Raw genomic sequence first — 57671 nt, 5'->3', positions numbered from 1 at the left:
AGCGGAAATTCCAATACATTCATGTCGATGAGTATCAGGATACGAACAGAGCGCAGTACATGCTTGTGAAACTGCTCGCTCAGCGTTTTCAAAATATATGTGTTGTCGGTGACTCGGATCAGTCCATTTACCGCTGGCGCGGAGCGGATATTACAAACATTCTCTCCTTTGAAAAAGATTATCCGTCCAGTGAAGTGATTCTGCTTGAGCAAAATTACAGATCGACTAAACGTATTCTAAATGCCGCAAACACGGTGATCCAAAACAATTCAAACCGTAAGCCGAAAAATCTTTGGACAGAAAATGATGAAGGAGCGAAGATTGCCTATTACCGTGCAGATAATGAATTCGGTGAAGGTCAATTTGTTGCTGGAAAGATTCATCAGCTTCATCAGAGCGGTAAGCGTAAATTATCCGATTTTGCGATTCTTTATCGAACCAATGCCCAGTCTCGTGTCATAGAGGAAACATTATTGAAGTCAAACATTCAATACAACATTGTCGGCGGCACGAAGTTCTATGACAGGAAAGAGATCAAGGACATTTTGGCATACTTACGCCTAGTAGCTAACCCAGATGACGACATTAGCTTTGCACGTATTGTCAACGTACCAAAGCGTGGAATCGGTGCAACATCTGTTGATAAAATCGCAGCATATGCGGAGATGAATGACCTGTCTATGTTTGAAGCGCTTGGTCAGGTAGATTTCATTGGACTCAGTGCAAGGGCAGCCAATGCGCTTGATGAGTTCAAACAGCTCATTGATCAAATGACGAACATGCAGGATTATTTATCTGTCACAGAATTAACAGAAGAAATCCTAGAGAAAACAGGCTATCGTGAAGCACTGAAGGTTGAAAAAACGATTGAAGCACAAAGCCGTCTAGAAAATATTGACGAGTTTCTCTCCGTCACTAAGAACTTTGAAGAACAAAATGAAGACAAGTCTCTCGTGACTTTCCTGACAGATCTCGCCCTCGTCGCAGACATTGATAAGCTGGATGAGAATGAGGAAGAAGATCAGGATGCCGTCATCTTAATGACTCTTCATGCTGCAAAAGGTCTAGAATTCCCTGTTGTTTTCTTAATGGGCATGGAGGAAGGTGTTTTCCCGCACAGCCGTTCATTAATGGAAGATGCAGAGATGGAAGAAGAGCGCCGCCTTGCCTATGTAGGCATCACACGGGCGGAAGAAGAGCTTTATTTATCAAGTGCCAAGATGAGAACACTCTTCGGCCGGACAAACATGAACCTTGAATCAAGATTCATTCGAGAAATACCAGCCGATTTATTGGACAACCTAAATGAGAAGAAAGAAACGAAAACACCGTTTGGCCAAACAAGAGAAAGACCGCAAAGACGGGGACCTGTCTCACGTCCGCAAACTCAAACCATTCAAAACACAGGCGGCGGAAGTATTGGCTGGGCTGTGGGTGATAAAGCGGCTCATAAAAAATGGGGCGTTGGAACGGTTGTGAGTGTAAAAGGCAGTGGAGACAGCACAGAGCTTGATATTGCCTTCCCAAGCCCTACAGGCATTAAGCGTCTTCTCGCAGCATTTGCGCCAATTGAGAAGCAATAAACCGATAGCACTTATAAAACGGATGAATTGAAAGGAAGAAGCAGATGGATAAAGAAGCAGCGAAACGCCGGATCGAGGAACTGCACCAGATTTTGAACCAATACAACTACGAATATCATACACTTGATCGTCCAAGTGTTCCTGACGCTGAATATGATGCGCGGATGCGTGAGCTGATCTCTTTAGAGGAAGAGCACCCTGATTTAAAAGCAGCGGACTCCCCTTCACAAAGAGTAGGAGGCGCTGTGTTAGACGCCTTCCAAAAAGTGCGTCACGGCACACCGATGCTCAGCCTCGGGAATGCGTTTAATGAACAGGACCTTCTTGATTTTGACCGACGGGTTCGTCAAGCAGTTGGTGACGATGTCGCATACAATGTCGAGCTGAAAATTGACGGACTCGCTGTTTCTCTCCGTTATGAAAACGGTGTGTTTGTCCGAGGTGCCACGCGTGGAGATGGGACAACGGGTGAGGATATTACTGAAAACCTCAAAACCATTCGTTCCATCCCGCTCAAAATCAAACGTCCTCTGTCGATTGAAGTGAGAGGCGAGGCATTTATGCCAAAACCTTCTTTTGAAGCATTAAATGAAAAAAGATTACAAAACGAAGAAGAGCCGTTTGCGAACCCGCGTAATGCGGCTGCAGGCTCGCTTCGTCAGCTTGATACGAAAATTGCGGCGAAACGAAACCTTGATATCTTCGTCTACAGTATAGCGGAGCTTGATGAAATCGGTGTTGAATCGCAAAGCGAGGGACTTGATCTTCTCGACGAACTTGGCTTTAAAACGAACAAAGAAAGACGGATGTGCCACACGATTGAAGAAGTGATCGACCTCATTGAAACATTGAAAACGAAGCGTGCCGATTTTTCATATGAAATCGATGGAATTGTGATCAAAGTCGATTCGTTAGCTCAGCAGGAAGAGCTCGGCTTTACAGCAAAAAGTCCACGCTGGGCTGTTGCGTACAAATTTCCGGCCGAAGAAGTCGTGACGAAGCTGATTGATATTGAACTAAGTGTTGGGCGTACTGGCGTCATCACACCAACAGCGATTCTTGAGCCTGTAAAAGTGGCAGGAACGACAGTGCAGCGTGCTTCTCTTCATAATGAAGATTTGATCAAAGAGAAGGATATCCGCCTTTTTGATCAAGTGATTGTCAAAAAAGCGGGCGATATTATCCCAGAGGTTGCAGGGGTCCTTGTTGATCAGCGAACAGGAGAAGAAAAGCCGTTTCACATGCCGACTGAATGTCCAGAGTGTCAAAGTGAGCTGGTCAGAATTGAAGGAGAAGTTGCGCTTCGGTGCATCAATCCACAATGCCCCGCTCAAATACGTGAAGGACTCATTCACTTTGTGTCTCGTAATGCGATGAATATTGATGGGCTAGGCGAGCGAGTCATTACACAACTTTTCAAAGAACAGCTTGTCTCTCGTGTATCAGACCTTTACCGTTTAACAAAAGAAGAGTTGATTCAGCTAGAACGAATGGGCGAGAAATCAGTCGATAACTTACTGCGTTCGATCGAGCAATCGAAAGAAAACTCTCTTGAACGGTTATTATTTGGACTCGGTATTCGATTTATTGGTTCTAAAGCAGCGAAGACGTTGGCCATGCACTTTGAGGATATCGATCAGTTAAAACAAGCAACGAAAGAACAATTACTTGAAGTAGATGAAATTGGTGAAAAAATGGCCGATGCAGTCGTCACGTACTTTGAGAAAGAAGAAATTCTCAACCTGCTAAATGAACTAAAAGAGCTTGGGGTCAATATGACCTATACAGGACCAAAGCCGGTGAAGGTTGAAGAAAGTGATTCCTATTTTGCAGGCAAAACCATTGTACTGACAGGGAAATTAGAAGAAATGGCCCGAAACGATGCAAAAGCAGCGATCGAAGCATTAGGCGGCAAACTGGCAGGTAGTGTGAGTAAAAAAACAGATTTAGTCATTGCCGGAGAAGCAGCGGGAAGTAAGCTGACAAAGGCAGAAGAACTCAATATTGAAATTTGGGACGAAGCTAAAATGCTCGAGGAGCTAAAGAAATAAGAGGAGTGTTTTCTATTGAAAAAGTTGTTATTGCTGCTGACAATGCTCACACTGGTATTGTCAGCGTGTGCACCTTTTGGGGGAAAGGAAGAGGAAGAGGTCACACAAAAAACGGATGAAACGAAGGAAACAGCCATCATCCCGATGTACAATATCTCTGACTCCTATTACAAAATGGTGCTGCCGTTTAAACAAGGGGCTGCGCGAGGGTTAACAGCAGAGCGTCTCAACACACGCCTGGACATCGATGAATTTGAAACAGGACTTATGCGCCTTGCAACAGAGTCATTTAATACAAACGACTATCTTTTCCAAGAAGGACAGCATTTAGATGAGGACACCGTTCTCAGCTGGCTGTCGCGCAAAAAAACAGGCAGTGATCTGAAAAAGGCAGAAAAAGAAGATAAAGACTTTAAGAATCTCGGCTTAAACCCAGCTCTTCCAAACTCAGGTTCAACAAAGTCTAAAAATGAAAATAGTCCAATTTACTTAGCTTCGATGCTAGAACATAATTACTTAATTCGAAAAGATAAAAACAGCTTACAGCTTGGCGGAGTTGTCATTGGTCTTGCACTGAACTCTGTTTATTATTACCGTGAAAATATCGGTGACCCGCAGCAAGAGGTGACGATCGATTCATCGAAAAGTTCAAAGAAACTTTTGGCAGAAGGTGAAAAAATCGCTGAACAAGTGATCAAACGAATTCGTCAAATGGATGGACTGCAAAAAGTGCCTGTCATGATTGCACTTTATAAGCAAGCACCAAAATCATCTATCGTTCCAGGAAACTTTATCGCCAAAACGGATGTGAAAGCAGGCTCAGCTGATATCGGCAATTGGGATACGATCAAAGAGGAGAATGTCTTCTTCCCTTCAGATAATGCGAAAGGCAACTACAAAGATGATTCCGAGCGATTTGACCGCTTCAAAACAAAAGTCGAAGACTACTTCCCGAATTACACTGGTGTCGTAGGAAAAGGCTTTTACAAAAACGGCAACCTGCAAAAAATGAAAGTCGAAATTCCAATGCAGTTCTATGGAAAAACGGAAGTTGTAGCCTTCACGCAATATTTAACAGGTGAAGTCATGGATTACTATAAGAGTACCAATATCGAAATTAACATCACATCTTCTGATCAACAAGAAGCCCTGATCACGAAAAATGCTGAAGACAAAGAACCAACTGTTCATATATATGACTAAATAAAAACCGCCTATTGGCGGTTTTTTAAATTAGGTAAAATGTATCAAGTTATGAAAATATTGTTATAAAAAGTAGAAGTGTAGAAAAAAATGTATTATTATGGGTGATAATGAAGAGAAAATGGAGATCAATATGAAAAACAAATCATTTTACTTTTTATTAGGGGGACAATCCCTAGCTAATTTTGGGGATTCGCTATATGTCCTCGTTCTGACCATCCTGACATATCAATTAACAAATTCTACACTGATTGCTTCAATGGTGGCTGTTTCGCAGTTTGTTGGACAAGCCCTTGGAGCGGTACTCATTCCTTTCTTTATGTATCAATTTAAGCTGAAAAGACTCATTATCTATTTGCAAATGTGTCAAATTGCTTTCTTCGGTTGCTTGATTTTCATTTATATTCTACAACTATCAACTTTTACTATTCCTTTCTTTTTTATCATTGTATTTTTCCTGTCTTTGATAGATGGAGGAACCATTCCTGTTCGAAATTCGATGATCCCGCGTTTAGTAGAAAAGAACTTTTTACTAAAAGCCAATAGTTATATCTTAACTTCTGATCAAATTGTTCTTTTACTAGGCTGGCTTTTAGGAGGGCTGTTTATTGGTATTCTTGGACCGCAGTTTCTCCTATTGACGACACTTGTTTTATACAGTTTGTCGCTCATATCTATGCTCTTTATGATTGATACTGGGGCTGCAGCTAAACAAGAGCAACAGTCTGAATCATTTGCTACAAGGGTCTTTTCAGGGTGGAAGCTCATGTATGAAAAGCCAACTATTCGAACATTAACGGTTTTAGAAATGCTATCCATGAGCGGTAGAAGTATCTGGACTGGAGCCATTATCCTTGTGTATGTCACAGAAGTCTTACACCAGCCTGAAACATGGTGGGGATTTATTAACGCAAGCTATTTTGGCGGAACCATTCTAGGCGGCCTGCTCGTGCTGCGGTTCGCAAAGCATGTGGAACAGCGTTTGTTTGATCACATTTTTTACAGTTCGGTGATCGTAGCTGTGCTAACCCTTTGCTTAGGATTGAATCATTCAGCATGGATGAGTTTGTTGTTTGTCTTTTTATTAGGGCCAGCTTTTCAGCTTCGCAGCATTTCTATTCGTACCTATGTACAAGATACACTGAGTGAAATTGAATTGCCCAAAATACTGTCAGCTCAACATACACTATCAACTTTTATATACGGAATGTCCATCCTTGTTATGAGCACCATGACCGATCTCTTTGGGGCAAGAGTCGTCTTTTTTATAAACGTTGCTCTGTTTACTGTGTCGGCTTTCCTAGCGTCTAGATTAAAAAATGAACAAATTTAGACATTTTATCTCAATTATTTACAAAAATACCGTTATATGATTTAATATGTTCGTAGAAATGTTAACTATATGAAAAGTAGAGGTGGCGTAATTGACTAGTAGTTTAGTATATTGGCCATTAACACATCCGCAGCGGCGCGTGATGAACATGGAAACATTTTATCCAGAAACACCGATCAATCATATTGGCGGTATCATTTTCGTCAATGGGCCGTTGCAGCTTGATAAACTGAAGCAGGCCATTGCATCTTGTATCATGATGACAGAATCTCTTCGTCTCAAGCTAGTAGAGAAAGATGGTGAGACGCTTCAATACGTTGATCCAAACGCCGATAATCCAATTCCTGCCTATGAGTTTTCCACACATGAAGACATGCTAGAATGGGCCGAAAAAGCCTTCAAAACACCATTTCAATTAACAGAAACCCCTCTCGCCGAATTTGCTGTATTAAAAGTCGGTGAACAACAATCCGGTTATTTCATCAAATGCCATCATACAGTAGCAGATGGATGGTCGATGAAAGTAATCATCGATAAAATTAGCCAGCTTTACACTGCTCTTACCCAAAGCTCCTCTATCGAACAAGAAGCAGACAATCATTCTGTATTTATTGATAAAGAATCAAAATATATGAACTCCCCAAGATTTAAAAAAGATCAGCAATTTTGGAAAGAAACATTATCTGATGTGTCTGATAGTTATTTGGTACAGGGAACTGACCAAATCAAAGGCCATCGGCACAGCCATTACCTTGATCGACAACTCTCAGAACGAATCTATGAATTTATAGATACCCATCATTGTTCAATCAACTCTTTATTTACTTTAGGACTCTTCGTTTACTTGCATAAAAGATACCAGCAAAAAGATTTTATTATTGGGACGCCAGTTCTCAATCGTTCCGGACAAAAGGAAAAAGCCACGTCCGGTATGACCGTCAGTACAATGCCATATCGAATGAAGATCGATCCTCATCTATCTTTGTTAGAAAGTCTGACAGACGTTCAAAAAAGCTATAAGGCTTACTTTCTGCATCAGCGTTATCCTTATGATGCACTTGTCAAAGATTTAGAGCTTGCCAAAGCAGGATATGATCAGCTTTTTCAAATCTATATCAACTCCTACAGCACAAATATGGTGCAGGAGATGGAAGGATACAAAGTTGAATACATAGAGCTTTACAATGGCTTCCAGCCATATGGCTTACAAGTTGCTGTGAAAGAATGGGATGAAAAAGGGCAAATCGAACTTCAATATGACTACAAGATCTCAGATTACAGCAATGAAGACATCGACTTTCTACACGAAAGAATGCTTCTCTTTGTCGAAACCATACTCGCTCAGCCAAAGCAGCTGTTAAAAGACGTACTTCTCATGACAGAAGACGAGGAACATCGAGAGCTATATCAATGGAACGACACGGGCGTACTATTTCCACAGAAACAAAAAATCCATGAATTGATCACAGACATGTCAAAGTCTTCTCCTGATCGAATCGCGCTTCAGGACGGATCTCATATCATGACATACGGTGAACTTGAGAGAAAAACCAATCAAATGGCGCGTTTTCTACAAACACATGGCTTACAGAGACATGACTTTGTTGCAGTATGTATGAATCATTCACCAGAACTTATTGTGCTGCTGCTGGGGATTTTAAAGGCTGGAGGTGCATATGTTCCGATTGATCCTGAGTATCCGCAGGAACGCATTCAGTTTATTTTGGATGACAGCCAGGCAAAACTGTTTTTCACAGATCACGCATCTGCATACCATTTTAATGGCGGTACGTACAATATCTACAACGTGTGGGATCAGTTGGCTCAGTATGATGCGGAACATCCATTCATTGGGGATGCTGAAGACGTCGCATATATGATTTATACGTCTGGCTCTACAGGACAGCCAAAGGGAGTCATGATTGAGCACAGAAGCTTAGTAAACTATATTATGTCTGCCAAAACACATTATACTGATTCACCAGATGATCATTTTGCCTTGTATTCATCCATTGCATTTGATTTAACTGTGACATCCATTTATACGCCATTGGTCATTGGCAGTACAGTGGTGATCTATCGTCAAGAGGATCAGCCAGGCTTTTTATTAGAACATATTTTGTTTGATCAAAAAGCAAAAGTCATCAAGCTGACACCAGCTCATATGGCACTGTTAACAGATGCTGCACTTTCTCAATCAGTTGTGAAACGGATGATTGTGGGCGGGGAACAATTATCGACCGCTTTGGCCAAAAGAATCACAGAGGCAAGTGATGGAAGGATATCCATCTTTAATGAATATGGACCAACTGAAGCAACCGTCGGCTGTATGATTCATCAATTCCATCAAGATGATGGGGGGACATCGGTGTCAATTGGTGTGCCAATGCCAAATACAGAGATTTACCTTTTAGATGAGAATCAGCAAGCCGTGCTTCCTGGGACAGTAGGAGAAATCTATATTTCAGGTGCGGGTGTTGGCAGAGGGTATTGGCAAAGACCTGATTTGCAAGAATCGCGCTTTCTGCCCAATCCATTTGTAAACGATCGCCGCATGTATCGAACAGGTGATATAGCCAAACGAGCAAATGATGGAAAGATTGATTACATTGGCAGGATTGATCATCAAATCAAGCTGCGAGGCTACCGGATTGAGCTGGGAGAAATTGAACTTGCACTTATGGCACTTGAAGAAGTTGATAAAGCAGCTGTCATTGATCTAACCGATGAATCTGGAGAAAAACAGCTGGCTGCTTATATTGAATTGAAAGAAAAAGAGCTGACGTCCTTTTTACTTAGAAAGAAATTATCAGATCAGCTTCCAGCTTATATGGTACCTGCCTATTTTGTTTTACTAGATGAGCTTCCGCTTACTCAAAATGGGAAAATCAATCGGACAGCACTGCCTGATCCATTGTTGTCTCAAGTGGAAACAGCCGTTGAATGGTCCAAGGAAACAGCGGACATTGAAGAGATCATAGTAGATACAGCAAAAGACATCTTAGGGCATGAAACGATCGAACCGGCTGATCATTTTTATCAGCTTGGCGGTGACTCCATTAAGGCGATTCAATTTATTGCGAAGTTAAAAGACAAAGGACTCTATTTAAAAACCAAAGATCTTTTTACGTATCCCATTTTTAGAGAAATGGCACAAGTCGTTCAGCAGGAACCTGTCTTACATATTTCACAAGAGCAGGCTGCGGGCGATGTGAAATCGATCCCAATCATCGAATGGTTCTGGTCCCAGCGGTTAAAAGATGAACATTTTTGGCATCAATCCATCATTGTTCATTCAAATAAAAAGATGGATGAAAGAATCGTGCAGGATGCTTTAAAAGAGCTCGTCATTCATCACGACGGACTAAGGTTAAAAGTACATGAGGCAACAAACACGCTTCATTATGATGAAGACATTCAGGGTATTCCGCTGATGATCCACGATTTTACGGCATTGTCAGAAGAGAATGTGGAAGAAGCGCTACAAGAAGTAGGGTGTCAGGTCAAGCAAAGAACTCATCTTTATCAAGGACCATTGATTCAGGCAGCGCTTTGTCAAACTGCTTTTCAATCACATCTCATTTTTGCCGCCCATCATCTTTTAGCTGATGGTATGTCATGGCAAATTCTTGTGGAGGACTTGATTCAATTATTGCATGCAGAGAAGGTCACAGCTGAAGTGCTTCCGCCTAAAACCCATTCCTATCAAACATTTACAGAGCGGGTGAACGAGTATGCAGTATCAGAGGAGGTAAAAGAGTCGCTCAGCTATTGGCAAAAAGCGGTGCAGGATATTCAGCCTCTGTATCCAGTTTCTTCAAATGAGGGATATGTCAGAGACGAAGTCAAATTAACCAAGGCATTATCAGTGGAGCTCACGGATCAATTGATCAATCAAGCGAATAAAGCGTATCAAACGCAGCCTCACGAACTGTTAATTTCAGCCTTAACGCAAGCCTGTTATCAGCAAACGAATCAAAAGAGGATTTCTTTGGAATTAGAAGGTCATGGCAGGGATGCTGTAGAGGACGATATCGATGTATCTAGAACGTTCGGCTGGTTCACCACCATGTATCCTGTGAATGTTCATGTGTCTGAATCTCTCTCAGATCACATACGAGCTGTCAAAGAAACGATACGCGAAGTGCCAAATAAAGGTGCAGACTATGGGCTGCTCTCACTCATCAATAGGCAGCTTCCTAATCATTCAGCGCCGCAATTACGCTTTAACTATCTAGGTGAAATTGATCAAGTGCTGAAACAATCATCTGATTATGAGATGACTTACTTTACATCGGGGATTGATTCGTCATTGGATAATCCATTAACAACCGTCATCGATATGGTCGCTACCATCAAGGGTGGTCAGCTGATATTCCATCTTTCTTTTAGCGAAAAACAGCTGCGTGAAACAGACATGACGCAGCTATTGCAAGCGGTAGAGCAGCAAATTGAGCGTTTGGTACAGCATTGCTTAGAGAAAGAAGGAATCGAATTTACACCGTCTGATTTTGAAACAGTGGATATGTCTCTTGAAGAAATGGATTCATTATTTACATGAGGAAAAATCAGTATGTTATCTACATGTCATGTTTATTAGCTGTCTTATGGATAAGCAGCTTTGCCGGGGGGACACATGCAAAAGCAGTGATTACACCTAAAGCCATTGATCAAGTGATAGAGGAACAGATGAAGCTTGGGCGCATTCCAGGCATGTCCGTTGTGATTGTGAAAAAGGACGAAGTGGTGTACCAAAAAGGCTTTGGTTATGCGGATCGAAAGAAAAAGGAGCAAGTGACAGCCAGTACTTTCTTTGAAATTGGTTCTACATCAAAGGCGTTTACCGCCCTTGCTATTGTGGAGTTAGAGAAGCAAGGAAAACTTCATATAAAAGATCCAGTGAGCAGCTATATTCCAGGTTTTTTTCCAACATACCATGGAAAGCCTCAGCGTTTGACGGTGGAGCAATTAATGCATCACACAAGCGGCATTCCCTTTCAATCCATTGCGCTTATCCAGCCTGATCATGCAAAGGATGCGCTGAAAAAAACAGTCCATCAGCTGAAATCAATTGAGCTTAATCGCAAGCCAGGCAGCTCCTTTGAATATGCCACCATCAACTATGATGTCCTTGGTCTCATCATTGAAAATGTAACAGGAACGTCGTATGAGGCTTATATGAAAGAACTGTTTAAAAGGCATCACCTTGACCAAACGGAGGCTGGGCTAAAACGCATGAAGTCTGGTGTTGTCTCAGAAGGATTTAAACTGCAATTCCTTGCTCCGCATGCTTATGAAGCACCAGAATATCGAGGCAACACCCCTGCAGGCTATATTGTGATGAATAGTCAGGATGTGGGGACTTGGCTGCAATATCAATTGACCGATTCAACTTGGTCTCGTTTTGTCATAAATCCTGATCATTTAACTGTGAATGTCCCAGATGAAGGGAAGCATGTCTATTACAATGCCGGCTGGTATATAGAAAAAGCGCATGAGCAGGTGTCATCACTTTTTCATGCAGGCTCTAACCCAAACTATTCATCATTTTTTCTGATCCAGCCAAAAGAAGATATTGCTATCGGAGTGTTAGCAAATATGAATAGCAGCTACACCGAGCAAACGGCACGTCTTATTGCCAATACGATCGCGGGTACAAATGAAGAAGCAGAGTCATCAATAGATCCATTTCAGCTCATTGATCAATTGAGTTTAGCAGGGACATGTCTTTTTATTTTGCTGCAAATGGTGTCTATCGTTCGTTTTATCAAGTGGAGGAAGCGTGTAAGAAACGGCGCTTTAGTTCGCAGGGACATGTCACTTCGCGTCTGGCTGAAAAGTATCGGCTGGGTGCTGCTGCTAATTGGGATATTGCTCCTGCCAATGATTCTTTCGCAACTAGCCTTTAATGGGCTGCCTTGGAAAATGACTTTTGTATGGGGACCTTCCTCTCTCATTGAATTAGCGATTTCTTATTATTTGTTTTTCATTTGGTTTTGTACGATTGGTTTCATCAAAGGATTTATGGTGACATCTCCTGCTGGAAAGAGAGGAAAAAAAGATGACCGTCAAACAGATTTCGGGCATTCATCCTTATAATGATTTGTTTTATCGCAGCTGTTTTTTCAATTGCTTTTTTCCAATTGTGAAGCTGCATGATCAAGAAGTCGCTCCATACTTATTAAATGATCAATTTGCCTATGGGCTTACAGATGACGGCTTGCTGCAGATTGACTGGATGTCGGCACACGATCCAGAAAAGATTATGAATTTACAAGGCATTCAAGTCGAAAAAATGACGTATTGTGTCAATCTCATTGAAAAGGTCAAACAAGATGTGATGCGGGACCGCCCTGTGATTGTTTGGGTAGACCCTTACGTTCAGAGAGGCAGGAAAGAGTATTTGACAAACCATAGCCGTCATTCAATTTTAATTACGGGTTTCGATGAAAATCAGCAAACCTTTCAAGTGTTAGAGAATCGGCATTTAGATAATTTATCTTATGAGCATCAAGTGCTGTCATTTAAAGATGTACAGAAAGGGTATGACACCTTTCATGATCATTTTCAGCCGAATGATCAATTTCATTCTTATGCGTCCTTCTACTTTGAACCGGACAAGCTCTCGACTGAATTATTTGATCAAAAAACGACTTATTTCCTGAGAAATATGCATGGTCAGATAGACGTAATCGAAAAAGGAATCACAGCTCTTGAAACATTTTATGAGCAGTATCCGCAATTGGATGATATCGAGAAGCTCGTGGCGTCTTTCAATCAGATCATCAATACGAAGAAAGTGGAGCTGTATCGGCTGAATCTCATCAAAGGCGATCTACCTGAGCTGGTGGAATGGATGGAACGTATTGTATCAGAATGGGAGAAAGCGAGGCATCAGGCAGCAAAACTCCTTTTTTCAGGTGAGATGTCTAGTAGGTACCAAGCCAATATCAAAGCTTCTTTAGAACAAATCATCGTTGATGAAAAACACTGGCTGGAAGCGTTGGCAATCAAATGCAAAAGGGAGTGTGGCGTGTCGTGAAGTTATTTTGCTTACCGTACGCAGGTGGGGCAAGTACCGTATTCAGTACGTGGAAATCTTATATAGACCAGTCGATAGAAATTCATGCCCTTGAACTCCCTGGGCACGGGACAAGAATGACAGAGCCTGTTCTAACCGATTTACAGCAGGTCGCAGATGATCTTTATGTACAGGCGTCCTCCTCTTTAAAAGAAGGAGAGCCCTATGCCATTTTCGGTCATAGCATGGGAGCCGTCCTTGCGTATGAATTACAAAAAAGAATGAAAACAAGGTTAAACAAAGAGCCTGTCCATGTCTTTTATTCTGGGCGCTTTCCACCACATATTCCAGAAAAGAAAGTCTATCATCAACTGTCAGATTCCAAACTAAAAGAGGCGATCATTGCGATGGGAGGCGTTCCTGAGGAACTTGCCGATAACCATGCAGTGCTTGATTTCTTTCTGCCGATTTTAAGAGCAGACTTTCAGCTTTTGGAGACCTATCTGTGTGATGAAGTCGTTCCAGCTGCTTGTCCAATTTCTATTTTTTATGGTACACGTGATTTGCCTTCTGTGCTGTTCGATTTAGACGATTGGGATCAATATACAAGCGAAGATTGTGCGTTTTTTGAATTCGATGGAGATCACTTTTTTATTCATTCATTCACAAATGAAGTTGTAGAAAAAATCAATGTCATTTTAAAGCGAATTGGAGTGTTGGAGAAATGAACACAAAGCACGTAGGAGTGATTGGGGCAGGTGTCATGGGGGCTGATATGGCATTAGACCTTTCAGCAAATGGCTATCAAGTCACATTAGTTGATGTCACAGAAGAAAAGTTAAACGAAGCGCTGGAAAAAATTAAGAAGACCTATCAATTGGTTCAATTTGTGAGAAAGAAGAAAATCTCATTGTCTTTAGAAGATGTATTGTCTCAAATCCAACTGTCAACTTCACTTGAAGGATTACATGACGCGCATATCGTCATTGAAAATGTGACGGAAGATTGGGAGATTAAAAAACCCATTTATGAAGAGCTGCGAGATATTTGTGCGAAAGAAACCATCTATTTTGTAAACACGAGCTGTATTTCGATTACAAAGGTAGGGTCCCTTATGCATCACCCTGAGAAGGTCATTGGGGCGCACTTTATGAACCCTGTTCCTCTTAAAGCGTTGGTTGAAGTGATTAGAGGAAAAGCAACTTCTGATGACACAGTTGAAACCGCAAAAGGTTTCTTGAAATCGTTTGATAAAACACCTGTTGTGGTGCATGATTTTCCGGGATTTGTTTCCAACCGTGTGCTTATGCTGACAATCAACGAAGCGATTTGGGCGGTGCAAGATCAAGTCGCCACACCAGCGGATGTCGATAAAATTTTCCGCGGAGGTTTCGGCCATAAAATGGGACCACTTGCGACAGGGGACTTAATTGGACTTGATACGATTTTGAATTCATTGCTTGTTTTATACGAGAGCTACAAAGATCCGAAGTTCCGTCCATGTCCTCTACTTGTCAAAATGGTCGACGCAGGCGAGTACGGCAAAAAATCAGGTAAAGGCTTTTTCCAATATGACATGTGAGAGGAGAAAAACAAATGGCTAAGCAAATCAAGTGTGTTGTCTGGGATTTAGATCATACATTATGGGATGGAATTTTACTTGAATCAGATGAAGTGATGTTAAAGCCTTCGATGAAGGAAGTGCTAACAGAATTAGATGAGCGCGGTATCCTTCTTTCTATTGCAAGCCGGAATGATGAAGCAGCCGTGAGGGAAAAGCTCTCCGCCTTTGGGATCGAGCATTTCTTTCTCTATCCAGAGATTCATTGGAATGCCAAATCTAGTTCTTTAGAGAGAATCAGCGAGCGCCTAAATATTCATAAAGATACCATTCTCTTTATTGATGATCAGCCATTTGAACGAGAGGAAGTGAAGGCTGTTCATCCAGAGATTACGTGCTGGGATGCAGTGGATTATATGTCATTACTCACTGATGATCGGCTGCGTCCAGTCTTTATCACAGAAGATGCCAGACGACGCAGAAGAATGTATTTAGAAGCGGACCAAAGGCAGCAGGAAGAAGAGAAATATGAAGGGCCGCCTGAGAAATTCTTGGCGTCTTTACATATGAAATTCGTGATTTCAGAAGCAGGAGAACAAGACCTCCAGCGAGCTGAAGAACTGACCGTCCGTACCAATCAATTAAATGCGAGCGGGAAAACCTATGATTATGAAGAACTTGATTTCTTCCGTCAATCAGATTCTCACTTGCTGCTTGTCTGTGAACTTGAAGATAAATTCGGTTCCTATGGAAAAATTGGACTCTCATTAATAGAAGAAACAGGCGACACATGGCATGTCAAACTGCTGCTTATGTCTTGCCGCGTCATGTCTCGTGGTGTCGGGACCATTTTACTCACAACGATTTTGCAAGAAGCGAAAAAGCGAGGAAAGCGGCTTGTGGCTGACTTTAAACAAACCGACCGAAACCGCATGATGTATATCACATACAAGTTTGCGAATTTCAAAGAAATCGAGAAGGGGGAGGATGGCTATATCTTGTTTGAAAATGATTTAAGCATGATTCAGCCTTTCCCAGAATACGTAGATGTCAATATTGAATTAAATCAGAAAGATCCAGCCAAACAATAAAAAAGCGAAAAGCGAGGAGATTAAATCATGAACCTACACGAACAAGTAAGAGCCTATATCGAGCAAAACCTAGTGGTATTTGATGAGGAAATTGAGCTTGGAAATGATGATCATATTTTTGAACAAGGCTTTGTCAATTCTCTATTTGCGATGAAACTAGTGAACTATATCGAACATGATTTTCACTTCCAATTAGATAACGAAGACCTCGACATTGCTCATTTTAGTACGGTCAATCGCATTGTCGCCTTAATTGAGAGAAAACAACAGGGGGCCGCTCTTCATGAAAACAGCTGAACAAACGATCGATGCCATTGAAGAAATACGACAGTATTGCGATGAACATATCCGTCCGTTTGCCAATGAATTCGACGAGACGGAACATTTACCAGAGTCGCTCATTCGAGATATGGCGAAAAGAGGCTACTTGGCAGCAGGTATCCCGTCTTCCTATCAAGGGCTGGGGCTTGATCCAATAGCATATGGACAGTTCACGGAACAAGTGGGAAAAGCTTGCTGTAATGTACGGACATTATTGACAGTGAATTCACTTGTAGGAGAAGCCATTCTTCGTTATGGAACAGAAGACCAAAAACAAGGCTGGCTTGTTGAATTAGCTAAAGGAGAAAAAATCGGTGCCTTTGCTTTGTCAGAGCCGAATATTGGTTCAGATGCCAATCATGTTGAAACAAGCTATCAAAAAGAAGGACAATCCTATGTATTAAATGGGAAGAAAAAGTGGATTTCCTTTGGAGCGATTGCAGATTTCTTTATTGTGATTGCAAGAGACGGTGAACAAGTCACGGCATTCCTTGTCGATCGAGATCAGCCGGGTGTAGAGATTGAGAGAATTACAGGAATGATGGCCAATCGAGCATCATATTTAGCGGAAATCACTCTAGATCATGTCCAGGTGCATGAAGACTGTGTCTTAGGACCTGTTGGGGGTGGATTTAACCACGTGGTGTCACTCGCATTAGACCATGGAAGATACAGTGTCGCTTGGGCAGGGCTTGCCATCGCACAAGAAGCCGTTGATTCTCTTGTCACGTATTCACGTAAAAGAACACAGTTTAATGAAAAATTGTACAAGCATCAAATGATCAAAGGCATGATCGGAGATGCGGTTACCCAGCTCCATGCAGCGAGAGCCTTATGCCTAAAGGCTGGAGAAATGAGAGAAGCGAATCACCCTGATGCGATCACAGAAACATCCATTGCAAAATATTTCACCTCTAAAATCGCCGTTGACATTACAAATACAAATGTCCAAATCCATGGCGGAAGTGGATTTAGCCGGGAAAACTCAGCTTCAAGACTATATCGTGAAGCGAAGGTACTTGAAATTATTGAAGGAACTTCACAAATTCAGCAGCAGGTTATTGCTAACTATGGTTTACGCCATTATTTCGTGAAACATTCTTAGAGAGAAAGGAGATGATCCCATGGCTTTACAGCCGCAGAAGCTGGATAAACAGAACATTGAAAATATGTTAGGTATCACTACGATCCAAGAGGGACTGCTGTTTCATCATTTAATGGAACCGAACGGAACAGCTTATTTTGAACAACTGCTGATCGAAATAGACGGACCGATAGATCGAGACATTTTTGAACAATCATGGACGAATGTCACCAAACAGCATGAAATGCTTAGAACATTGTTCAGATGGCAGGAACTCGCAAGACCAGTACAAATTGTGCTGAAGCAGCACCAGCCAGACATTCGATATCGTGATTTGACACAAGCGAAGGAGCCTCTTCATGTGCTGAAAGAGGAGGTGACGGCACAGAACCGAGAAGAACGCTTTGATCTGCAGGAAGTCCCATTTCGCCTGACGTTATGTGAAGTGAATGATGAAGTCAGCTGGGTTCTCATTAGCTTCCATCACATTTTATTGGACGGATGGAGCCTTGGGATTGTATTAAGCGATTGGATGAGTGCATATGAGCGCTTATCGAATGGGGACAAACCTCTTCTTGAACAAAGACCGTCCTACCAATCATTTGTCAAATGGCAGCAGAAAAACCTTCAACAGACAGAAGCACAAGCCGCCTATTGGAAAAATGTTTTCAATGGCTGGAGTTATGCAGAACTGCTTCCGAAGTCAAGCGGCGCATATGAAAATTCAGAAGTTTTTCATCAATATGAACATCAAGTGGATACTTCCATTGCGGAGAGCCTGAGCAAATTCACGAATCAATATGACGTGACGCTCGCATCTGTGATGTATACGCTGTGGGGAGTTTTGCTATCTAAGTATGCCAACCAAGATGATATTGTCTTTGGGACAACAGTATCAGGGAGAAATGCGGATGTCCCTCATATTGAAAAGATGACAGGGCTGTTCATTAACACATTGCCGCTGCGGGTCTCATTCGAACAAGAGCTGCCGATTCTTGAACAGATGCAGGAAGTGAGTCGTGAGATAGCTATAAGAAATGAATATGAACATACACCGCTATCTGATTTAAAGAAATATGCAGGAATGACGGCAGAGCAATCGTTATTTGATTCAATCGTCGTCATTGAAAACTATCCACTAGATCAAATGCTCACGAAAAACGATCAGCCTATTCGTATTCGTGGATTTGAGATGACTGAGCAGACAGAATTCGATCTCACGCTTAGTGTCCAGGCGTTTGATGATCAGCTGCACTTTTCATTGGTGTATAACCCCGTCAGCTTTTCAGCTGAACAAATCGAAAAGTGGTGTCAGCATTTTCTTCATCTCCTGTCTGATGCCTGTGTTCATCCGCACAAATCTGCTGCTCAGCTACAGCTGCTATCAGAAGAAGAGAAAGAAAAGCAATTAGCGGTCTTCCGGCAGTATGGCGGGGCAACATCTAGCAATGAACCAACGGTGATTGACCTTTTTGAAGCACAAGTGGAACGAACGCCAGCGGCAGCCGCAGTTGAGTTTGGCGATACGACGGTTACATATGAACAACTCAATAAGAGAGTGAACCAGCTCGCACATTATTTACAAAACAAAGGAGTCAAACAGGAGCAGCGTGTCGGCATTTTAGCAGAGCATTCCATTGAAATGGTGATAGCATGCTTAGCGATCTTAAAAGCTGGCGGTGCATACGTGCCGATTGATCCTGAATACCCGCAGGAACGAATAGAATATCTATTAGAAGACAGCGGAGTAGAATGGCTCTTAACTCATCCAATGAAAGGGCTCACCTATGCCTATCATGGAGAAAAAATTGATATCACACAGCCGGATCTATACACCGGACCATCAGACAACTTGGCAGAAGCCATCACCTCAGACCAAACAGCCTACTGCATTTATACATCAGGTACGACCGGAAGACCTAAAGGTGTACTCATTCATCATCTTGGCTTAGCCAACTATATTGATTGGGCGAAGCAAGTATATGTTCGAGGAGAAACAAGGCATTTTGCTTTGTATACTTCACTGTCCTTTGACCTGACGGTTACTTCTATTTTCACGCCGCTCATTTCAGGAAATACCATCATGATTTACCACCATGAAAACCGGCAGCTGCTTGTCGAAGACATCATAAAAGATAATCGCGTACATGTGATGAAACTGACACCATCTCATTTACAGTTTATTAAGCATTTGTCTTTCCCAGACAGCCAAATGAAATGTTTCATTTTAGGCGGAGAACAGCTGGAAACATCTTTAGCGAAATCCATTCAGCAGTCCTTCCCGCAGCCAATTGAAATTGTGAATGAATATGGACCAACTGAAACGGTCGTTGGCTGCATGATTCATCGATATGACCAGGACCTTGATCAGGACGTGTATGTACCGATTGGAAAGCCTGCACAGCATACAGATATTCTTCTTTTTGACAGACATATGAATCTCATGCCGGAAGGAGCCGTCGGTGAATTATATATTGGCGGGAAAGGTGTCGCAAAAGGGTATTTGAATCGACCGGAACTCACCGAAGAAAGGTTTGTCGATCACCCTTTCCAGCCAGGTGAAAAAATTTATAAAACAGGTGATGCAGCCCGCATTCTCCCTAATGGGCTCATTCAATTTTTAGGTCGAAATGATGATCAAGTGAAGCTGAGAGGCTACCGGATTGAAACTGGTGAGATTGAATTTTGGTTGAATGAACAGCCAGAAATAAAAGCAGCAGCTGTTGTTGTAAAGCCAGATGTTTCTGGTACACCATGTTTGGCCGCATATGTTGTCACGACAGCCATCCTTGATCAAGCGGCATTAAAACAAGCGTTGGCTGATCAACTGCCGGATTATATGATCCCAACTCACTTTGTTCAATTGGACGATATGCCGCTGACTGCCAATGGCAAACTAGATAAACGGGCATTACCTGCTTTGAAACAGGCGCAGCAAACGAATAAGCAGGCGGGCGCTGCCAATCTTTCTGATACTGAGAAAGTCATTCAAGACATCTGGAAAAAAGTCCTCGGCTTAGATGAGGTAAGTGTTCATGACAAATTCTTTGACATTGGCGGGCATTCACTCAACTTAATCCACGTCAATCAACAGCTCGCTAAGCAATTGAATCAAAGCATTCCAATGGTCGAAATGTTCCGCCGTCCAACGATTAGAGAGCTTGCCGCATATTTAAGCGGCGATTCAGAGCAGGTAGCGGCAGGCACGCAGCCTGTGAAACAAAAGACAAGAAAATCCAATGAGCCGATTGCCATTATTGGAATGGCTGGTAAATTTCCTGGTGCGAAAAATGTTGAGGCATTTTGGCGAAACTTGAAGAATGGAGAAGAATCAATTTCCTTCTTTTCCGATGAAGAACTGCTTGAAGCTGGTATTGACCGTCAGACCTTCGAACGACCCGATTATGTGAGGGCAAAAGGTGTGATTGATGGACCTGATTTATTTGATGCATCCTTCTTCGGCTATTCGCCAGGTCAGGCAGAAATGATGGATCCTCAAATACGCCTCCTGCATGAGTACGCCTATAAGGCGCTGGAAGATGCGGGGTATGTGCAAGAAGATTATACGGGTAAAGTTGGGTTGTTTACTGGGTCCACATCGAACTTTCAATGGATTCAGCGTTTTGCAGCTTCCCTTGATAGCAGCATGTCAGAGCTGTTTGAAGTGGGTTCACTCAATGATACGTATACCGTGAGTACAAGAATTGCCCATAAATTGAATTTGAAAGGACCGGCGCTCACGCTGCAAACCGCTTGTTCGACTTCTTTGGTCGCTTTGCATTTGGCCTGTCAATCCATTGCAAATGGTGATTCAGATGTAGCACTTGCGGGAGGTGTGTCGATCCTGCACCCAGTGAAATCAGGCTACGTTTATCAGCAGAACATGGTGAAATCAAGCGATGGCCATTGCCGCGCCTTTGACGATCAAGCAGATGGAACGGTTGGCGGAGATGGTGTTGGTCTTGTTGCTTTAAAAGCACTGAGTGAAGCCATAGAAGATGGTGACCATATTTATGCGGTCATTAAGGGCTCTGCCATCAACAATGATGGTGATCAAAAGGTTGGTTTCAATGCTCCAAGCGTTGAAGGACAGACACGTGTCATTCAGGATGCCTTACATCAAGCAGATGTTTCACCAGATACGATTGAATATGTAGAAACACATGGAACTGGAACATCACTTGGTGATCCGATTGAAATAGAGGCGCTAACAAAGGCTTTCGACACAGAGAAAAAACAATTTTGCCGTATTGGGTCTGTCAAAACCAATATTGGACATTTGGATGCAGCGGCAGGAGCAGCTGGCTTGATCAAAGCTGTGCTTTCGCTTCAGCATCACACATTTGTACCTAGTCTTCACTTCAAAAAAGCCAATGAAAACATTGCATTTGAGCATAGCCCTTTCTTTGTAAACACTGAGCTGACTGACTGGAAGCAGCCAGCTTCACATTTGCGGCGGGCTGGGGTGAGCTCATTTGGAATGGGTGGAACCAATGCACATGTCATATTAGAAGAAGCACCACAAAGAGATCGTCAGCAAATGCCTCGTTCTGCTGAGCTGCTTGTTCTTTCAGCAAAGAGCAAAACGAGCTTGGAACGAATGAAAGACAAACTCGTAAACCAAATAGAAAACACGCCTTCTATCAATTTGGCAGACGCAGCTTATACTCTGCAAACAGGAAGACAGTTCTTTGGTTTCCGTCAGGCATTTGTTGCGGCAAGCAGAGAAGATGCTTTGCGAGTATTAACAGAAAAGCAAGGCAAGGGCATTGGAAAGCTCATGCATTCGCATGTGGAGCAACAAAAGATTATTTTTATGTTTTCTGGACAAGGCAATCAATATCTCAATATGGGATTAGATTTGTACCGGGAAGAGCCTTACTTTAAGAAGCAAATGGATGCTTGTTTTCAAGCATATGAAGAAGCAACGGGGCGAAGTCTTGCCCGTATTCTTTACCCATTAGCGGCTGAAACAGAAAAGGCGCGTGAAAAATTAGCAAGTACTCAATATGCACAGCCGGCCATTTTTGCCATTGAATATGCCTTATCCATGCTCTTCATTGAATGGGGCATTCGTCCTGATGCAATGATCGGCTATAGCTTTGGCGAATTAACGGCGGCCGCTATATCAGGACTATTCAGCTTAAAGGACGCAATGTCCATGGTCGCCTATCGTGCGAATGCGATGCAATCGTCACCAGCTGGCGTCATGATGAGTGTTCCATTACCTGAGGCAGAGCTAAAACCGATGCTTCCAAAAAATATTTCTCTCGCGGTTGTCAATGATTCATCATGTATCGTGTCAGGTCTAGAAGAGGCGATAAGTGAATTTGAACAAGAGCTGAAAAGCAACAGATTGATGTGTATGCGGTTAGGTGGAACCATTGCTGCCCACTCACATGTCATGAAGGAGGCAGCGGAGCAATTCGGAGAAAAATTAAAGCATATGAAAGCCAAAACACTTCGTATTCCATTTATTTCGAATTTGTCAGGAGATTGGATGACAGATACGAGTGCGAAAGATATGTCTTATTGGAAAAGGCATATGACCGATACAGTTCGCTTTGCTGAAGGCATCACAAATATTTTACAAGAGGACAATATTCAATTAATTGAGATTGGACCAGGACAAGATTTAAGCGTGATGGTCAACAGGTCATTGAACGGCCTGAATCAGCATGTATGTCATGTGTTAAGACATGCAAAACAAGATGTGACGGATACTGAATTTATACTTAGTCAAATGGGACGTCTATGGACAAACGGATTATCTATTGATTGGGACAGGTTCCATCTAAACCGTCAGCCGCGGAAAATGCCGCTGCCAACGTATGCGTTTGATCAAACCTCCTATTGGTATGATGCAGCAGATCGTGTGAAACAAGAAAAACCAAAGCAGTCTGGACGAAAGCAGCAAATGGATGAATGGTTCTATACCCCTCATTGGGAAGCGGATCTTTTACCTTGCGTGCCATCAGAAGATACATCTGGCGGAGCCTTGCTTTTGTTTGCAGAGCCATCTGCTCTCGGAGAGAAGATTGCGGCTGAGCTCCTGACGAAACGGAACGAGTTCGTAGTGGTTCGTAAAGGAAATGAATTTACGAAGCATGACGAAAAAAGCTATACCATTCGGTCACATGAGCCATCTGATTATGAAAGGCTCATTTCAAATCTGGCAGATGACGAAATGAACGTGTCAGAAGTTTGTCATCTATGGGGGCTTTCAGAACGACAGCCATCTCACACGGAAGAAGAATGGGTGAAGCAAACGCAGCAAGATGCTTATTACTCCTTGCTTTATATCGGCCAGGCATTGAAAAAATATGTTTTGGACCAAAAGGTATCGATTACCGTTCTTTCCTCATTGACATATGCTGTTGGCGGTGAACCTGTACTTTATCCTGAAAAAGCGATCCATCTAGGACCTGCCATGGTTATATCACAAGAAACACCGAACTTGCGTTACCGCATTCTTGATATTGATCGCCCGGTGGAAAATGGGGTTCAAGAAAAGCGATTGCTGAAGCAAATAAGCGATGAGCTAGATCGAGCGTATGGACAGCTTCTCACGGTCTATCGACGAAATAAGCGATATGTGAAAAAGTATGCGAAAGGTTCAGTTCCCGAAACAGGACATGCTCATTTGGCTAAAAAAGATGGTGTCTACATTTTAATTGGCGGACTTGGGTTTATTGGATTGAATATCGCCCAGACTTTGGCCGAGCAAACGAAGGGAACCTTAATCTTAACGAGCAGGTCTGGACTCCCTGATAGAAGCAAGTGGCAAGAATGGCTGTCTACGCACGATGAACAGGATCCAACAAAGAAAAAAATACAAAAGGTAATGGCACTGGAAGAGACAGGCGCAGACGTTCTCATACAGAAAGTAGACGTTCGTCACAGGGAAGATATCCAGCAATTGATCAACACAGTGGATGCGTCATATGGACAGATCGACGGTGTGATCTATGCAGCTGGAGTGACAGGCGACCAATCTTTCCGGGTGATGGAGCAAACAGATGTCACATTTTCGGAGCCGCATTTTGAAGCGAAGATGAATGGCGTACTTCATCTTGATGCCGCCTTAGGTGATCGATCCCTTGATTTCTGTTTTGTACTGTCATCTTTGTCACCGATCTTGGGCGGACTCGGTTTTACAGCCTATACAGCTGTGAATCATTTCATCGATGCGTACGTGTATGAACGCAATCTACGTTCAGAAACACAGTGGTCTGTCATTAGCTTTGACGGCTGGGAATTTGAGCAGGGGAAGCAGCTCGATCTTCCAATCGGAGATGATGTCACCGAAACGTTAATTACAGAAAAAGAAGGAAGAATAATCTTTGAACGATTGCTTTCACTGGATCAAGTGGAACAAATGGTTATTTCGACAACATCTTTACATGATCGTATTCACAGATATGTAGACCGTTTATCCCGTGAGGAAGAGAGCGGCGGAGAGCATGTACAAGATGGAAACTTGTATTCTCGGCCAGCGCTTTCAACGAATTATGCGGCACCTGAAACAGAGCTGGAGAAGGAATTAAGTCAACATTGGCAAGCATTCTTTAAGATTGATGACATTGGCATAGATGATCATTTCTTTGAAATGGGTGGAGATTCTCTTAAGGCGATTACCTTCATTGGCATCATTCATCGTGCATTTAGTGTAGAGCTGACGCTGCCACAATTTTTCCAAATACCTACGATACGATTAATGGCAGCATATATCGACCAAGCAGATACTGCTGCTTATCATGCGATTGAAAAAGCCGAAGTGAAGGAGCATTATCCTCTGTCGTCTGCGCAAAAACGGTTGTATCTCATGCAGCAAATGGATGTAAACAGCACAGGATACAACGAGTTTAAAGCGGGGCGAATCAAAGGAAAACTCGATATCAGCAGGTTGGAATGGGCATTTCAGCAGCTCATTAAGAGACACGAAAGTTTGCGGACAGCGTTTGTACTAGAGAATGGCGTCCCTTATCAAAAGATTGAAGAAGAGGTACCATTTGCAGTCACATTGTTTGACCTCACAAAGGGATCGACACAAGGATCTGAGGAAGATCAAAAACAAGTGATTGAACAATTTTTGACTGCCTTTACGTTAAGTGAGGCTCCATTGATGAGAGTCGGTGTGATGAAGCTGGCAGAAGAGGAATTCGTGCTCATGCTGGACATGCATCACATTATCTCAGACGGTCTTTCTCAAGATATTTTGGTCAACGACTTTATGCAGTTATATGACGGCAGGACGCTTGAGCCTCTCGCTCTGCAATATAAAGATTTTTCAGAATGGCAAAATGACATGCTTGCGTCTGAAGCACTGAAAGAATCGAGTGATTACTGGAAAAACCGGTTAGAGGGTGCCCCGCTACTTGATCTGCCAACAGATTTCGATCGGCCAGAGGTGAGACAATTCCGCGGTGGACATTATACATTCCGTATAGAAGAAGCGGAGCTGAACGCGTTTAAGCAAATGATTTTAAAAGAAGACGCCACTCTGTTTATGGGTCTGTTAAGTGTGTATCAGATTTTGCTTCATAAATTAAGCGGACAATCAGATATCACGGTCGGGGTTCCGGTAGCAGGCAGAAAACAAGAGGAGCTGCAGCAAGTCATCGGTATCTTTGTCAATATGCTGCCACTTCGTTTATATCCTAAAGCAGAGCTGACGTACCAGCAATTCCTTCAGGATGTGAAGGCACATGTCATCGGTGATTTCGGACATCAAGAATATCAATATGAACAAATGGTTCAAGACCTCCAGTTAAGCCGGAGTGTCAGCCGGAATCTATTGTTTGATGCTGTGTTCGCTTTGCAAAATATGAATCAGCCAGAACTGAAGGTAGGCGGTTTAACCTTTAGTGATTATCCGTATGAGACAGGAACGTCGCGCTTTGATTTACTCTGGATTGCGTATGAGCAGGAAGACGGTCTTTCTTCAACGATTGAATATAATACTGAGCTTTTCAGTGAGGAAACCATTCAGCGGATTGCAGGCTTGCTGAAAGACATCATGCGGGCTGTTTCAGCAGATGCGATGAGAATAGAAGAGATCGAACTGACTTCTTCATTCAAGCAATTAGACGACGTATCTCTTTTCGAATTAGATGACTTAAAAATATAAGTAAAGAGGTGAATGGAAGAGTGATTGAACATGATGATTTTCAACTGAAAGCAGCGGCGAAGGAAAAGGCGAGGGAAAGAGCCTACTGGACATCTATTTTATCAGGTGTCCAGCTTGATGGCCGGATCCCTCATACGGTTTCACAAGCCCATTCTGCTGCAATGAACCGATCGCTTCATTCGTCCTTCCCTGTGGCTATGAACCATTCGTTAAAGCAATTATGTGGAGATTCTGATTTGCGCCTGTTTATCGTGCTGACCACAGCTGCTTTTGGCTTGCTTCAACGTTATAGCGGAAAAACTGAGTTGATGGTGACTGTTCCTACAATGGAACAGTCTGCCAATCAATCAGCCATCAATCATATGCTGCCGCTTAAGGCAGAGATTGAGCCTCATATGAGCTTTAGCGCAGGGCTAGAGGCAGTGAAACAATCGTTTCAGGAGGCAGTGCGTCATCAAAACTATCCTGTTCATATTTTAATGGATGAGCTTTGGCATTCAGTAGGAGAAGACAAGAAGCGTGTCAATCTGGCATGTGCGTTTGAGCCATTGCATGGGCATGCTGACCGAGAGCAGCTGCATGCGGATGTGCTCATTGTTTGGAAGAAAGAACAAGATTACCTTCATGCTGAAGTTCACTGGGATGCTTCCATTTATGACGATCAAATGATGGAGCAGTTCTCCAGACATTTCATGACACTCACAGAGCAATGTCTCAAAACCCCGGAACAAGCGATGAGCACACACTCATTTTTATCTGATATGGAGAAAAGTCAGCTGTTTGATTCGTTTCAAGGAGAGTCGCTCGCTTATCCAGTGGATCGTGATATTGTGTCGTTATTTCAAGAACAAGTCCAATTGCATCCAGCACGAACGGCTGTTGTGTTTGGCACCACCTCCTATACATATGAAGAGGTTGATGATTTATCGAATCGCATTGCACTTAGACTGTCTCAAAGTGAGATGACACGTGAGACTCCTGTTGGACTCAGAATGAATCGGTCTGCTGAACTGGTCATTGCCATTTTTGGCATTTTAAAGGCTGGCTATGCTTATTTACCGATTGATGTCCATCTGCCGATCGAAAGAATTCGGTATATGCTCAAAAACAGCGGTGCTGCAGCTATTGTCTCGGATGCAGAAGGATATGAAGGATTGGATGTCGAGGTTCATGTGATTCAAGACATGCTTCAAGAATCGCCAATAAAAGAGAATCTGACTTGGTCTATTTCGCCTTCGGATATGGCGTATGTCCTGTATACATCAGGAACGACAGGGCATCCAAAAGGGGTCGTTATTGAACATCGTCATGTCATTAATTTGGTATATGGAATGAAAACGCGCTTTTTTGATCTGCTCCCTGATCCTTTGCAAGTAGGGATGCTGGCTTCACACATTTTTGATGCGTCTGTGCAAACATTGTTCCCGGCATTGCTCCTCGGGCATACGCTGCATATTGCCAAAGATGAAGTCCGTATGGATGGGCATGCGTTATGGTCGTTTTACCAAGAAAACCACATTCAGCTGTCAGATGTGACCCCTTCTCACTTAAAGCTGATGAACAAGGCAGCAGCGCAATCAAAACAAGACCTGCCTGCTTTGAACATGCTGCTGGTGGGCGGAGAGGTGTTCACAAAAGAGCTGATGGATCAATTTTTACAGCATGTATCAGGTGAAAAACCGATCATGATTAATGCGTATGGGCCGACTGAATGTACGGTTCAGTCATCATCCTTTTTGATTCCCCATGACTGGGACGAGCAGGTCATTCCTATTGGGCAGCCGATGCCGAATGAGCATATTTTCATATGTGACGCGCAAGGGGAGCCAGTTCCGATTGGCGTCTTTGGCGAACTATATATAGCAGGCGATGGTGTAGGTCGTGGGTACATCAATCACCCTGATCTGAGCAAGGAGAAATTTATCAAAAAACCAGAGCTGAGCAGCGGGATGTTATACGGTACGGGAGACCTTGCAAGATGGCGGTTTGATGGGTTGATAGAATTTGCTAAAAGAAACGATGGCCAAGTGAAAATCAGAGGGTATCGAATTGAGCTCGAGGAGATTCGCAGAGCGATTCTTGATGACCCGCATATGCAAGGACTGATTCAAGATGTCATTGTCATTCCTAAGGAAACGAAGGATCAGGACCAATACATTTGCGCATATATGATGGCAAAACAAGCGATAGATCAGCGTGCGCTTCGTCAGTCTTTAAGTGAAAGGTTACCAGGTTATATGGTGCCGAGGCATGTCATTCAAATAGAACAATTTCCTTTGAATCTATCAGGGAAATTGGATATCCAAGCACTGCCGAATCCAGAAGATCAAGTGGCAGGCAATCAAGAGCCGTTGACCATTCAAGCACATAATGAAACAGAGCAGAAGCTTGTTCGCATTTTCGCATCTATTTTACAAGTCCCTGCTGCGCAGATACGTATAGATGAACCGTTTTTCGATTTAGGCGGGAACTCTTTTAATATCGTTGAACTGTCCAATAAAGTGAAAGAGGAATTTCAGCAGGAGCTGACAGTGATGGAGCTGTTCCAATATACAACTGTTTCGCAAATAGCCGCTCAATTGAGAACCAAAGTCTCAGGGCAAGAGAAACAGATCGAAAATGATGGAGAAAATGAAGCGGATGACTTAGAAAGTGCCGCTCAACTGTTAGGCGGGATGATAGATGAGTAAGTTCACAGGATTAGAGGTTGCAGTGGTTGGGATGGCCTGCCGTTTTCCGGGAGCAAAGAATATTCATCACTTTTGGGACAACCTTGCAAATGGAAGAGAGTCCATTACGTTCTTTTCAAGGGAAGAGCTGCTGGAGGCAGGGGTTGAGAAAGAAGCATTAGACCATGAGCAATATGTACGTGCTAAAGGAGCAGTCGATCAGCATGATCACTTTGATGCAGATTTCTTTGGTTATTCACAGCGTGAAGCAGAAGTAATGGACCCGCAAATCCGCATGTTTCATGAGGTGGCATGGGAATCCCTTGAAGATGCAGGCTATAACCCTGAAACCTATCAGGAACCGATTGGTTTATTTGGAGCTGCTTCTGCTAATTTATATTGGCAAGCTGCTTCCATGCTGATGAGAACGAATCACTCATCTGAACAATTTGCGGCTGTTCAATTAACAGATAAAGATTTCATGAACACAAAGGTATCCTACAAATTGAATTTGAAGGGACCGAGCGTAGCTGTTGATACAGCTTGTTCTTCCTCTTTGACTGCCATTCATATGGCGGCGCGCGCCCTGATTACTGGAGAATGTAAAATGGCACTCGCAGGCGGCGTCACCATTACGACCCCTCACAAAAAAGGATACATGTATCAAGAGGGCATGATCATGTCGCCAGATGGGCACTGCCGGGCTTTTGATGAACAGGCAGAAGGAACCGTTGGCGGCGAGGGCTGTGGAGTTGTTGTGCTCAAATCATTAAAGCAGGCACTAAAGGATAAGGACCATATCTATGGCGTGATTAAAGGTTCAGCCTATAACAATGACGGCGGGCGGAAGGTTGGCTACACAGCACCAAGTATAGAAGGACAAAGCGAAGTCATTAAAAAGGCACTCAACATCAGTCGTGTAGAAGCTGAGAGTATATCTTATATTGAAGCACATGGCACAGGTACAACTCTTGGAGATCCAGTTGAAATTGAGTCACTAAAGCAAGCTTTTCAAACGGATAAAAAACAGTTTTGTGCGATTGGGTCTGTGAAAACCAATATTGGTCATCTTGACTCAGCCGCAGGGATTGCAGGTTTTATCAAGACAACGCTTAGTCTGTACCATCAGATGCTGCCGCCTAGCCTTCATTATAAAAAACCGAATCCGAAAATTGATTTTGAATCAAGCCCATTTTATGTAAATACAACACCCGTACCATGGACGAAATCAGAGCAGCCGCTGCGTGCCGGTGTCAGTTCATTTGGAGTCGGCGGAACGAATGTACATCTGATCATGGAAGAGGCACCCGCCGCCGACAAACCGTCAGTAGAAAGAGATCATGAACTAATGGTGATTTCGGCAAGATCGAAGCAGGCGGTTCAAAAGTCTGCTGAACAAATGACCTCTTATTTAAAAGAACATAAGCATGTCACACTATCCGATGCTGCATTTACCCTGCAAGAGGGACGAAAGCATTTTCCTTATCGACAAGCTTTTCTTGCAGGTCCGGGCCGCACATTCCAGTCAGCCGGCCAGCCGCAAAAGGCCTTTCAACAGCCTGCGATCGTTTGGATGTTTTCTGGTCAAGGTGCTCAGTATGTGAATATGGGCAAGGATTTATATGAGAAAGACCCTGAATTTAAAGAAACGCTTCAGAAATGTTTTGCCATTATTTTATCGTTATCAGGTGTTGAGATCGAGAACGTGTTATATCCAACAACCGAAGAAGAGTTCATAGAAGCAGAACAACTCATGCAGCAAACATCATATACACAAATCATCTTGTTTAGTTTTGAGTATGCGCTCGCATCGAAGCTGATGGGACTAGGCATATGTCCGCATTATTTCATTGGTCATAGTATTGGAGAAATCACGGCTGCCTGCGTGGCCGGTATGATCAACCTTGAAGATGCCATCCGGATCGTTTTAAAAAGAGGCAGTTTGATGCAAAAAATGCCTCCAGGTGAAATGGCCGGTGTGTCACTCCCTGCCGAAGAGATTGAACATGATCTTCCAGAAGGTGTCGAGCTTTCTGCAGTGAATAGCTCACAATTATCTGTTGTTTCCGGTCCTTCAGAACGGTTACAGATTTATCTCGAACAAGCTGAAAAAAGAGGAGCTTCTGTCCAAAAGCTGAAAACCTCTCACGCCTTTCATACGAGTATGATGGATGAAGCGTCCGAACAGTTTAAGAACGTTCTCTCGGAAATCACCTACCAGCAGGGCGAGATTCCGATCCTTTCGAATGTGACAGGGAGCTGGTTAACAAATGAACAAGCCGCATCACCTGATTACTGGGCATCTCATATCAGGCAGCCTGTTTTATTTAGTCAAGGAGTAGAGACGTTACTTGGACTTGGAGAAGTGGTTTTCATTGAAGTGGGGCCAGGTCATACGTTAACTCAATTTGTGAGACGACATGATGACTATGATGTGAACAAAGCAGCGGCTGTTTCAATGGTGAGACATCCAAAAGAACAAGCTGCTGATGATGAATATATGAAAAAGGCTATAGGGAAGCTGTGGAGTTTTGGAGTGGAACCGAATTGGAGCGCTGTCAGAAAAGAAAAGGCCCCATATCGAGTGTCACTGCCAACATATCCATTCGAGCATCAAATATTCCCCTCTCCGCAGTTTAAAGCGGATCAGCTGATGACCGCTTTAGCGCCATCAGAAAAGGGGGAGAAACTCTCAGCTGATTTTCAAGACTGGTTTTACATTCCGGTATGGGAACGCTCTGCACCTGTACTAAAAGAGCAGCATCATCAAGGGAAGCGTATCTTGGTTTTTGAGAAAAATGGTCATATTGGCGCTTATTTGAAAGAACGGCATGCAGAGGTTGTCAGCGTCTGTCAAAGTGATCATACGATCAAAGAAAATGACCAGTTGATGAAGGCGGACGTTCATATGCTGTCACATTTAGAGTGGGTGATGGCTGAACTGCAGCAATCTGAATTTATACCGGAAGAGATCATCTGGATGCATGATGAACTAACAGAAGATACAGGTGATCAGCCAAACTACTTATCTGTGCTCGATCTCGTCAGGCTGATCAGCCAGTATCATAACACAGCCATCCGTCTTCATCTTGTGACAAACCAAGCGCATGATGTAATCGGGATGGAGAAGGTCAATCCTCTTCAAGCAACATGTACTGGGCTGGCTCTGACCATTCCTCAAGAATATCAGCATATTGCGTGTCAGCACATTGATTTATGTCAGGAAACAAAGGCGGACTGGCCGCTATTTCTTTCATACGAGGTTGCAATGCACGATCAAGATGCGGTCGTGGCGTATCGCGTGAACAGCAGGTGGGTTCGAAAGGCTTCAAGCACCCCTTTAAACAAAGAGGAATCTTCCAAGCAGCCTTTCAGGACTCATGGCGTTTACCTCATGACCGGCGGTATGGGGGGCATTGGCTTCACATTAGCTAAACATTTAGCAGAAACGTATCAAGTGAAACTTGTGTTCATGAGCCGAGTACAAATACGTGAACGCTCTGCATGGCTTGATCTGCGTGATGCGGAGGGGAAAGAAGCTGAAACCGTGAAAAAGCTGATGACTCTTGAAGGGTTAGGAGCTGATGTACAAGTTGTACACGGTGATGTGTCAGATCAAGATGCTGTGCAGAAAGCGGTCCAGCTGGCTCATACGTCATTTGGTGATTTACATGGTGTCATTCATGCGGCAGGAGAGGCAGACGGGAAGATCATCCAAGCAAGAACAGCAGACGATGAAATTCGCATGTGTCAGGCAAAAATCAACGGGACCTATGTGCTGGATGAAGCACTCAAGGATGAAACGCTCGACTTCTTTTTACTTTGTTCATCCCTTGTGTCCTTTCTTGGAGCGGCTGGACAAGTGGCTTATGCGGCTTCCAATGCTTTTATGGATAGCTTTGCTCATGCGAAGAGGCAGGAAGGAAAGCCAGTGATTTCTTTAAACTGGGATCGGTGGGAAAAAGTCGGTATGGCACACGACTCAGCATTAGCGGCCAAAGTCAATGACATGATGGCACTTGAGGAGCAGGCGGGAATTTTGCCAGAACAAGGGATAAAGGCCTTTCAGGAAGTGCTGCGTCTAGATTATCCGCAAATTCTTGTTTCTGTTCGAGACATGGGTGAGAGAATGAAACATCGATTAACACCTATGCAGCAGGAAGAAGAGCCGTCTCAACAAATATCGAAGGTCATAGATGATCGTCTAGAAGCATCATTGAGTGATGTACTCAGCTCCTTTTTTCATCATGAACCGGATGTGAATGAGAACTTCTTTGAAATGGGTGCGACATCCCTTGATTTGCTGCAGATGAGCGGTCATATCAAATCAATTTATGGCATAGAGGTTCCGGTAGTCATGATGTATAGCCACCCGACCATCGCGTCATTGGCTGCCGAACTGAAGAAGATACATGGGGTAAAGGAAGAAAAGCAAGCTGTCACTGAATCATCTAATCTCCGTAAACAGGCGATGGCAGATGGGAAAAACCGCCGTAAACAGAGATTAAAACGAAAATAGATGGGAGAAATGCAGCGTATGTCTGATCAAGAGCAATGGACCGAATCTGGACTTGAAATTGCAGTTGTAGGATTAGCAGGTACGTTTCCCGGAGCACCGAATGTGCAAACGTTTTGGGAAAATGTATCGCAAGGGAAAGAATCCGTTACGTTTTTCACTGATGAAGAATTAAAGGCAGCGGGTGTAGATGAGACGCTGCTAAAGCGTTCTGATTATGTGAAGGCAAAACCATTTTTACAAAATGCATCATCATTTGATGCAGACTTTTTTGGCTACTCTCCGCGAGAGGCATCCATTATGGACCCGCAAATTCGATTGATGCATGAATGCACATGGCATGCGCTAGAGGACGCAGGCTATGAGCCTGAGCAATACGAAGGATTAATTGGTCTTTATGCCGGGGCATCTAGCAATCTATCGTGGATGGGGCAGCATATGTCGTCACTTGAAAAGAACGAAGATGTATTTCAAATCATGCATCTCAATGACCCGTCCTTTGCTTCTCGGATTGCTTATAAATTAAATCTAAAAGGTCCAAGCGTATCGGTACAAACGGCTTGCTCCACGTCGCTTGTTGCTATTCATATGGCCTGTCAAGGATTAATCGGAGGTGAATGCGACCTTGCGTTAGCAGGAGGTGTCACACTCCATCAGCCGCAAATCATAGGCTATCAATACCAAGAAGGAATGATTTACTCTCCTGATGGCCATTGCCGTCCGTTTGATGAAAAAGCAAAAGGAACCATTTTTGGTGAAGGTGCAGGCGTGGTTGCGCTAAAACGATTGAAAGATGCGATAGAAGACGGAGATTTTATTTATGCCGTCGTAAAAGGATCTGCAACGAACAATGATGGAAGCAATAAAGTCGGCTATACAGCCCCAAGTGTGAGTGGACAGGCAAGTGTCATTGAATCTGCGTTAGAAATGGCTGAGACAGAACCAGAGACGATTTCTTATATCGAAGCACACGGAACGGGTACGCCTGTTGGAGATCCGATTGAGATTGAGGCGCTTACCCGTGCTTTTCAAACAGATCAACAAGGCTATTGCCGGATTGGATCAGTCAAAGCCAATATTGGGCATTTAGATGCTGCAAGCGGCGTGGCTGGTTTTATCAAAACAGTCATGATGCTGCATCATCGTCAATTTGCCCCGATGCCGCACTTTGACAAGCCGAATCACCGTATTCCGTTTGATCAAACGCCATTTTATGTTGGGACAGACAAAGCGGAGTGGAAGACGTCTCATTTGCCAAGGAGAGCTGGAGTCAGTGCCTTTGGTATAGGGGGAGCAAATGCTCATGTCATCTTAGAAGAGGCGAAGCCGAGAAAAGCAAACGGCACGGCCTCGTCCAAAGAATTAATTGTGCTTTCAGCTAGATCAACGCATGATATGAAGAACATGACAAAAAACTTGAAGGAATATGTCTCCTCACATCATGAACTCTCACTTGGCCAAGCAGCTTACACCTTACAAAGTGGAAGAAAAGCCTTCAAATATCGAAAAACGTTTGTCTGTTCGTCGCGGGATGAATTATTAGAGCAACTGCAAGTGCAAGATACAGCAGGGAGAGAAAGTCTTCTTTATAAACGGATCAGCATGAGGCTGACGGGGTATCATGAGTCAGGTTTACGTGATTACATCAAGCTGTATGAGAAAGATCATTCTTTCAAAACAGAAGTGGATCGATTAATGAGCCTCGTCCAATCTGCGGTACCTATCAAAAAAGACGAGCTGTTCCATTCCAAACAAAGCAGACAATCAGAAGTGGCTATGCTGATCATGACATCGGCTTTTGCCAACGAGCTAAGGTCACTCGGAATTGAACCAGATGGTTGGATTGGAGAAGGCAGCGGAGTCTGGACAGCTTTATATGCAGCAGGCGGGCTTGAGCTAAGAGACGCAGCATCAATTGTGTACGACCTTCATGACACCGAGACGGTTAATCAAAGGCTGGCTTCCCTGCCTCAGAGAACACTCCAACAGCCTGTTTACATGCAGCAAACCGGGGAGGAACTAACCACTTTCCACCCATCGTCTGCAAAGCGTTTTCTTGATATGGATCAGCCTGTAAAACCGCCTTTGATTGAGCAAGAATCAACAGCCTTGATCATTGATCTTTCAATAAAACAAAGCATTGTGGTTGAAAAGGGAGCAGAAAAATCAATCGAACCACTTGATGGAGACATTCTTCAAATCGCCGGTGTTCTTTGGGAAATGGGGGTCGGCTTATCCTTTCCTTTAACAGAGGAGAAGAACAGGCAGCGCATTCCGCTACCTGGGTATCCATTTCATAAAACCGATTTTTCTGCACAAACAAATACGATGGCAGCCATTGAGCCACAAAAGCCGCAGGATGTAAAGCGTGTTTTTACTTCGCTCGCTTCTTTACAAAAAGATATTTACGACATTGTTCAAACTCATTTTGGATTTGATCAAATAGATGATGAATCGCCATTTTTTGAATTTGGTGCGACATCACTTGATATATCTCAGCTTGCAGCGAAAATATCTGAGCGAATGGATCAACAAATTGACACTGTTCAATTGTATCGGTTTGCTACAGTGGCAAGCCTTGCTGAATATTTGTTTGAAGAACAGATGGAACGTGATCAAACATCTGCTTCTCTCCCAATAAAGAACATGTCCCAGGAGCATACGGATATTGCGATTGTCGGAATGGCAGGAAGATTCCCAGGGGCTTCGTCGCTAGAAGACTTTTGGCAGCGTCTTGTGAATGGCGAGGAAATGATTCACTTTTTCACAGAAGAAGAACTCAAGAAAGCAGGGCTGGATGCGTCTGTCTATCAGCATCCGAATTTCATTGGAGCAAAAGGCCGTTTACAAGAGATCGAAGGCTTTGATGCAGACTTCTTCAACTATTCTGCTAGAGAGGCAGAGCTCATGGATCCGCAGTTCAGGCTCTTGCATGAATGTGCTTGGGAAGCGCTGGAGGATGCTGGCTGTGACCCTGATCGAATGGCAGGGAAAATTGGCGTTTATACAGGAACGAGTCCAAATCATGAGTGGCTGACGCGCTTTGCACATCAAATGGAAGCAACCGAGCAATTCAGCGCAATGCTGTTAAATGATCGTGAATTCTTTAGTACGCAGCTTTCTTATAAATTGAATTTACACGGGCCTAGCGTGACCATGCAGACAGCTTGTTCGACCTCACTTGTCAACATTGGCATGGCTTGTCAAGCATTATTGAATCAAGAATGTGATGCAGCACTGGCTGGCGGTGTGACGGTCAGTTCTCCAGAAAATATCGGCTACATCTATCAAGATGGGATGATTCAATCAAAAGATGGACATTGCCGTCCGTTTGACCAAGAGGCGAGCGGAACCATTTTCGGAGATGGAGCGGGGATTGTTCTGCTAAAACGTTATGAAGATGCGATGAGAGACGGCAACCCGATTCATGCGGTCATCAAAGGGGTTGGTGTGAACAATGATGGCAGCCGAAAAGCTGGTTTTACCGCTCCGAGTGTGGAAGGACAGGCAGAGGTTTTAAAAGAAACGTATGAAAAATCAGGTATCGATCCCGCATCCATTGGTTATGTAGAAGCACATGGTACGGGGACAAAAATGGGAGATCCAATTGAGGTATCTGCCCTTAGTCAAGTGTTCAAAGGGACAGATCCGCTGACGATTCCGATCGGTTCTGTGAAAAGTAATGTCGGCCACTTAAATAGTGCGGCAGGGATTGCAGGTCTGTTTAAAGCCATTTTGGCCCTCCAGCATAAAACGATCCCGCCAACCATTCATTATGAATCACCCAATCAGGAGATCCCTTTCAAAGATACACCGTTTTATGTGAATCAAAAGGCGTTGTATTGGAAGGAAGCAGATGGCCCGAGAAGAGCGGGGGTTAGCTCTTTCGGTATCGGTGGAACGAACGCCCATATGATCATAGAAGAGGGCATACAGGCGAAGCAAAAACCAGCTTCTAACCAAAAGCAGCTGCTCGTCTTATCAGCAAAAACGGATACTGCTTTAGCGAAAATGACAGAGCAATTAAAGCAGTATGTGATCCAGCACCCTCAAGTTCCGCTTGAAGATATTGCTTATACATTGCGGTATGGCAGAAAGCAATTTCCATACCGAAAAGCCATCGTGCTCGCGTCTGCTGATGAATGGATGCAGCAGAACCAGCTTGAAACGAGTGTGTTCCGAAGCAAAAAATGGCGTAAAGCGACCTTTATGTTTTCGGGTCAAGGCGCTCAGTATGCTGGTATGATGCGCGGATTATACGATGCAGAGCCAGTGTTCAAATGGGAAGTAGATAGATGCTTTAAATATGTAATGGAAACGGAGCAAGTTGATTTAAAGGGCATTGTTTTTTCCAAGAATGAAACGAACGAAGACATCACAAAAACGTCAAATGCTCAGCCGCTTCTCTTTATATTTGAGTATGCATTAGCCAAATTGCTTCAGCATAGCGGTGTTGAGCCAGAATCAATGATTGGACACAGTATCGGCGAATACGTTGCCGCTTGCTTGTCAGGGGTCTTTTCTCTGGAGTCTGCATTAACACTCGTGATGGCAAGAGGAAGATTGATGCAAGACATGGAAAAAGGCGCCATGCTTAGTGTGCAATTACCTGAGGCAGAGCTGACTTCGATGATTGATGAATCGCTTTCTGTTGCTGCTGTCAATGCAAAAGACCTTTGTGTCGTTTCTGGAAGAGAAGAGCATATCACTGCATTTGAAAAGAAACTGCAAGACAAAGGAATTGTCACAAGACAGCTCCATACTTCTCATGCCTTTCATTCCTATATGATGGAGCCGATGCTTGAGGCGTTTCAACAATTCGTAGAGAAAGTAGAATTGCATGAGCCGACGATTCCGTTTATATCGAATGTGACAGGCACCTGGGCAACAAGTGAAGAGGTGATGACAGCATCTTATTGGACGAGCCACCTGCGTGGAACCGTTCGTTTTCATGAAGGTCTATCTCAGCTGTTAACCGATGAAGTACGAGCGCTCATTGAAGTTGGACCTGGAAACAGCTTGACGGCATTAGCGAAACGTCATGATAACAAAGAGTCTCATCATGATGTTCTGAATATGGTGAGGCATGCAAGAGAACAAGCGGATGACCATGCATATTTCTTAAAAAGAATAGGAGAGCTATGGGCAGGCGGCTACGAGGTCAAAGCGCAGCAACAACCAAATCAAGAGGAACGTCAGCTCGTATCGCTGCCGACCTATCCATTCGAACGGAAACGATATTGGATTGAAGCAGGAAAGCCGGCTTCTCCGCAGCTATCCGTTCCTAAGGAAACGAAGAAGAAAGAGATGGAAGAATGGTTCTACCTGCCTTCATGGGAGCAGCAGCCGCTAAAACCTGTTTTCGAAAAAGAAACAGAAGAACAAACGTGGCTCATTTTCAGGGAACAGGATGCTTTTCATGAACTGTTTACCCATTCATTTAAGCAACAAGGTATCAAGGTCATTTCTGTCACAAAGGGTGAAGCTTATCAAGAGCAAGATCAGTCGTTTACGATCAATCCGGCAGAAGGCCAGCACTACCGTAACATGCTAGATTCATTGTCTAATAGAGGTGTCAATATCCATCGGATTCTGCATTTATGGGAAGCTGCGAAAGAAGATGACAACTCGAATCGTCAATCCGCTTTTCAGGCGCACATTGAAAAAGGCTATTACAGCTTAATTTTCTTATCTCAAGCGATTGCTGCCCAAAAAAATATTCGAGAATGCCGTCTGTTTACGATCACTAGCGGAATTCAGCCAGTCACAGGCAATGAGACGATATGTGCAGAGAAAAGTGCAATGCTTGGACCGTGTAAAGTGATTTCACAGGAATACCATCATATCAAATGCTGGAATATCGATGTGGAAGATGTGCCAGAAGTCATGTCTTGGAAGGAACAAGTACTTGTCGATCTTATTGTGCAGGAAATCATGCAGCCTGGAAAGGACCAGCTTGTGGCGTATCGCAATCGTCAACGCTGGGTGCAGAGCTACAAACGTTTGCCGCTGCAAAAAGAAGATGGACTTCCGAAGATGATCAGGCCAAATGGTGTGTATCTGATCACAGGAGGTTTAGGCGGCATCGGATTTGTTCTATCAAAGATGCTGGCGAAGGAAGGAAATGTACATCTTTATTTAACTGGAAGAACGGCATTGCCGCCGAGAGATGAATGGGCGTCATACGTTCACCAAGTAAATGCCGATGAAGCGCAGCGTACGAGAATTGAGAAGGTGCTTGAGCTCGAACGATTAGGTGCAACAGTAGAAGCGGTGCAGGCGAATGCAGGAGATCTGGATCAGATGAAACGTGTATTTGATGCCATTCGCAAAAAGCATGGCGGCGTTCATGGTGTATTCCATGCGGCAGGATTACCAGGAAGTACATCCTTCCGTGCAATCAAAGATATCCCTTCTACACTGGCGCAGGGAGAGGATCAATTCCAATCAAAGGTGAAAGGGCTCGATGTGCTAGAGCAGCTGCTGGAACAAGAACAAGCAGATTTTTGTCTTCTCTTTTCTTCCATTAGTGCATTGCTTGGGGGCTTAGGATTCTCCGCTTACTCAGCGGCTAACTTATATATGGATGCATTTGCAGCTAGACTTAATCAACATAGTCAAACCCCGTGGATGTGTGTGAACTGGGATGCGTGGAATTTCTGGGGTGAGCTAGAATCCACAATTGGTGAATCGATAAATGAGCTTGCGATATTACCAGAAGAGGGTGCTGAGCTGTTCCAGTATGTTCTGTCTAACCGGCAGAATCGACACATGCTCGTGTCCACGGGAAATCTTGAAGAACGAATGGATCAATGGCTGTCACTAGAGCCGAAGGCAGCAGAGAATGAGGATTCATATGAGGTGTCTAAGCACGAAAGACCAGAGCTCGGCAATCCATATGTGGCTCCTCGAAATGAAACTGAAAAAGCGATCTGTCAAGTTTGGCAGGATTTTATGGGCATGGAACAAGTGGGCATTCACGACAATTTCTTTGATCTCGGCGCAAGCTCGCTGGATATTGTTCAAGTCACCAATCGGTTAAATCAAGCACTTCAAACAAATGAAGCGGTTGTGACCTTGTTTACGTACCCATCTGTTGCTGAGCTTGCGAAATATATCCAGCCTTCTGAGGACTCGCAGGAAGAAGCGATGGAAGAAGAACTAGCCGTCGTCACTTCAGGTGATCGAAGAGCTCGTTTTAAACAGCAACGGAATAAAAGATTGAGAGGCGGAATCGAGAATGAATGATACAACGAATCACTATCATGGCGCAGAAATTGCTGTTATCGGTCTTGCAGGTCGTTTTCCAGGGGCCAAAAATGTAGAAGAGTACTGGGAGAATCTGAAAAAGGGAAAAGAAACCATCTCTTTTTTTACAGAGGAAGAATTACGGCGTGAAGGTACAGATGAAGCCTTATTGAAAAACCCCCGTTTTGTTAAAGCAAAAGGGATGCTAGATGATGTTGATTTATTTGATGCGGATTTCTTTGACTATACACCAAAGGAAGCGGCTATGATGGATCCGCAGTTCAGACTGTTTCATGAATGTGTGTGGACGGCGCTTGAAGACGCTGGGTACGATCCGTTTGAATATAAAGGGCAAATTGGTCTTTATACAGGTGCAGGAATCAATACAGAATGGGTCATGAGAGCACTTCAAGGGGCGGCTCAAGGTGAGGATTCGAAAACACTGGAAGCTGCCGTTCTGAATATGCGTGATTATTTAGCGACGATGATTTCATATAAATTAAATCTGAAGGGACCGAGTATGGTGGTGCAAACCGCCTGCTCGACCTCAATGGTGTCGATTCATTTAGCCGTTCAGGCTTTATTAAGCGGTGACTGTCATATGGCTGTTGCAGGCGGCGTGTCCATTCGCCTGCCGCAAAAATCGGGCTATCTTTATCAAGAAGGCATGATCCATTCATCTGACGGACATTGCCGCGTCTTTGATAACAAGGCCGATGGAACCGTTTTTGGTGATGGTGCAGGAGCCGTTATTTTAAAAAATTTAGAGGATGCCATTGAAGACGGCGATCACATTTATGCTGTCATTAAAGGATCATCTATTAATAATGACGGAAATAGAAAAGTAGGATATACAGCGCCGAGTACGAAAGGTCAATTATCAGCGATTAAAACAGCACTTCGAATGGCTGAGGTGGAACCTGAAACCATTTCGTACATTGAAGCACATGGAACCGGAACAACCCTCGGAGATCCGATCGAAATTGAAGCGCTCAAGCAAGCGTTTGATACAGATAAAAAAGGCTTTTGCCGCATTGGTTCTGTCAAATCAAATGTTGGTCATTTGAATGATGCGTCAGGTGTCGCCGGCTTTATTAAAACCGTTTTAAGCTTAAAGCATCAAGTGATTCCGCCGACGATTCATTTTGAAACGCCGAATGAAAAAATTGAATTTGCCAATTCGCCTTTCGTTGTAAACACAGACTTGACGCCATGGAGCAAGCATGAATCTCCTCGCCGTGCAGGTGTAAGCTCATTTGGGATTGGTGGAACAAATGCTCATGTCATTTTAGAAGAAGCACCTGCTACACGTGTCGCCGCAGATAGCCCTGAGGATAGTGAACTCCTTTTATTATCTGCCAAAACACCAGCAGCTCTTGAGAAAATGACCGATCGCCTTGCGGACTATTTACTTCAGCATCAGCAGCATGTTCGTCTAAGTGACGTTGCCTATACGCTGCAAACAGGGCGCCATCATTTCCCGCATAAACGTGTCATTCTTGGAAGTAACACGGCTGACATGTTACAGGCGCTGAATCAAAGGTCAAAAGAGGTGGTCAAGACGGCAAGCTCCCAAACATCGAGCCGGCCAGTCGTCTTTCTTTTCCCAGGTCAAGGATCTCAGTATGTAGACATGGGGCGTCAGCTTTATGACAAATATCCAGTCTTTAAGGAAGCGCTGGATCAATGCTTGAATCAATTCAAACAGCATATCTCAGTTGACCCATTCAGCATTTTATTCTCAACAGAAGCAAGTGATGATCCTCAGCTGATCAACCAAACAGAATATACGCAGCCGCTTCTGTTTAGTGTGGAATACGCTTTGGCTAAATTGCTGATTCATTTTGGCGTCAAACCGCAGGCACTGATCGGCCACAGTATTGGAGAATACACAGCTGCTGCCGTATCTGGTTTACTATCTGTTGAAGATGCCGTAGATCTTGTGTCTTATCGCGGACAGCTCATTAGCAAGCTTTCAAAAGGCTCTATGCTGAGCGTTCCTTTGAGTGAACAGAACGTGCTGCCATATTTAACAGATGATCTTTCACTTGCAGCAGTAAATGGTCCTGAGTTATGTGTAGTGTCAGGGGAGACCGCAGCCATTGATGCACTTGCTGAGAAGCTGGAGGCTGCTGGACATGGGTGTAGAAAGCTTCACACCTCACATGCCTTCCATTCTAAAATGATGGATGACATCCTGCCATCATTCAAAGAAAAGGTAGCTGAGTATCAATTGAATGCACCGTCTATCCCGTATATTTCTAACGTCACAGGTACGTGGATTGACCATGAAGCAGTGCAAGACCCGGCATATTGGGCTGATCACTTGCGGCAAGCGGTCCGTTTCCGTGATGGAGCGGAGACATTATTAACGGAGCTTGATCCTATTTTCGTTGAAGTCGGGCCGGGGAATACGTTAAGTGCCTTTATTCGCCAAGCCTCAAAGGAACACCATCAGCAGCCGATTCCATTGATGCGTCACCCGAAAGAAGAGGCAGCAGACGACCGCTACCTGCTGGGCAGGCTTGGTGACATCTGGCTTCAAGGGGTGCCGGTTGACTGGACAAAATGGCGAAATCAGACATCAAATCAAAAAGTATCCTTGCCGACCTATCCATTTGAACGACAAAGATATTGGATTGAAAAGGTAGATACATCCGCATTATCTTCATCCTCAGGTGTGCAAATGGTGGTGCCGAAGGAAAACAAGGCACAGGGAATAGAAAAAAACAATCAAGTCCATTCCGCCGCAGCGAATGATATTGAGGCAACGTTACAGCGGATGTGGAAAGACATTTTAGGAATTGAAAAGGTGGAAAGAGACGACCACTTCTTTGAGCTTGGCGGACATTCGTTAAATGCGACCGGTCTGATTTCTCAAATTCACAAAGAGTTTGGTGTAGAACTTACGCTCACAGACATGTTCAACAATCCGACGATTGAAAAGCTCCAAGCATTCATCGAAAAGGCAGAGAAGCATCAATATTTCAAGATTGAACCAGTGGAAAAGAAAGACACGTATCCATTATCTGCTGCTCAAAGACGGACATTCCTCATTCATCAGCGTATTGGTCAAGTGACCTCATACAACATGCCGATGGCACTAAGATGTAAAGGTGAAATTGACGTCGAGCGCTTTGAGCAGACCTTCAAGCAATTAATTGATCGTCATGAAACATTGCGAACGACCTTTGAATTAAAAGATGGAGAACCGGTTCAGCGGGTCCATGATGATTTCCACTTTGCTGTTGAAATGACAGAGGCTGATGAAGAAGGATTAGAAGCACAAATCGATGAATTCATTCGTCCATTTGACTTAAAGGCTGCACCATTGATCCGTGTGCGTTTTGTGAAAATCGCAGCACATGATCATCTCTTATTAGTCGATATGCATAATATTGTGGCGGATGGAGCGAGCATGAACATCTTTATTAAAGAATTTACTGAGCTCTATCGAGGGGAAACCTTGCCGGAACTGACCGTTCAATATAAAGATTATGCAGAATGGCAAGACAAATATTTCCGCAGCGAGATGTTTCAAAAGCAGCAGGATTATTGGAAGCAGCAAATTGGCTCAAATGTGCCAACTTTGACAATGCCATATGATTTTGAACGGAAGGAACAATCCTTCTTAGGAAGAGCGATTAAATTTAATATTGAACCGCACATCGTTGAGAAAATTGAACAGCTCGCTGAACGGTATCAACTGACAAATAACGTCATCTTGTTCCAGCTATATGGGCTGCTGCTCTCACGTTATGCGGATCAGGAGGAATTGATTGTCGGTTCACTTGTGGCTGGACGACGTCATGCAGATATCGAGCATACAATTGGCATGTTTACGAACTTCCTGCCAATTAAACTAGACATGGTACAAGAAGCAACCTTTACAGAGCAATTGGCGCAGACAAAGCAAGTACTGCTGGATGCGTATGACCATCAAGAGTACCCATTTGACCAAATGGTTGAGCATCTGAATCCAAAAACAAGACCGCATCGCAATCCATTCTTTGATACGATGCTCATCTATCATAATGAGTACGATCCGAATATTAAAATTGAAGCCGATGGACTGACATTTGAAACTCATGAGTTTGCAAAGGGAATTTCCAAACTCGATATGAAAATGGATGTTGTCAGAGAGGTAACGGGCGAGTTAAAGTGCGTGCTTCAATACAATCTAGCTCTGTTTAAACATGAGACGATGCAAGCTTTCGTCAACCACTTCCAGCACTTGGTCGAACAGGCTGTTCAAACACCTGATCAACTGCTCAAGGATTTCGCTGTTCTTTCACAGGAAGAAGAACAAGCAGCAAAAGAAAAAAGGGAGCGCGCAGAGGAAAAAGCACCGCTCGTACTGACAGTCAGCTCGACATTTACAGCAGATCCAGTCGCACCTTATATTCAGTACTGGACCAAGCAGTTTGATGTGCAGCTCGATGTTCAATTTGCACCATATGGGCAGGTTTATCAGGAATTACTAAATGAGCGCAGCCTTATCTCACAGAAGAAAAACGGTGCGAATCTTCTGCTCATTCGTTTAGAGGATATCACTGGTCCCGCTCATCTCTCACTGGAAGAAAAGAAAAAACTGGCTTCAGAGCATGCTGAAGAACTTGCTAACGTTCTGAAATCAAAAACGAAACATAACCTATATTTTGTTGGGATTCTGCCGATAAGTGCTGCTCTTAAAGACACCCTGCAAGACGTGGAACAAGAGTGGATTGCTCAGTTATCTGAGATAGGCGGTGTTCAGTTGATCGATTGTCGTCAGCTTGCTCAGCAATATCAGATGGATGACATCTTTGATGAAAAAGGAGAGCAAGCCGCACACCTCCCATTCACTGAAGTCTTTTGTGGAGCTATCGGTACAAAAGTCGCACGCGAGATCATTGCATGGCAAGGTGCACCATTTAAGGTAGCGGCCATTGACTGTGATCATACGCTTTGGAGAGGTGTCGTTTCAGAAGACGGTGTGGAAGGCATCGACATTACGCCAGAACATCAAATGCTTCAGCGCTTTTTAAAACAAAAGCAGCAAGAGGGGCTCCTGCTTGTCTTAAGCAGCAGGAACAATGAAGAAGATGTGTGGCGCGTGTTTGAAAACCACCCAGATATGATCTTGCAAAAAGACGATATCGTCGACTGGCGCATCAATTGGGAAAGTAAACCGGCACATCTAAAAGAGATGGCAGATTCTCTGAACCTTTCATTATCTCAGTTTATTTTCTTAGACGATGATCCAGCTCAGTGCTTGCGTATGAATGAAGAGCTGCCTGAAGTAATGACGCTGCTGTTACCTGCCAATGAAAAAGCGATTCCATTATTCGCCCAGCATGCTTGGGCATTCGACCGCTATGATGTCACAGATGAAGATAGAGGACGAACAACGAGCTACAAGGCTGAAAAGGCTCGTCAAAAAGAGAAAGCAGAGTCGCCGTCAATGGAGCAATTTTTACAAGATTTAAATTTGACCATGAGTGTAACAGAGTGGGGAGAAGAGCACCTTGCCCGCGTGGCGCAAATGAGCAGCCGTATTAACCAATTCCGCTTAAATGATCAGCGCTTTGATGAACAGCAGCTGAGAGAGCGGATGGAAAATGAGCATGTCCAGGGCTGGGTCATTGAAGCAGCGGATCGCTTCAGTCATGAAGGGATTGTAGGGGCTATCTTGGCTCATCATGCAGACGGCACCTTGAAAATTGATGCATGGATGCTAAGCTGCCGTGCTCTAGGGAAAGGGATTGAGCAAAAATGTCTGACATGGCTCGCTGAATACAGCCGTCAGCACCAGCTTTCTTCCATTGAATTTACATTTGCATCGACTGGACGTAATGAGCTGTTCAAGTCATTTATGCAAGAGCACCAGATGCAGGAGGTTGAGGGGCAGCAAACATATCGTATACAAGTGGAAGAAATCGATTCACTGAGCAATCACATTCAGATCGTCGACCACCTGTCACCTCGTCAGCACTCGGCAGAAGAAATAGAGGGTCAAAGGGTGGAGGCAGCAAGTCATTCAGCTTCTAAAGGTTATACATGGGAAACGGTTCAACCAGATCAAACGCTGCACAGCGGTTATGTAAAAGCCCTTAAGGTACATGATCAAGAAGGTCTTCGTGCATTATTAAAGACGGAACTGACACAAGATCATGGACTTTACGCACAGCCAACCAATGAACGCGAGGCATTGCTTTTTGATATTTGGTGTGACATTCTTCATGTGGAAAAAGTAGGAATTGACAACGACTTTTTCGATTTAGGAGGAAATTCTTTACTTGCTGTCAAAATGGAAGTAGAGATTGAAAAGAAGGGTTGGTATGTTGATGATTTGAATTTTGCTGAAAAACACACCATTCGAGAATTAGCAAAATATATGAAGAGGGAGAATCAGCATGCATAAAGATGTAAAAGCCATATATGAAGAATCAAAAATTTTAGATGAGGCCACTCATTTATACGGAGTCCAGCGAAGTGACATCCACTTTATCGCAGATGCAGAAAACTATGTGTATGAACTTAAAAAAGACGGAGAGTCTTTCATTTTAAAAATTACCCATACCATCCGCAGATCACCTGATTATATTTTAGGTGAAATGGAATGGCTCCATCACTTAGCGAAGGGCGGACTTTCGGTTGCGAAACCAATTGCTTCATTAAATGGCCGTGATATCGAGCAAGTAGACGATGGGCAAGGCGGTTCATTTTTGCTTCGAGTCTATGAAAAAGCATCAGGCCATAAAGTGGAAGAGGCAGACTGGAACGATGAATTATTTTATGCCCTTGGACAGTACACAGGGCGCATGCATAAACTGACAAAAAGCTATCAGCTGTCAGACCCACGTTATAAAAGACAAGAGTGGGATGAAGAGGAGCAGCTTAAACTGCGTAAGTATGTCCCAGCCGATCAGACTCTTGTGTTTGAACAAGCGGATCGGTTGATGGAAAAGCTGGCAAAGCTTCCGAAAAATCAGGATACGTACGGATTGGTTCATGCGGATCTTCATCACGGAAACTTCCACTGGGATCAAGGGAAAATTACGACCTTTGATTTCGATGATATCGGGTACAACTGGTTTATAAATGACATCAGCATTTTGCTATACAATGTCTTGTGGTACCCAGTCATTCCATACGAAGACAAAGCTGCTTTTGCAGGAAACTTTATGAAGCAATTCCTTAAAGGCTATCGTGAAGAGAATGAACTTGGGGATGAATGGCTTGCCTACATTCCTGACTTCCTTCGCTTACGACACATGCTGATCTATGGCTTGCTGCATCAAGCATTTGATTTGGCCACCATTGGAGAAGAAGAGAAGGCCATGCTCGCTGGCTTCCGCTCCGACATTGAGCAAGCAGCACCGATTACGACGTTTGACTTTACAAAACTAAGTCAATCTTAAAATGAAAATCCCCGCCTATATGATGAGGCGGGGGTTATTTTTTATGGGCGATAGGTGGACGGTGATTCAATAATGTGAAACAGGTTCTTTCCTTGCTTTGTATTATCGATCCAGCCTTGAAATGCTGCTTTACCAGGTCCATATGCATAGACAGGGACATCCTCACCTGTATGGGCAAAGGTTGTCCAGCCTGAGAAAGAACGCTGATCAAAGATATGTTGAATGCTGAGTTGGATCGTACTGGCCTTCCCTGATTGTGCCGCTTTCTCTACCTGTGAGATTTCCTCTTTTGTGAGCGCGAAATCAATATTGGTGTGAAGGACATCACGTACAGATTGACCCCCTGCGATTTTCTTTGCCATATACACAGGCGTTTTCTTAGCAGCTAGAATGGGTGCTGGGTCCCATTTATAGCCGGTCTCACTTGTCATACCATCTGCGCCAAAGGAAAATCCTCCAGTCGCATGATCTGCTGTGATGACGACGAGGGTTTCTTGATCCTTTTTAGCGAATTGAAGAGCCGCATGAACTGCTTTCTCAAAATCCTCCATCTCACTCATTGCGCCGACCACATCATTTTCATGTCCAGCAGAATCAATGGTACTGCCTTCAAGCAGCATAAAAAATCCATGCAGGTTGTCTTGATTTAATTGGGTTAATGCTGCCTGCGTCATGTCTTTTAAAGTAGGCACATGCTTTGGACGATCAATGGCTCGATCCAGCTCGTCCTCCTGGAATAAGCCGAGCATTTTCGAAGATGATTGAGAGGTTAAATCATCTTTTGATCGCAGAATGGAATACCCGCTCTTCTTAAATTCTTGCACAAGATTACGGTCTTTTCGGTCAAAATATTGCATTCCGCCACCTAGAAGGATATCAACTTTGTGCTCTCCGCCTATTTTCTCATCAAAAAAGTGGTCTGCAATTTGTTCTTTGTTTTTTCGGGAGACGTTATGTGTGCCAAAAGCGGCAGGTGTTGCATCGGTGATGTCAGATGAGACAACAAAGGCTGTTTTCATTTGTGCTTCCTTTGCTGCTTCAACGACACTTCTAAGAGGTTCTTTTTCTTGGTTGACGGCGATGGCATCATTGTATGTCTTTTTCCCAGTCGCCATGGCCGTGGCTGCGGCTGCTGAGTCGGTAATATTATCTCGAGGATCATCTGGATGTGTGGTCTGCATCCCGACTAAATACGGGTCCCAGACGGTTTGTGCTTTTGTAGAACCAAGCTTTTCCTGCTTGAATGTGCGGTAGGCTTTGATCACGGGCATCCCCATTCCATCGCCAACGATAAAAATAATATTTTTTGGTGTTTTCGTTTGTTTCTTGTCTGCCGCATTTGTTGATACGGGAGTGACATCATGTGAGGTTAATAGAACAGCTAATACGAGTACCGCTAGAATCCCACTCATAAGAAAAATACGATTTTTACGATCCATAGAACCCATGAAAAATCTCCTTTTATCATTTATTTCATAATTTGTATTTTATTTGAATGAAGGCGATGGTTCAACCCTTTTCCCATAAAAAAAGGCGATGAGACTTTTATCTCACCACCTTTTATACCGTATCACACTTCACGCCAACGACGCCTTCTAGATCTTTAATATCAAAGTACACATCGGTTGTATAGCGATCTTTATGCACGCGTACGCGTACTTCCATAATCGGGTAGTTCTTTTCTGTTAAATCATCAATTCGAACAGAATGAATGCGAATATTGAGGGCTTTCATTTCTTTTAAAATATCCGTCATGCGGTTTCGATCAGAAAGAGACATTCTGATGCGGATTTCTTTTTCCTGTAAGCGAATCGGCCCGATCCGCTGGAAGAGCCATGGTAGAAATTCGACACTGATCAGAATAAAGAAAAGACTGAGGAAGGCTTCTTTATAAAATCCTGCACCTGTTGCAACCCCAAGTCCTGCTGCTCCCCAGATCATCGCAGAAGTCGTGAGACCTGAGATGACATCATTGCTTTTTCGCAGAATCACACCTGCTCCAATAAAACCAACACCAGATATAATTTGCGCCGGTAACCTGAGTGGGTCCATTTGAAGCTTAGAGACTCGAGGGAAATTGTAGGCTGCATCAATGCTGATGATGGTTAATACGCAGGAGCTGACAGCAATGACAATACACGTTTTTAAGCCGAGGGGCTTTTTCTTCAGCTCTCGTTCAAGCCCGATAATCAAACCGATTAAGGTGGCCACGGCTAATTTTAAGACCGTATCCCATTCAATTGTCCAAAACATGCGTATCGCTCCTTCACTTCATGTACGTTTCACATCATGTATATGATCTTCTCACAGCCCATATGGCTGCACAACTCTTATTTTATTCAGAATCGGAAGAAAGAAAAGCTTTTTATTTTTAAAAAGAGAGTCATCCGCATAAGGCAGATGACCCTTCATGTTCTTTATTTTGTTTCTTCTTCAAGATGATTTTCCATTTTGGTAAAAAGCTTCTTAGAAGCTTTAGATGGTTTATTGGTCAAGAGGCTGACAATGATGGCAGTCAAACCACTCAAAATAAATCCGGGAACCATTTCGTACAAGCCAGTTGTATTATTCAAGCCAGTTGAGATCCACGTTAAGACAACAACTGCTCCCACAACCATTCCTGCTAGTGCACCGTGATGATTCATACGCTTCCAATATAGGCATAGAAGGATAACTGGACCAAATGAAGATCCAAAGCCTGCCCAAGCATAACCAACAAGGTCAAGAATGGTATCACTTGGATTAAGTGAAAGACAAAGCGCGATAATGGCAACGACTAGTACAGACATACGTCCAATCATCACCAGTTCTTTGTCTGACGCTTTCCTTCTAAAGAAGGTCCGGTATAAATCCTCTGTCATTGCACTTGCAGTCACGAGCAGCTGTGAAGAAATCGAACTCATAATCGCAGCTAAAATGGCAGAGAGTAAAAATCCAGTAATATACGGATGGAATAACACCTTAGAAAACACAATAAAGATGGTTTCTGGGTCTGCTAAAGTGGTACTAGTCTCATGTACATAAGCTACACCGACTAATCCAACAGACAGTGAACCAATGACAGACACAATCATCCAGCTCATACCGATACGACGTGCTGGCTTTAAATCTTTTACGGTCGTAATGGCCATAAATCGAACAATGATGTGCGGCTGTCCAAAGTAACCAAGCCCCCATGCTAAGAAGGAAATAATGCCAATGACGCTCGTTCCTCTGAATATATCAAGCAATTTTGGATCAATTTGTTGTATATCTTGATACGTGGCAATTGGACCACCTAATTGAGTAAAGGCAACGATCGGCACGAGCACTAATGCTAAAAACATAATGGCCCCTTGAACAAAATCAGTTAAACTAACTGCCAAAAAGCCGCCGAATAAAGTGTATAGGATCACGATACTAGAGGTTAAAATTAAACCAAACATATAATTCGCACCAAACGCAGATTCGAATAAACGTCCGCCAGATACCATACCTGATGAGGTGTACAGTGTAAAGAAAATCATAATAATGACAGCTGAGACAGCTTTTAATAAAGTAGAAGAATCTTTAAATCGTTTGTCAAAAAAGTCTGGAATGGTGATCGCGTCATCAGCAACCTCTGTATACGATCGTAAGCGAGGAGCTAAGAATAGATAATTCAAGTAAGCTCCACTAATCAAACCAACAGCAAGCCATCCTGACGAAAGTCCTGTTGTATACATCGCGCCTGGAAGTCCCATAAGCATCCAGCCGCTCATATCTGAAGCACCAGCAGATAGAGCTGTCACGTAAGGACCCAGCCCGCGTCCGCCTAACATATAATCATTCAAGTCATTTGTTTTTCTAAATGCATACCAGCCAATGGCCAGCATTCCAATAAAATAAATAGATAGAGAAATTCCAATCTCAATACTCATGTTTCCATATCACCTTTTTCGTATTAATTTGACATCACCTCATTCAAAATATAAAACACAGAACATCTGATATAGCTGTCTGCTCACTGCTATGGTTACTTAACCTATCAGAGTATTCCCGACTGATCAACCTTCTTAAACCTCCTTCTTACATAAAAAAATGCGTGAATTATTGATGAGAATCCATATGTAAGCGTTACCAATAATATTTAAAAGAAAAAATTTTCTGAGAAATAATCAATTCCTGATACAAATCATTTTCATACTTTCTGGTTTTAAAGGGGGATTGGGTGAATGGCTACCTTCTCAAGCCTCCGCAAAGTTGCTTTAGAACAGTAAAATTTGATATGATAAAGTGTATATGACTTATGATCATGACCATGAACACGTATCATTTTTGGAGGTGAACCTGCATGTCTAGAATTTCAATAGAAGAAGTAAAGCACGTGGCGCATTTGGCACGGCTTGCAATCACAGAAGAAGAAGCTGAAATGTTTACTGAACAGCTTGATAGCATCATTTCATTTGCAGAGCAGTTAAACGAGGTAGATACGGAAAACGTTGAACCAACAACACACGTATTAAAAATGAAAAACGTCATGAGAGAAGATGTTCCGAATAAAGGTCTTTCCATTGAGGCAGTCATCAAAAACGCGCCTGATCATAAAGACGGCTATATTCGTGTGCCATCAATTTTGGACTAAAGGAGGCCTGAGACATGTCACTGTTTGATCACAAAATTTCTGAATTAAAAGAGCTTTTACATAAAAAGGAACTGTCTGTTTCTGATTTAGTGGATGAGTCTTATAAACGAATCAATGAAGTAGACGGGAAAGTACAAGCATTCCTTGCACTGGACGAAGAGAAAGCTCGTGCGTATGCAAAGGAATTGGACGAGGCAGTTGGTGAAAAGGACGAGCTTGGTCTATTGTTCGGTATGCCAATCGGTGTGAAAGATAACATCGTCACAAAGGATTTACGTACAACAGCATCTAGTAAAATCCTGCAAAACTTTGATCCTATTTATGATGCAACGGTTGTCAATCGTCTGAGAGATGCGGAAGCAGTCACAATCGGTAAATTAAATATGGACGAATTTGCGATGGGATCTTCTACAGAGAACTCAGGCTACAAAGCAACGAAAAACCCGTGGAATTTAAACACTGTTCCAGGTGGATCAAGTGGTGGCTCAGCAGCTTCTGTTGCAGCAGGTGAAGTACCATTCTCACTTGGATCAGATACAGGCGGTTCGATTCGCCAGCCGGCATCATTCTGCGGAGTTGTGGGACTGAAGCCGACATATGGCCGTGTATCTAGATACGGTTTAATCGCATTTGCTTCATCATTAGATCAAATTGGGCCGATTACGCGTAACGTAGAGGACAACGCATACGTACTTCAAGCGATTGCTGGTGTCGATCAAATGGACGCAACGAGTGCAAATGTCGACGTGCCAGATTTTCTTTCTTCATTAACTGGAGACATCAAAGGCATGAAAATTGCAGTGCCAAAAGAATACCTTGGAGAAGGTGTTGGCGAGGAAGCAAAAGAGTCTGTTCTCAAAGCGTTAAAAGTATTAGAAGGACTTGGTGCAACATGGGAAGAAGTGTCTCTGCCGCATTCTAAATATGCGCTTGCGACTTACTACTTACTGTCTTCTTCAGAAGCATCTGCGAACCTTGCGCGCTTTGACGGCATCCGCTATGGCTACCGTACAGATCATGCCGACAACCTGATTGATTTATATAAAAATACACGTTCAGAAGGCTTTGGAAACGAAGTGAAACGCCGCATCATGCTTGGGACATTCGCTCTTAGCTCAGGATATTATGATGCATACTATAAGAAAGCACAAAAAGTCCGTACATTGATCAAAAAAGACTTCGAAGATGTTTTTGAAAAGTATGATGTCATTGTAGGGCCAACAACGCCAACTCCTGCATTTAACATTGGAGAAAAGACAAGCGATCCACTGACTATGTACGCGAACGATATTTTAACGATCCCTGTGAATCTTGCAGGCGTTCCAGGAATCAGTGTGCCTTGTGGATTTGCAAATGGTCTTCCGTTAGGACTGCAAATCATCGGCAAGCACTTTGATGAAGGAACGGTTTACCGCGTGGCTCACGCTTTCGAGCAAGCAACAGATCATCATAAAGCAAAACCTGAACTGTAAGGGGTGAATCAGAATGAACTTTGAAACGGTAATTGGACTTGAAGTCCACGTTGAGCTAAAAACACAATCGAAAATTTTCTCCAGCTCGCCGACACCTTTTGGTGCAGCTGCCAACACGCAAACAAGTGTCATTGACCTTGGATATCCTGGCGTACTGCCTGTATTGAACAAAGAAGCGGTAAACTTTGCGATGAAAGCGGCCATGGCGCTGAACTGTGAGATCGCAACAGATACAAAATTTGACCGTAAAAACTACTTCTATCCTGATAACCCAAAGGCGTATCAAATCTCTCAATTTGATAAACCGATCGGTGAAAACGGCTGGATTGAAATTGAAGTAGAAGGCAAAACAAAACGAATCGGTATTACGCGTCTCCATTTGGAAGAGGATGCAGGTAAACTGACGCACACAGGCGACGGATATTCACTAGTCGATTTCAACCGTCAAGGCACACCGCTTGTTGAAATCGTATCTGAGCCAGACATTCGCACTCCAGAAGAAGCGTATGCGTACTTAGAAAAACTAAAATCCATTATTCAATATACAGGCGTTTCTGACTGTAAGATGGAAGAAGGCTCACTTCGCTGTGATGCCAATATTTCACTTCGTCCGATCGGCCGTGAAGAGTTTGGAACGAAAACAGAGCTCAAGAACTTGAACTCGTTTGCTTTCGTACAAAAAGGTCTTGAATTCGAAGAGAAACGCCAAGAGCAAGTATTGCTATCTGGTGGCTTGATCGAACAGGAAACGCGCCGCTATGACGAAGCGTCTAAAAAGACGATCCTTATGCGTGTCAAAGAGGGCTCAGATGATTACCGCTACTTCCCAGAACCAGATTTGGTGGAGCTGTACATTGATGACGAGTGGAAAGAACGCGTAAGAGCATCCATTCCAGAGCTTCCAGACGAGCGCCGCAAACGCTACATCGATGAGCTTGGACTTCCTGCATATGATGCCATGGTGCTGACGCTGACAAAAGAAATGTCTGATTTCTTTGAAGCAACCATTTCAGAAGGTGCAGAAGCGAAGCAAGCTTCAAACTGGCTGATGGGTGAAGTATCTGCCTACTTAAACTCAGCTCAAAAAGAGCTGGAAGATACTAAGCTAACGCCGCAAGGCCTGGCTGGTATGATCAATCTCATCGAAAAAGGAACGATTTCTTCTAAGATTGCCAAAAAGGTATTCAAAGAGCTCATTGAAAATGGAGGAGACGCAGAAACAATCGTCAAAGAAAAAGGACTTGTCCAAATTTCTGACGAAGGTGCACTGCTCAAACTTGTCACAGAAGCACTTGATAACAACCCGCAATCCATCGAAGACTTTAAAAATGGAAAAGACCGCGCGATTGGTTTCTTAGTCGGACAAATCATGAAAGCATCGAAGGGACAAGCAAACCCGCCGATGGTCAACAAGATTCTCCTAGAAGAAATCAAAAAACGCTAAATAGCAAAAACCGCCTCATGAGAAGAGGCGGTTTTTTTGCTTGAGAGGACAGGGTCTTATCATAGATTCAGACCACCGCCGTATATCAATTCGGAGATTCTTTTCTTATAATGAAGTATAAGCGAAAGTGCACATTCGAAGGGGGATAAAGGTGAACTAACCGGAAAAACAGCACGTAATATTATTGAAGAAACAGCTTCAATTGTTCCACTACTTTTAAGACAGCAGGGTCCTCACACTTTTCTAAATTCGTCAGCATCCCTTGAATGACTGGCTTACGAGGCTCAGTTTTCACCAGTTCTTCTTCAATGACTTCAATGGATACAAGGGTATCATCAGAAAGCAGATGCTCAAGCTTTAACAAACGAAACTCCTCTTGAAGGGAAGCAGCACTCGGCGCTTCATCGTCCCAAATGGTCTGCTTCAGGATCGGTTTCGTCTGAGAACGAAGCAAGCCTTGGACCAAATCATCGAATCGTTCGAGTATAAAGGAAGAGAGCTCATCAAATGATAATTGCATCTGATCTTGTAAAAGCAGGACCTGCACATACGATTGGATGATTCCTTGAATCATGACTGACAGGTCAGTTATATATGGCTCGATCTCCTGTCCATAAGTGGTCAAGATGGAAATTTGAATTTCATCATTCATTTGCTTTTTCACTGTTTTTGAATACTTTTTAATTTGCTGGTTTTCTGGAATAATGTTCTCGCTGAGGATCAAAATGATAAAATCCTTGTTCTCAGCAAAATGCTGAAACTGTTCAGCGATTTGTTTCTGGAAGATCTTTCTCGGCGCGAGATGCTGATTCTCTTTTCGAATCGTTTCAATACTTTGCATAGAAGTGTCGATATAATATTCAAAGGCTCGATTGAAAAGCTGTTCTTTTGATTTGAAATGTAAATAAAATGCGCCTTTTGATATTCCGCACTCATCTGCAATTTCCTGAATGGTCGTAGAAGAAAAACCCTTTTTCGCAAACAACTGGATGCTTGCTTTAATGATTTTTTCTTTTTTTTCGTTCATGAAATAAGGCCCCTTCAGCTTTAGAATGTTACGTCAAACGCAAGTGAAATGGTTGACGGCATTGTATATCACCGTTTATTATGATATAGAATGACCAGTCAGTCAATACATAAAGGAAAATGGAGGACATAATGAATTCGATCATCAATTTTGTATTAAAGAATAAGTTCGCTGTATGGCTCATGACGATTATCGTAACAGTTGCTGGTCTATATGCCGGATTGAATATGAAACAAGAATCAATCCCGAATATCAACACTCCAGTCATTACGGTTTCTACAACGTATCCTGGCGCAACGCCGGACGAAGTATCAGATAAGGTGACCGACCCAATTGAGAAGTCTATTCAAAACCTCAACGGAGTCAATGTGGTCACATCCAATTCATTTGAAAATGCCTCATCTATTCAAGTCGAGTACGACTATAACAAAGACATGGATGAAGCAAAGAAGGAAATTGAAGATGCGATTAGCAATATCAATTTTCCGGAAAATGCAGAAAAACCAAAAATTGCACGCTTTAGCATCAACGCGATTCCAATCTTAGCACTCAGCGTCTCTGGTGATAAAGAATCACTAGAAGACCTTACACAGAAAGTAGAAAACGACCTTGTTCCTTCTCTTGAAGGATTAAACGGTGTCTCTTCTGTCGAAGCTTCAGGACAGCAAATCAAAGAAGTAGAATTTTCTTTTAAACAAAAGAAATTGAAAGAATACGGTTTAGATGAAGAAACCGTCCAAAACATGATCAAAGGCTCTGATGTCAACGTACCATTAGGTCTATACACATTCGGCAACAAACAAAAATCAGTTGTCGTGGACGGCAATATTTTAAGCGTCAAAGATTTGAAAAACATGCGAATCCCTGTCACACCAAGTGCAAGCGGCGGTGCGGGAAGCGCTGGAGCTGGA

Annotated in this window: 26 protein-coding genes and 2 pseudogenes (2 of these 28 running past the window's edge); 24 read left to right on the top strand and 4 right to left on the bottom strand. The window is 43.4% G+C overall.

Features of this window, described 5'->3' with window-relative positions; genetic code table 11:
- The 20 genes and pseudogenes from pcrA to C6347_RS17005 form a co-directional block, all read left to right on the top strand.
- A protein-coding gene (pcrA, locus tag C6347_RS17090; protein ID WP_060595698.1) for a DNA helicase PcrA crosses the window boundary here: on the top strand, positions 1–1583 show its 3' portion. Its footprint begins 640 nt before the window's first position; only the last 1583 of its 2223 coding nucleotides appear in the window; its start codon lies beyond the left edge, outside the window; its stop codon occupies positions 1581–1583.
- 44 nt (positions 1584–1627) lie between these two features.
- The gene (gene ligA, locus C6347_RS17085; protein WP_106071896.1) at positions 1628–3634 is read left to right on the top strand and encodes an NAD-dependent DNA ligase LigA; all 2007 of its coding nucleotides are present in this window, start codon (positions 1628–1630) and stop codon (positions 3632–3634) included.
- Positions 3635–3649: 15 nt separating this feature from the next.
- Positions 3650–4837: a CamS family sex pheromone protein gene (locus C6347_RS17080; protein WP_060595700.1), complete on the top strand. Its 1188-nt coding sequence runs from the start codon at positions 3650–3652 to the stop codon at positions 4835–4837.
- 133 nt (positions 4838–4970) lie between these two features.
- Positions 4971–6170, top strand: a complete 1200-nt coding sequence (locus C6347_RS17075) for an MFS transporter (RefSeq protein WP_060595701.1) — start codon at positions 4971–4973, stop codon at positions 6168–6170.
- A 91-nt stretch (positions 6171–6261) separates the two neighbouring features.
- Positions 6262–7551, top strand: a pseudogene (locus tag C6347_RS19725) (condensation domain-containing protein); the annotation flags it as partial.
- Positions 7546–8823 (top strand): annotated as a pseudogene (locus tag C6347_RS19720) (non-ribosomal peptide synthetase); the annotation flags it as partial. The pseudogenes C6347_RS19725 and C6347_RS19720, both read left to right, overlap by 6 nt.
- Entirely contained in the window at positions 8800–10731 is a 1932-nt protein-coding gene (locus C6347_RS19715; protein ID WP_483861156.1) for a condensation domain-containing protein, read from the top strand. The pseudogene C6347_RS19720 and the gene C6347_RS19715, both read left to right, overlap by 24 nt.
- A 23-nt stretch (positions 10732–10754) precedes the next feature.
- The gene (locus C6347_RS17065; RefSeq protein ID WP_258182083.1) at positions 10755–12269 is read left to right on the top strand and encodes a serine hydrolase domain-containing protein; all 1515 of its coding nucleotides are present in this window, start codon (positions 10755–10757) and stop codon (positions 12267–12269) included.
- Positions 12232–13212 carry a C39 family peptidase gene (locus C6347_RS17060; RefSeq protein ID WP_106071893.1) on the top strand — a complete coding sequence of 327 codons (981 nt, stop codon included), beginning with the start codon at positions 12232–12234 and terminating at the stop codon, positions 13210–13212. The genes C6347_RS17065 and C6347_RS17060 overlap by 38 nt, the downstream gene beginning before the upstream one ends.
- Entirely contained in the window at positions 13209–13919 is a 711-nt protein-coding gene (locus tag C6347_RS17055; protein ID WP_106071892.1) for a thioesterase II family protein, read from the top strand. The genes C6347_RS17060 and C6347_RS17055 overlap by 4 nt, the downstream gene beginning before the upstream one ends.
- Positions 13916–14773, top strand: a complete 858-nt coding sequence (locus C6347_RS17050; protein ID WP_066031209.1) for a 3-hydroxyacyl-CoA dehydrogenase family protein — start codon at positions 13916–13918, stop codon at positions 14771–14773. Before C6347_RS17055 ends, C6347_RS17050 begins: the two co-directional genes overlap by 4 nt.
- Before the next feature lie 14 nt (positions 14774–14787).
- Positions 14788–15843, top strand: a complete 1056-nt coding sequence (locus C6347_RS17045) for an HAD-IIIC family phosphatase (RefSeq protein ID WP_034664698.1) — start codon at positions 14788–14790, stop codon at positions 15841–15843.
- Between the two features lie 27 nt (positions 15844–15870).
- Positions 15871–16140, top strand: coding sequence for an acyl carrier protein (locus C6347_RS17040; protein WP_034664694.1), 270 nt, complete (start codon positions 15871–15873; stop codon positions 16138–16140).
- Positions 16127–17269, top strand: coding sequence for an acyl-CoA dehydrogenase family protein (locus C6347_RS17035; RefSeq protein WP_034664692.1), 1143 nt, complete (start codon positions 16127–16129; stop codon positions 17267–17269). The genes C6347_RS17040 and C6347_RS17035 overlap by 14 nt, the downstream gene beginning before the upstream one ends.
- 19 nt (positions 17270–17288) lie before the next feature.
- Entirely contained in the window at positions 17289–26378 is a 9090-nt protein-coding gene (locus C6347_RS17030; protein WP_106071891.1) for a hybrid non-ribosomal peptide synthetase/type I polyketide synthase, read from the top strand.
- A gap of 20 nt (positions 26379–26398) precedes the next feature.
- Complete coding sequence (locus C6347_RS17025; RefSeq protein WP_106071890.1) at positions 26399–29068, top strand: non-ribosomal peptide synthetase; 2670 nt, start codon at positions 26399–26401, stop codon at positions 29066–29068.
- Positions 29061–33566, top strand: coding sequence for an SDR family NAD(P)-dependent oxidoreductase (locus C6347_RS17020; RefSeq protein WP_106071889.1), 4506 nt, complete (start codon positions 29061–29063; stop codon positions 33564–33566). Before C6347_RS17025 ends, C6347_RS17020 begins: the two co-directional genes overlap by 8 nt.
- An 18-nt stretch (positions 33567–33584) precedes the next feature.
- On the top strand, positions 33585–40811 hold the full coding sequence (locus C6347_RS17015) for a type I polyketide synthase (protein ID WP_258182082.1): 7227 nt from the start codon (positions 33585–33587) through the stop codon (positions 40809–40811).
- Positions 40804–47214: a type I polyketide synthase gene (locus C6347_RS17010; RefSeq protein WP_106071887.1), complete on the top strand. Its 6411-nt coding sequence runs from the start codon at positions 40804–40806 to the stop codon at positions 47212–47214. The genes C6347_RS17015 and C6347_RS17010 overlap by 8 nt, the downstream gene beginning before the upstream one ends.
- Positions 47207–48214, top strand: coding sequence for a phosphotransferase enzyme family protein (locus C6347_RS17005; RefSeq protein ID WP_060595710.1), 1008 nt, complete (start codon positions 47207–47209; stop codon positions 48212–48214). The genes C6347_RS17010 and C6347_RS17005 overlap by 8 nt, the downstream gene beginning before the upstream one ends.
- Positions 48215–48255: 41 nt before the next feature.
- Here the strand turns inward: C6347_RS17005 and C6347_RS17000 are convergent, their stop codons facing one another.
- The 3 genes from C6347_RS17000 to putP all read right to left on the bottom strand — a co-directional run bounded on the left by C6347_RS17000 (position 48256) and on the right by putP (position 52113).
- Entirely contained in the window at positions 48256–49662 is a 1407-nt protein-coding gene (locus C6347_RS17000) for an alkaline phosphatase (protein WP_106031380.1), read from the bottom strand.
- A 112-nt stretch (positions 49663–49774) separates the two neighbouring features.
- Positions 49775–50467, bottom strand: a complete 693-nt coding sequence (locus tag C6347_RS16995) for an MgtC/SapB family protein (protein WP_034664661.1) — start codon at positions 50465–50467, stop codon at positions 49775–49777.
- 164 nt (positions 50468–50631) lie between these two features.
- Positions 50632–52113, bottom strand: coding sequence for a sodium/proline symporter PutP (gene putP, locus C6347_RS16990; RefSeq protein ID WP_012009183.1), 1482 nt, complete (start codon positions 52111–52113; stop codon positions 50632–50634).
- Between the two features lie 413 nt (positions 52114–52526).
- Here putP and gatC point away from each other — a divergent pair, with 413 nt between their 5' ends.
- From gatC to gatB, 3 genes are read left to right on the top strand one after another with little or no spacing between them, the layout of a single operon-like run.
- Positions 52527–52817, top strand: coding sequence for an Asp-tRNA(Asn)/Glu-tRNA(Gln) amidotransferase subunit GatC (gene gatC / locus C6347_RS16985; RefSeq protein ID WP_003213898.1), 291 nt, complete (start codon positions 52527–52529; stop codon positions 52815–52817).
- Between the two features lie 14 nt (positions 52818–52831).
- Positions 52832–54289 (top strand): Asp-tRNA(Asn)/Glu-tRNA(Gln) amidotransferase subunit GatA, encoded by a 1458-nt coding sequence (gene gatA, locus C6347_RS16980; RefSeq protein WP_060595712.1) that lies wholly within the window; start codon positions 52832–52834, stop codon positions 54287–54289.
- Between the two features lie 13 nt (positions 54290–54302).
- Positions 54303–55733 (top strand): Asp-tRNA(Asn)/Glu-tRNA(Gln) amidotransferase subunit GatB, encoded by a 1431-nt coding sequence (gene gatB / locus C6347_RS16975; RefSeq protein WP_003214292.1) that lies wholly within the window; start codon positions 54303–54305, stop codon positions 55731–55733.
- A gap of 181 nt (positions 55734–55914) precedes the next feature.
- On the opposite strand, the gene C6347_RS16970 is transcribed toward gatB, so the two are convergent.
- The gene (locus tag C6347_RS16970; protein WP_106071886.1) at positions 55915–56760 is read right to left on the bottom strand and encodes a TetR/AcrR family transcriptional regulator; all 846 of its coding nucleotides are present in this window, start codon (positions 56758–56760) and stop codon (positions 55915–55917) included.
- Positions 56761–56891: 131 nt separating this feature from the next.
- Between C6347_RS16970 and C6347_RS16965 the strand changes: the two genes are divergently transcribed.
- A protein-coding gene (locus C6347_RS16965; RefSeq protein ID WP_106071885.1) for an efflux RND transporter permease subunit crosses the window boundary here: on the top strand, positions 56892–57671 show its 5' portion. The gene runs 2445 nt beyond the window's last position; 780 of the gene's 3225 nt are visible here — the first part of the coding sequence; the start codon lies at positions 56892–56894; its stop codon lies off the right edge, out of view.

This window comes from Bacillus sp. NMTD17, assembly GCF_002998735.1.
Lineage (GTDB): Bacteria > Bacillota > Bacilli > Bacillales > Bacillaceae > Bacillus.
Note: the sequence above shows the minus strand (reverse complement) of the source record. Positions and strands in the feature narration are given on the sequence as shown.

What these genes read in the sequence shown, in the direction of transcription:
- C6347_RS17030 (WP_106071891.1), top strand. Translation starts at nt 17,289, where the DNA reads ATGGCTTTACAGCCGCAGAAGCTGGATAAACAGAACATTGAAAATATG.
- C6347_RS17060 (WP_106071893.1), top strand. Translation starts at nt 12,232, where the DNA reads ATGACCGTCAAACAGATTTCGGGCATTCATCCTTATAATGATTTGTTT.
- C6347_RS17020 (WP_106071889.1), top strand. Translation starts at nt 29,061, where the DNA reads ATGAGTAAGTTCACAGGATTAGAGGTTGCAGTGGTTGGGATGGCCTGC.
- putP (WP_012009183.1), bottom strand. Translation starts at nt 52,113, where the DNA reads ATGAGTATTGAGATTGGAATTTCTCTATCTATTTATTTTATTGGAATG.
- C6347_RS17010 (WP_106071887.1), top strand. Translation starts at nt 40,804, where the DNA reads ATGAATGATACAACGAATCACTATCATGGCGCAGAAATTGCTGTTATC.
- ligA (WP_106071896.1), top strand. Translation starts at nt 1,628, where the DNA reads ATGGATAAAGAAGCAGCGAAACGCCGGATCGAGGAACTGCACCAGATT.
- C6347_RS17000 (WP_106031380.1), bottom strand. Translation starts at nt 49,662, where the DNA reads ATGGGTTCTATGGATCGTAAAAATCGTATTTTTCTTATGAGTGGGATT.
- C6347_RS17035 (WP_034664692.1), top strand. Translation starts at nt 16,127, where the DNA reads ATGAAAACAGCTGAACAAACGATCGATGCCATTGAAGAAATACGACAG.
- C6347_RS17050 (WP_066031209.1), top strand. Translation starts at nt 13,916, where the DNA reads ATGAACACAAAGCACGTAGGAGTGATTGGGGCAGGTGTCATGGGGGCT.
- C6347_RS16970 (WP_106071886.1), bottom strand. Translation starts at nt 56,760, where the DNA reads ATGAACGAAAAAAAAGAAAAAATCATTAAAGCAAGCATCCAGTTGTTT.
- C6347_RS17040 (WP_034664694.1), top strand. Translation starts at nt 15,871, where the DNA reads ATGAACCTACACGAACAAGTAAGAGCCTATATCGAGCAAAACCTAGTG.
- C6347_RS16995 (WP_034664661.1), bottom strand. Translation starts at nt 50,467, where the DNA reads ATGTTTTGGACAATTGAATGGGATACGGTCTTAAAATTAGCCGTGGCC.
- C6347_RS17065 (WP_258182083.1), top strand. Translation starts at nt 10,755, where the DNA reads ATGTCATGTTTATTAGCTGTCTTATGGATAAGCAGCTTTGCCGGGGGG.
- C6347_RS17005 (WP_060595710.1), top strand. Translation starts at nt 47,207, where the DNA reads ATGCATAAAGATGTAAAAGCCATATATGAAGAATCAAAAATTTTAGAT.
- C6347_RS17075 (WP_060595701.1), top strand. Translation starts at nt 4,971, where the DNA reads ATGAAAAACAAATCATTTTACTTTTTATTAGGGGGACAATCCCTAGCT.
- C6347_RS17015 (WP_258182082.1), top strand. Translation starts at nt 33,585, where the DNA reads ATGTCTGATCAAGAGCAATGGACCGAATCTGGACTTGAAATTGCAGTT.
- gatA (WP_060595712.1), top strand. Translation starts at nt 52,832, where the DNA reads ATGTCACTGTTTGATCACAAAATTTCTGAATTAAAAGAGCTTTTACAT.
- gatB (WP_003214292.1), top strand. Translation starts at nt 54,303, where the DNA reads ATGAACTTTGAAACGGTAATTGGACTTGAAGTCCACGTTGAGCTAAAA.
- gatC (WP_003213898.1), top strand. Translation starts at nt 52,527, where the DNA reads ATGTCTAGAATTTCAATAGAAGAAGTAAAGCACGTGGCGCATTTGGCA.
- C6347_RS17045 (WP_034664698.1), top strand. Translation starts at nt 14,788, where the DNA reads ATGGCTAAGCAAATCAAGTGTGTTGTCTGGGATTTAGATCATACATTA.